General features: G+C 68.4%; 51 protein-coding genes and 3 pseudogenes (1 of these 54 running past the window's edge). 24 read left to right on the forward strand and 30 right to left on the reverse strand.

Features of this window, described 5'->3' with window-relative positions:
* The 11 genes and pseudogenes from ASV56_RS04165 to tauA all read right to left on the reverse strand — a co-directional run.
* Nucleotides 1-491 (reverse strand): annotated as a pseudogene (locus ASV56_RS04165) (IS5 family transposase); the annotation flags it as partial.
* A gap of 50 nt (nt 492-541) precedes the next feature.
* Nucleotides 542-1752: pseudogene (locus ASV56_RS04170) on the reverse strand (IS256 family transposase).
* Nucleotides 1753-1815: 63 nt separating this feature from the next.
* Nucleotides 1816-2088: pseudogene (locus tag ASV56_RS04175) on the reverse strand (transposase); the annotation flags it as partial.
* Between the two features lie 373 nt (nt 2089-2461).
* Nucleotides 2462-3418, reverse strand: coding sequence for a phosphate acetyltransferase (gene pta / locus ASV56_RS04180; RefSeq protein WP_062560903.1), 957 nt, complete (start codon nt 3416-3418; stop codon nt 2462-2464).
* A 3-nt stretch (nt 3419-3421) separates the two neighbouring features.
* Nucleotides 3422-4438 (reverse strand): YeiH family protein, encoded by a 1017-nt coding sequence (locus tag ASV56_RS04185; RefSeq protein ID WP_062560904.1) that lies wholly within the window; start codon nt 4436-4438, stop codon nt 3422-3424.
* 241 nt (nt 4439-4679) lie between these two features.
* A complete protein-coding gene (xsc, locus tag ASV56_RS04190) occupies nt 4680-6461 on the reverse strand; it encodes a sulfoacetaldehyde acetyltransferase (RefSeq protein WP_062560905.1) in 1782 nt (593 codons plus the stop codon).
* 12 nt (nt 6462-6473) lie between these two features.
* Complete coding sequence (locus ASV56_RS04195) at nt 6474-7865, reverse strand: NAD(P)/FAD-dependent oxidoreductase (protein WP_062560906.1); 1392 nt, start codon at nt 7863-7865, stop codon at nt 6474-6476.
* An 8-nt stretch (nt 7866-7873) separates the two neighbouring features.
* Entirely contained in the window at nt 7874-8269 is a 396-nt protein-coding gene (locus ASV56_RS04200; RefSeq protein ID WP_062560907.1) for a nuclear transport factor 2 family protein, read from the reverse strand.
* Nucleotides 8270-8361: 92 nt separating this feature from the next.
* On the reverse strand, nt 8362-9189 hold the full coding sequence (locus ASV56_RS04205) for an ABC transporter permease subunit (protein ID WP_062560908.1): 828 nt from the start codon (nt 9187-9189) through the stop codon (nt 8362-8364).
* Complete coding sequence (locus ASV56_RS04210; protein ID WP_017998125.1) at nt 9182-9991, reverse strand: taurine ABC transporter ATP-binding protein; 810 nt, start codon at nt 9989-9991, stop codon at nt 9182-9184. The genes ASV56_RS04205 and ASV56_RS04210 overlap by 8 nt, the downstream gene beginning before the upstream one ends.
* A gap of 78 nt (nt 9992-10069) precedes the next feature.
* Nucleotides 10070-11083, reverse strand: coding sequence for a taurine ABC transporter substrate-binding protein (gene tauA, locus ASV56_RS04215; RefSeq protein WP_062560909.1), 1014 nt, complete (start codon nt 11081-11083; stop codon nt 10070-10072).
* Nucleotides 11084-11294: 211 nt separating this feature from the next.
* On the opposite strand from tauA, the gene ASV56_RS04220 reads away from it, so the two are divergent.
* From ASV56_RS04220 to ASV56_RS04250, 7 genes are all read left to right on the forward strand, one after another.
* On the forward strand, nt 11295-12785 hold the full coding sequence (locus ASV56_RS04220; protein ID WP_062560910.1) for a MocR-like pyridoxine biosynthesis transcription factor PdxR: 1491 nt from the start codon (nt 11295-11297) through the stop codon (nt 12783-12785).
* A 346-nt stretch (nt 12786-13131) separates the two neighbouring features.
* Nucleotides 13132-13641: a bifunctional 3-hydroxydecanoyl-ACP dehydratase/trans-2-decenoyl-ACP isomerase gene (gene fabA / locus ASV56_RS04225; protein ID WP_062560911.1), complete on the forward strand. Its 510-nt coding sequence runs from the start codon at nt 13132-13134 to the stop codon at nt 13639-13641.
* A 21-nt stretch (nt 13642-13662) separates the two neighbouring features.
* Nucleotides 13663-14892: a beta-ketoacyl-ACP synthase I gene (gene fabB / locus ASV56_RS04230; protein ID WP_026155108.1), complete on the forward strand. Its 1230-nt coding sequence runs from the start codon at nt 13663-13665 to the stop codon at nt 14890-14892.
* Between the two features lie 19 nt (nt 14893-14911).
* Entirely contained in the window at nt 14912-15700 is a 789-nt protein-coding gene (locus tag ASV56_RS04235) for an enoyl-ACP reductase FabI (protein ID WP_017998130.1), read from the forward strand.
* On the forward strand, nt 15700-16527 hold the full coding sequence (locus ASV56_RS04240) for an alpha/beta fold hydrolase (protein WP_062560912.1): 828 nt from the start codon (nt 15700-15702) through the stop codon (nt 16525-16527). Before ASV56_RS04235 ends, ASV56_RS04240 begins: the two co-directional genes overlap by 1 nt.
* Before the next feature lie 161 nt (nt 16528-16688).
* Complete coding sequence (locus tag ASV56_RS04245; RefSeq protein WP_082724728.1) at nt 16689-18497, forward strand: FG-GAP-like repeat-containing protein; 1809 nt, start codon at nt 16689-16691, stop codon at nt 18495-18497.
* A gap of 56 nt (nt 18498-18553) precedes the next feature.
* A complete protein-coding gene (locus ASV56_RS04250) occupies nt 18554-19444 on the forward strand; it encodes a LysR family transcriptional regulator (RefSeq protein WP_062560914.1) in 891 nt (296 codons plus the stop codon).
* A 24-nt stretch (nt 19445-19468) separates the two neighbouring features.
* Here ASV56_RS04250 and ASV56_RS04255 read toward each other — a convergent pair whose 3' ends face one another.
* Nucleotides 19469-20671 (reverse strand): pyridoxal phosphate-dependent aminotransferase, encoded by a 1203-nt coding sequence (locus tag ASV56_RS04255; RefSeq protein ID WP_062560915.1) that lies wholly within the window; start codon nt 20669-20671, stop codon nt 19469-19471.
* 85 nt (nt 20672-20756) lie between these two features.
* On the opposite strand from ASV56_RS04255, the gene ASV56_RS04260 reads away from it, so the two are divergent.
* Nucleotides 20757-21038, forward strand: a complete 282-nt coding sequence (locus tag ASV56_RS04260) for an FAD assembly factor SdhE (RefSeq protein WP_062560916.1) — start codon at nt 20757-20759, stop codon at nt 21036-21038.
* 91 nt (nt 21039-21129) lie between these two features.
* Entirely contained in the window at nt 21130-21645 is a 516-nt protein-coding gene (locus ASV56_RS04265) for a MarR family winged helix-turn-helix transcriptional regulator (RefSeq protein WP_017998136.1), read from the forward strand.
* 162 nt (nt 21646-21807) lie between these two features.
* Here ASV56_RS04265 and ASV56_RS04270 read toward each other — a convergent pair whose 3' ends face one another.
* A complete protein-coding gene (locus ASV56_RS04270) occupies nt 21808-22236 on the reverse strand; it encodes a VOC family protein (protein ID WP_020487198.1) in 429 nt (142 codons plus the stop codon).
* Between the two features lie 133 nt (nt 22237-22369).
* On the opposite strand from ASV56_RS04270, the gene thyX reads away from it, so the two are divergent.
* Both thyX and ASV56_RS04280 read left to right on the forward strand, forming a co-directional pair.
* Nucleotides 22370-23275 carry an FAD-dependent thymidylate synthase gene (gene thyX, locus ASV56_RS04275; protein ID WP_062560917.1) on the forward strand — a complete coding sequence of 302 codons (906 nt, stop codon included), beginning with the start codon at nt 22370-22372 and terminating at the stop codon, nt 23273-23275.
* A 121-nt stretch (nt 23276-23396) separates the two neighbouring features.
* Entirely contained in the window at nt 23397-24380 is a 984-nt protein-coding gene (locus ASV56_RS04280) for a BMP family protein (RefSeq protein WP_062560918.1), read from the forward strand.
* A gap of 20 nt (nt 24381-24400) precedes the next feature.
* Here ASV56_RS04280 and ASV56_RS04285 read toward each other — a convergent pair whose 3' ends face one another.
* A complete protein-coding gene (locus ASV56_RS04285; RefSeq protein ID WP_062560919.1) occupies nt 24401-25183 on the reverse strand; it encodes a 3-hydroxybutyrate dehydrogenase in 783 nt (260 codons plus the stop codon).
* Between the two features lie 388 nt (nt 25184-25571).
* Between ASV56_RS04285 and ASV56_RS04290 the strand changes: the two genes are divergently transcribed.
* From ASV56_RS04290 to ASV56_RS04300, 4 genes are all read left to right on the forward strand, one after another.
* Nucleotides 25572-27428 carry an extracellular solute-binding protein gene (locus ASV56_RS04290; RefSeq protein WP_062560920.1) on the forward strand — a complete coding sequence of 619 codons (1857 nt, stop codon included), beginning with the start codon at nt 25572-25574 and terminating at the stop codon, nt 27426-27428.
* Nucleotides 27425-27559: a hypothetical protein gene (locus ASV56_RS24780; RefSeq protein WP_018000150.1), complete on the forward strand. Its 135-nt coding sequence runs from the start codon at nt 27425-27427 to the stop codon at nt 27557-27559. The genes ASV56_RS04290 and ASV56_RS24780 overlap by 4 nt, the downstream gene beginning before the upstream one ends.
* Entirely contained in the window at nt 27559-27912 is a 354-nt protein-coding gene (locus ASV56_RS04295) for a hypothetical protein (protein ID WP_018000149.1), read from the forward strand. Before ASV56_RS24780 ends, ASV56_RS04295 begins: the two co-directional genes overlap by 1 nt.
* 278 nt (nt 27913-28190) lie before the next feature.
* Nucleotides 28191-28541, forward strand: a complete 351-nt coding sequence (locus ASV56_RS04300) for a RidA family protein (RefSeq protein WP_062560921.1) — start codon at nt 28191-28193, stop codon at nt 28539-28541.
* Here the strand turns inward: ASV56_RS04300 and lpxB are convergent.
* From lpxB to ASV56_RS04340, 9 genes are all read right to left on the reverse strand, one after another.
* Nucleotides 28516-29679 carry a lipid-A-disaccharide synthase gene (gene lpxB / locus ASV56_RS04305; protein ID WP_062562233.1) on the reverse strand — a complete coding sequence of 388 codons (1164 nt, stop codon included), beginning with the start codon at nt 29677-29679 and terminating at the stop codon, nt 28516-28518. The two genes, ASV56_RS04300 and lpxB, sit on opposite strands and share 26 nt — an antisense overlap.
* Nucleotides 29680-29839: 160 nt before the next feature.
* On the reverse strand, nt 29840-30637 hold the full coding sequence (locus ASV56_RS04310; protein ID WP_062560922.1) for an LpxI family protein: 798 nt from the start codon (nt 30635-30637) through the stop codon (nt 29840-29842).
* The gene (gene lpxA / locus ASV56_RS04315; protein ID WP_062560923.1) at nt 30634-31419 is read right to left on the reverse strand and encodes an acyl-ACP--UDP-N-acetylglucosamine O-acyltransferase; all 786 of its coding nucleotides are present in this window, start codon (nt 31417-31419) and stop codon (nt 30634-30636) included. Before lpxA ends, ASV56_RS04310 begins: the two co-directional genes overlap by 4 nt.
* Entirely contained in the window at nt 31412-31891 is a 480-nt protein-coding gene (gene fabZ, locus ASV56_RS04320) for a 3-hydroxyacyl-ACP dehydratase FabZ (RefSeq protein ID WP_062560924.1), read from the reverse strand. The genes lpxA and fabZ overlap by 8 nt, the downstream gene beginning before the upstream one ends.
* 57 nt (nt 31892-31948) lie before the next feature.
* Nucleotides 31949-34069 (reverse strand): hypothetical protein, encoded by a 2121-nt coding sequence (locus ASV56_RS04325; protein WP_062560925.1) that lies wholly within the window; start codon nt 34067-34069, stop codon nt 31949-31951.
* Complete coding sequence (locus ASV56_RS25030) at nt 34066-34899, reverse strand: DUF4159 domain-containing protein (RefSeq protein WP_437435908.1); 834 nt, start codon at nt 34897-34899, stop codon at nt 34066-34068. Before ASV56_RS25030 ends, ASV56_RS04325 begins: the two co-directional genes overlap by 4 nt.
* The gene (locus tag ASV56_RS04330; protein WP_437435909.1) at nt 34896-36830 is read right to left on the reverse strand and encodes a BatA domain-containing protein; all 1935 of its coding nucleotides are present in this window, start codon (nt 36828-36830) and stop codon (nt 34896-34898) included. The genes ASV56_RS25030 and ASV56_RS04330 overlap by 4 nt, the downstream gene beginning before the upstream one ends.
* The gene (locus tag ASV56_RS04335; RefSeq protein ID WP_062560926.1) at nt 36830-37699 is read right to left on the reverse strand and encodes a DUF58 domain-containing protein; all 870 of its coding nucleotides are present in this window, start codon (nt 37697-37699) and stop codon (nt 36830-36832) included. The genes ASV56_RS04330 and ASV56_RS04335 overlap by 1 nt, the downstream gene beginning before the upstream one ends.
* Nucleotides 37696-38697: an AAA family ATPase gene (locus ASV56_RS04340; RefSeq protein ID WP_062560927.1), complete on the reverse strand. Its 1002-nt coding sequence runs from the start codon at nt 38695-38697 to the stop codon at nt 37696-37698. Before ASV56_RS04340 ends, ASV56_RS04335 begins: the two co-directional genes overlap by 4 nt.
* 61 nt (nt 38698-38758) lie before the next feature.
* Here ASV56_RS04340 and ASV56_RS04345 point away from each other — a divergent pair, with 61 nt between their 5' ends.
* Nucleotides 38759-39304 (forward strand): DUF1285 domain-containing protein, encoded by a 546-nt coding sequence (locus tag ASV56_RS04345; protein ID WP_062560928.1) that lies wholly within the window; start codon nt 38759-38761, stop codon nt 39302-39304.
* Nucleotides 39305-39306: 2 nt separating this feature from the next.
* Complete coding sequence (locus tag ASV56_RS04350; RefSeq protein ID WP_062560929.1) at nt 39307-40062, forward strand: hydroxypyruvate isomerase family protein; 756 nt, start codon at nt 39307-39309, stop codon at nt 40060-40062.
* Nucleotides 40063-40510: 448 nt separating this feature from the next.
* On the opposite strand, the gene ASV56_RS04360 is transcribed toward ASV56_RS04350, so the two are convergent.
* The 4 genes from ASV56_RS04360 to ASV56_RS04375 are packed head-to-tail and all read right to left on the reverse strand — an operon-like array spanning nt 40511 to nt 44729.
* On the reverse strand, nt 40511-42829 hold the full coding sequence (locus ASV56_RS04360; protein WP_062560931.1) for an aldehyde dehydrogenase family protein: 2319 nt from the start codon (nt 42827-42829) through the stop codon (nt 40511-40513).
* Nucleotides 42830-42831: 2 nt separating this feature from the next.
* Complete coding sequence (gene deoC, locus ASV56_RS04365) at nt 42832-43776, reverse strand: deoxyribose-phosphate aldolase (RefSeq protein ID WP_062560932.1); 945 nt, start codon at nt 43774-43776, stop codon at nt 42832-42834.
* 1 nt (nt 43777) lies between these two features.
* Nucleotides 43778-44437 carry a DUF1523 family protein gene (locus ASV56_RS04370; protein WP_062560933.1) on the reverse strand — a complete coding sequence of 220 codons (660 nt, stop codon included), beginning with the start codon at nt 44435-44437 and terminating at the stop codon, nt 43778-43780.
* A gap of 10 nt (nt 44438-44447) precedes the next feature.
* A complete protein-coding gene (locus ASV56_RS04375) occupies nt 44448-44729 on the reverse strand; it encodes a hypothetical protein (RefSeq protein WP_026155393.1) in 282 nt (93 codons plus the stop codon).
* 106 nt (nt 44730-44835) lie between these two features.
* Here ASV56_RS04375 and ASV56_RS04380 point away from each other — a divergent pair, with 106 nt between their 5' ends.
* The 5 genes from ASV56_RS04380 (at nt 44836) to ASV56_RS04400 (ending at nt 50353) form a co-directional block, all read left to right on the forward strand.
* Nucleotides 44836-46128, forward strand: coding sequence for an acetylornithine deacetylase/succinyl-diaminopimelate desuccinylase family protein (locus tag ASV56_RS04380; RefSeq protein WP_062560934.1), 1293 nt, complete (start codon nt 44836-44838; stop codon nt 46126-46128).
* Between the two features lie 25 nt (nt 46129-46153).
* The gene (locus ASV56_RS04385; protein ID WP_062560935.1) at nt 46154-46447 is read left to right on the forward strand and encodes an FtsB family cell division protein; all 294 of its coding nucleotides are present in this window, start codon (nt 46154-46156) and stop codon (nt 46445-46447) included.
* A 204-nt stretch (nt 46448-46651) separates the two neighbouring features.
* Nucleotides 46652-47662 carry a pyruvate dehydrogenase (acetyl-transferring) E1 component subunit alpha gene (gene pdhA, locus ASV56_RS04390; RefSeq protein ID WP_062560936.1) on the forward strand — a complete coding sequence of 337 codons (1011 nt, stop codon included), beginning with the start codon at nt 46652-46654 and terminating at the stop codon, nt 47660-47662.
* A 12-nt stretch (nt 47663-47674) separates the two neighbouring features.
* A complete protein-coding gene (locus ASV56_RS04395; RefSeq protein ID WP_062560937.1) occupies nt 47675-49042 on the forward strand; it encodes a pyruvate dehydrogenase complex E1 component subunit beta in 1368 nt (455 codons plus the stop codon).
* A 12-nt stretch (nt 49043-49054) separates the two neighbouring features.
* Complete coding sequence (locus ASV56_RS04400; RefSeq protein WP_062560938.1) at nt 49055-50353, forward strand: pyruvate dehydrogenase complex dihydrolipoamide acetyltransferase; 1299 nt, start codon at nt 49055-49057, stop codon at nt 50351-50353.
* Between the two features lie 104 nt (nt 50354-50457).
* Here ASV56_RS04400 and ASV56_RS04405 read toward each other — a convergent pair whose 3' ends face one another.
* The 3 genes from ASV56_RS04405 to ASV56_RS04415 form a co-directional block, all read right to left on the reverse strand.
* On the reverse strand, nt 50458-53520 hold the full coding sequence (locus ASV56_RS04405) for an efflux RND transporter permease subunit (RefSeq protein ID WP_062560939.1): 3063 nt from the start codon (nt 53518-53520) through the stop codon (nt 50458-50460).
* Nucleotides 53517-54692: an efflux RND transporter periplasmic adaptor subunit gene (locus ASV56_RS04410; RefSeq protein ID WP_062560940.1), complete on the reverse strand. Its 1176-nt coding sequence runs from the start codon at nt 54690-54692 to the stop codon at nt 53517-53519. Before ASV56_RS04410 ends, ASV56_RS04405 begins: the two co-directional genes overlap by 4 nt.
* A 71-nt stretch (nt 54693-54763) precedes the next feature.
* A complete protein-coding gene (locus tag ASV56_RS04415) occupies nt 54764-55546 on the reverse strand; it encodes a division plane positioning ATPase MipZ (RefSeq protein WP_062562234.1) in 783 nt (260 codons plus the stop codon).
* A gap of 269 nt (nt 55547-55815) precedes the next feature.
* On the opposite strand from ASV56_RS04415, the gene ASV56_RS04420 reads away from it, so the two are divergent.
* Both ASV56_RS04420 and ASV56_RS04425 read left to right on the forward strand, forming a co-directional pair.
* Complete coding sequence (locus tag ASV56_RS04420; RefSeq protein ID WP_062560941.1) at nt 55816-56040, forward strand: hypothetical protein; 225 nt, start codon at nt 55816-55818, stop codon at nt 56038-56040.
* A protein-coding gene (locus ASV56_RS04425) for a hypothetical protein (RefSeq protein WP_018000124.1) crosses the window boundary here: on the forward strand, nt 56037-56095 show its 5' portion. It continues 148 nt past the right edge of the window; only the first 59 of its 207 coding nucleotides appear in the window; its start codon is at nt 56037-56039; its stop codon lies off the right edge, out of view. The genes ASV56_RS04420 and ASV56_RS04425 overlap by 4 nt, the downstream gene beginning before the upstream one ends.

A 56095-nucleotide genomic window follows, 5' to 3' on the forward strand; every position in this document is an offset into this window, starting at 1 on the left:
CTAGGTTCTGTGGACACTTCCTTGATCCACAGGACGATGGCAGCGATGGTGATGGCGGCGAGGTGGTTTCTGGCGGTTTTCTCGTATCGCGTGGCGACCCTTCGGAACTGCTTGAGCTTGGAGAAGTAGCATTTTATCACATGTCTCCGGGCACAGAGATGCTTGTCGAGGGGATGTTTAGGGATGACGGCAAGAGCTTTCTTGCGGGCGATCGCCTCACGCAGGCGGTCGCTGTCATAGGCGGTGTCGGCCATGACGACCTCGGCAGTCAGGTCGGCGATCCGCCTCGGCCTGCGGGGCGTCGCCCTTCTGCCCGGCGGTCAGGGTGAAGCGGACCGGACAGCCAAGGCCTCGCACTGCCAGGTGGAGCTTGGGGCTCGGTCCGCCGCGGCACCGGGCCAAGGGCCTGATCTTCAGCCCCCTTTTGCACCAGCGGCGTGTTGGTGGGCGCGGATGATCGGGCTGTCCACGATCAGCTATTCGAAATCGGGGAGTGTCCTGAACTTTGTGTATCTGGCCCGGTCCATGCGGTTTCAGATACTCAAGCGGCGAAGCGCTCGCCGAACATTATGGCGAACTGATTTCGCGCCGCAAACCATTCCCGAACGTTTCGGCCATCTTTCTCGAAGCTGCGGATCGCCAGGTAGATCAGCTTCGTTGCAGCGTCATCAGTCGGGAATGACCCACGGGTCTTGATGGATTTGCGGATCACGCGGTTCAGACTCTCGATGGCGTTGGTCGTATAAACCACCTTTCGGATCGCCGGATCGAAGGCGAAGAACGGGACCACCTCGGCCCATGCCCGCCGCCAGGCCGGGGCGATGGATGCATATTTCCCGGCCCATTTTTCCTCGAAGGCGTCGAGTTCCACGGCAGCCATATCGGCGGTCGGTGCGCTGTAAATCCGGCGCAGATCGGCGGCCACAGCCTTGCGGTCCTTCCAGGAGCAGAAGTTCAGGCTGTGGCGCACCAGATGCACGATGCAGGTCTGAACCATGGCGTCCGGAAAGGCGGCGGTGATGGCCTCGGGAAAGCCCTTCAGCCCGTCAACGACTGCGATCAGGATGTCCTGCAGCCCTCGGTTCTTCAGCTCGTTCATCACCGACAGCCAGAACTTGGCGCCCTCGTTTTCGGCAATCCAAAGGCCCAGGACCTCGCGCAGACCGTCGCGGGCGACCCCAAGGGCGATGTAGACGGCCTTGTTCTTGACCGTCCGGCTGTCGGCATCGCGGATCTTCACCCGCAGCGCATCAAAGATCACGATTGGATACATCTGGTCCAGGGCCCGGCTCTGCCATTCCCGCACCTCGCCCAGCACATCGGTGACGCGGCTGATCAGGTCGGGCGAGACCTTCAGGCCGTAGAGATCGAGCAGATGCGCCTGGATATCCCGGACCGTCAGCCCGGCAGCGTAGAGCCCGATGATCTTGTCATCCATCCCACAGGTCCGGTCTGGCCCTTCTTCACTGGCTCGGGCTCGAAGCTGCTGTCACGGTCGCGGGGCACGGCTACCGGCAATTCGCCGTCCTGGCCCTTCAGCACCTTCGTCGTCGAGCCATTGCGCCGGTTCGGCTGGCCGGCAGGCACATCCTTGCCTTCTTCATAGCCCAGATGCGCTGTCACTTCCGCCCCCAGCATTCGCTCCATCAGCCGGATCTTCAGCTCCTTCATCAGACCGGCATCGCCGAGCAGGTCCTCGGGGCGATCGACGCCCTTCAGCAGTTCATCAAGAATTTCCTTGGAGATCGTCATGCATGCTTCCTTTCCGTGAAGCATGGAACAGATCAGTCATACACAGATGATCGCACACTCTCCGAAATCGGGATCGTCGGACATCGCCGCGAAGAGCCGCCACCAGCCCCCCTTCCGGCTCCATCGGCTGAAGCGGCGGAACATGCTGTTCCACGAGCCGAACACATCCGGCAGGTCGCGCCACGGCGAACCCGTCCGCACGATCCAAAGCACCGCCTCCACGAACATCCGGTTGTCGCGACCACTGCCGCCCCGTGTCCGCCCGTCCCCGATGATATGGCCGGAAATCCGGTTCCATTGCCCGTCCGACAGCACCAGCCGATCCAAGGTTCCCACGCAAACCTCCTGCAACAGAAGCCTTGAACCATCTTTCCTCAGAGCAGGGAAATCCAAAGAGTCCATAGAACCTAGGGCGTGAAGCGCCTCGATCTCGCGCGGCGCCGGTCGGGCCATCAACACCGGGCCAAGGCCATCGTCAAACGACACGCGGGCGTGCAGCTTCATATCATCCAGGCTGTCGCCCTCGATGTTTTCGACACAGTCCTGCGGATCGACAGGCCCCGCCACCCCGGCGCGACATTCTTTCCGACCTGCGCCAAGCGATCCCGGCCGTGATTCCCACAGCCTGCACAGCGACGCGCCGTTGAACGGCGGGATTCAGGCGCCACCTCCCAGCGAGGCCGGCCCGGTCATATTTCACCGTTTTTGTTTATTCTGCCTGGATTGCGGTTATTGCGGTTGCGTTGACGATGTCGTTGACGGAGCATCCGCGGGAGAGGTCGTTGGCGGGGCGGGCGAGGCCCTGCAGGATCGGGCCGATCGCCGTCAGCCCGCCCAGGCGTTGCGCGATCTTGTAGCCGATGTTGCCCGCCGCCAGGTCCGGAAAGATGAACACGTTCGGCCGCCCGGTCAGCCGGCTCTGCGGCGCCTTCTTGGCCCGGATCGCCTCGTCGAGCGCGGCGTCGAACTGCAATTCGCCGTCGACCTCGAGATCCGGCTCGGCGGCGCGGATCAGCGCCAGGGCCTCGCGCAGCCGCCCGAGGCTCGGGTGCTCGGCCGAGCCCGCGGTCGAGAAGGACAGAAGCGCCACCCGCGGCTTCTCGGCCAGGAGCTGGCGGCAGCTCGCCGCGGCCGCGCGCGCGATGGCGGCCAGCTCGGCCGCGTCGGGCTGGATCACCAGCCCGCAGTCGGAAAAGATCATGCCGCCCCGGACCGGCGCCTCGGGCCCGCAGGCGAGCATCAGGAAGAAGCTCGACACGATGCCGGCCCCGGGCGCCTTGCCGATGATCTGCAGCGCCGCGCGCACCGTGTCGGCGGTGGTGGCGACCGCGCCGCCGACGGTGCCGTCGGCCTGGCCCAGCCGCACCCGCATCGCCGCCTGGCGGATCGGGTCGCGCATCTCGGAAAGCGCGCGGTCCGCGGTCATGCCGCGGGCGGCGCGCAGCCGGTGCCAGTGATCGGCAAGCTCGGCCAGGTCCGGCGCCTCGGCCGGGACCAGGGCGGTGACGCCGGGGATCGCGGGCCCGTTCATCAGCGTCACCCGCGCCAGGCGCTGTTCGGTGATGCGCCGCGCCGCCTCGGCCACGCGCGGGTCGTCCCCCTCGGGCAGGATGATGTGGCGGGCGCGGGCGCGGGCTTCGGCATGGATGCGGTCGAGCGGTTTCATCGTCTACCCCAGCAGATGCAGGCCGGCGACCACGAAGACGCCGAGGAACACGGTTTCCGCCACGATCAGCGCGATGGCGCCGGTGCCGACCTCGAGCATGCGCTTGAGCGAGGTCTTGATGCCCACCGCCGCGATGGCGATCAGCAGCGCCCAGCGGGACAGCTGCCCGGCGAGGTCCGACAGCGCCTGCGGGATCGCGCCGAAGCTGTTCAGCGCCGCCAGCGCCAGGAAGCCCAGCACGAAGCCCGGCAGAAGCGGCGGCGCCGCGCCGCCGTCGCTGTCGGCCAGCCCGCGCGCCCGAATGATGAGCGAGATCGCCAGCACCACCGGCGCCAGCATCGAGACCCGGATCAGCTTGACCAGCGTCGCGGTCTCGCCGGTCTCGGGGCCGATGGAGAAGCCGGCGCCGACCACCTGGGCCACGTCGTGGATGGTGCCGCCAAGGAAGACGCCGCTGTCGCGCGCCGTGAAGCCGAAGAGCGCGGCCAGCATCGGATAGAGCACCATGGCCACGGTCGAGAGCACGGTGACCGAGAGCACGGTGAACACCAGGTCGCGCTCGGATTTCTCGTGCCGCGGCAGCACGGCGGCGATGGCCATGGCCGCCGAGGCGCCGCAGATCGCCACCGAGCCGCCAGTGAGCAGCCCGAAGCGCCAGTCGCGGCCGCCGAGCCGGGCGAGCGCGAGGCCGCAGAGGATGGTCAGCACCACCCCGGCGACCACCAGCCCGATGGCGCGCGGCCCGAGCGCCGCCAGCATGTCGACCGAGATCCGCGCGCCCAGGAGCGCCACCCCGAGCCGCAGCACGCTGCGCGCGGTCAGCGCGACGCCCGGCGCGGTGCGGGTGCCGTCCTCGGCCAGGAAGTTCAGCGCCAGGCCCAGAAGCAGCGCCAGCAGCATGGCCGGGGCGCCGTAATGGTCCGACAGGAACTGCGCCGTCGCCGCCACCAGCGCCGAGACGGCGAAGCCCGGGAAGGCCTCCGAGAGGAGGCTGCGCGAGGGGATCAGGCTGGTTGTCATCGTCGTCACCGGGATGCGGGGATGGGGCCGGCGCGAGGGGTCGCGCCGGGTCGTCGTCGGAAGGAGGGCGCGCGCGCCGTCAGCTTGGGCCGGCGAGGCGAGGTCGGCGAAGCGGAGCCGACGAAGCGGGGCCGGCGAGGCTGGGCCCCGAGGGGGGCGCCGCCCCCCTCGCGCTTGCCCGGCCCCTCGATGGGGCCCGGCAAGCGCACCCCCCGGGGTATTGGCCGAGCAAAGAAGCGCGTCAGGCGGCGCCCTTTTGCGGACGCATGTCGGCCGGGTCGATCCCCGCCACCACCACCGGCTTCTTCATCGCGTCGCGGCGGAAGGGCTCGCCCAGCTCCTGGTTCAGCAGCACCTCGATGAAGGTGGTCTCGCGGTTCTGCATCTGCCGCTCGACCGCCTCGTGCAGGGCCGCCGTCAGCTCCTCCTGCGACGTCACCTGCACGCCGTGCAGTCCGCAGGCCCGGGCGATGCCGGCATAGGAGGTGTCGCGGTCCAGCTCGGTGCCGACGAAGTTGTTGGCATACCACAGCGTCGTGTTGCGCTTTTCCGCGCCCCACTGGTAGTTGCGGAAGATCACCATGGTGATCGCCGGCCAGTCCGCGCGCCCGCAGGCGGTCATCTCGTTCATCGAGATGCCGAAGGCGCCGTCGCCGGCAAAGCCGATCACCGGCACCTCGGGATTGCCGATCTTGGCGCCCAGGATCGCCGGGAAGCCGTAGCCGCAGGGACCGAACAGCCCCGGCGCCAGGTATTTGCGCCCGGCCTCGAAGCTCGGATAGGCATTGCCGATGGCGCAGTTGTTGCCGATGTCCGAGCTGACGATCGCCTCCTTCGGCACCGCCTGCATGATCGCCCGCCAGGCCTGGCGCGGGCTCATCAGCCCGGCGTCGCGCGCCCGCGCCTCGGCGTTCCATTCCGTGCCCGGATCGTCATCCTCGTGGTCGAGGCTCGACAGTTCCTGCGCCCAGCGGGACTTGGTCTGCGCGATCAGCGCCTTGCGCTCGGCCCGGCCGGCGTCGCCCGCCGAGGGGGCGAGCTGCGCCAGGACGGCGCGCGCCACCTTGGCCGCGTCGCCCTGGATGCCCACGGTGACCTTCTTGGTCAGCCCGATGCGGTCGGCGTTGATGTCGACCTGGATGATCTTCGCCTGCTTCGGCCAGTAGTCGATGCCGTAGCCCGGCAGGGTCGAGAACGGGTTCAGCCGCGTCCCCAGCGCCAGCACCACATCGGCCTTGGCGATCAGCTCCATCGCCGCCTTCGAGCCGTTGTAGCCCAAGGGCCCGACCGCCAGCGGGTGGCTGCCCGGGAAGCTGTCGTTGTGCTGGTAGTTCGAGGCCACCGGCGCATCCAGCCGCTCGGCCAGTTTCGCCAGATCCGGGATCGCGCCCGACAGCACCACGCCGGCGCCCGACAGGATGACCGGGAATTTCGCTTCCGACAGCAGCCTTGCCGCCTCGGCCACCGCCGTCTCGCCGCCCGCGGGCCGCTCGAAGCTGACCACCTGCGGCAGCTCGACGTCGATCACCTGGGTCCACATGTCGCGCGGGATGTTCATCTGCGCCGGCGCCGAGTTCCTCCAGGCCTGCATGATCACCCGGTTCAAGACCTCGGGGATGCGGGACGGGTCGCGCACTTCCTCCTGGTAGCAGACGCAATCGGCAAAAAGCCGCATCTGCTCCATCTCCTGGAAGCCGCCCTGGCCGATGGTCTTGTTCGCCGCCTGCGGCGTCACCAGCAGAAGCGGCGTGTGGTTCCAGTAGGCGGTCTTCACCGGCGTCACGAAGCCGGTCACCCCCGGCCCGTTCTGCGCGATCGCCATCGACATCTTGCCCGTCGAGCGCGTGAACCCGTCCGCCATCAGCCCGGCATTCGTCTCATGCGCGCAGTCCCAGAACGTGATCCCCGCCTTCGGGAACAAATCCGACACCGGCATCATCGCAGAACCGATGATCCCGAACGCATGCTCAATACCATGCAGTTGCAAAACCTTGATAAAGGCTTCCTCAGTGGTCATTCTCATGGCGATGGCTCCTTATGCGCGTTCGTCGCGGTAATGATAGAGTTTGTAGAGGCCCCATTGGCCGAGCCGGCGGAACGGCGTCCTCCAGCCTTCGTGGGGCAGTTCGGTATTGAAGATCGGCAGCTCGGGCACGGCCTGGCCCGCCACCAGCTGCGCCATGCGGCGCCCGGCCTGGGCGGAATACATCACGCCGTTGCCGCCGTAGCCCAGGGCATAGAAGGCGCCGGGAAGGTCGGGCATGCCGGTGATGCGCGGCATCATGTCGTGGCTGACATCCACCCAGCCCCACCAGCTGTAGTCGAGCTCAATGCCGCGCAGGGCCGGGAACTTGCGATACATCCCCTCTTTCAGCGCCTGAAGATGCGCGGGATTGGCCGCGTCGCGGCCGGTGATCGCGGCGCGCGAGCCGATCTGCAGCCGGTTGTCGGGCAGCAGGCGGTAGTAGTGGCGCAGCGTCCTCGTGTCGGTCAGCGGCGAGCCGGTGCGGATGCCGACGGCTTCCAGTTCGCCCGGCGTCAGCACGCGGGTCACGATGCTGTTCGACATGATCGGCATCAGCCGGTCCTTGAGCCGGGGATGCAGGCCGCGGGGCGCATAGGCCGCGGTCGCGACCGCCACGCGGCGGGCACGGACCGTGCCGCCCGGCGTGCGCAGGTGATGCACCCCGCCCCGATACTCCCAGCCCTGCACCGGGCTGTCGACATGCACCCGGGCGCCCAGCTCGCGCGCCGCGCGCAGATAGCCGAAGGCCAGTTTCGCGGCATGGATGCCGACGCCGTCGGCCTCCCACAGGGCGCCATGCGCCTCGTGGTCGCGCACCACCTCGGCATGCAGCTGCTCGCGCGTCAGCATCCGGGCGTCATAGCCGAAGCTGTCGCGCAAGAGCGCCGCCTCTTTCTGCAGGCCCGGCATCACCGAAGCCTTGTGGGCGATGTAGTAATGCCCGCCGTCCTGGGGATCGCACTGGATGTCGTGGTCGCGGATCAGGGCGCGGAACAGATCGAAGCCCTCGCAGACCTCGGCATGCAGCCGCTTCGCCACATCGAGGCCCCAGCGCTCGATCCACTGGCTGCGCTTGAGCCGGCCCGAGCTGACCTGGGCCTGGCCGCCGTTGCGGGTTGAGCAGCCATAGGCCACGCCATTGGCCTCCAGCACCACCGGCTTGATGCCGTGCTCCTTGGCCAGGTGCAGGGCACAGGACAGGCCGGTGTAGCCCGAGCCGATCACCACCACGTCGGCGTCGAGATCGCCGCGGACCGGGCCGTCGTCGGCGGGCGGCGGGCCCGCGGTGCCGATCCAGTAGGTCGGCGCGTAGTCGCTGCGCGGTCCCAGGCCCGGGGCCGTCATCGGATCGTAGAACGGGTCGAAGGGGACCGAGCCCGGGCGTTTTTCGATGACCTGCATGGCGGACCTCATTTCGCCGGAATGGCCGGGCGCTGCTTGCGGATGGCCTGCTTTTCCACCAGCTGGCCGTCACGGATGCGGAACAGGTCGACGCCCTGGACCTCGGTCCGGGTGCCGTCGGGGTTGGTGGCGCGGAAGGTCCATTGGCTGACGCCGCGGGTGCCGTCCTCGGACAGGAAATGGCTGTGGTCGGCCCATTCGACGTCCGGCATGGTGGTCCAGACGGTCTCGAAGGCCTTGGCGATGGCGGGCTTGCCCTCGATCCGGTTGCCGTATTCGTTGTCGCCGGCGACGGTGTAGAACACGCAGTCATCGGCGAAATGCGTCATCACACCTTCGATGTCATGGCGGTTGAAGGCGTCGAAGGTCGCTTTCAGGTCGTCTGCGGTCAGCTTGCGGGTCATGGTTCGGATGCTCCTTTCCCGGGCGGTGGCGCGGGATCGCGCCTCCGGGACTGTCTTGCTTGGGGAATCGGGGTCGGGTCAGACGGGCTGGATCAGATCTTGCCCTTCCAGGGGATCAGCGCCTTTTCGATGCGCCGGATCAGCATGTCGAAGGCAAAGGCCAGGATGCCGATCACGATGATGCCCATGATCACGGTGTCCGAGGCCAGGTATTCGGCCGAGTTCAGCACCATGAAGCCCAGGCCCCGCGAGGCGGCGACCATCTCGGCCGCGACCAGCGTGGTCCAGCCCACGCCGATGCCGATGCGCATGCCGGTGAAGATCTCGGGCAGCGCGGCCTTGAGGATGACGTGGAAGATCACCTGCAACTTGCTGGCGCCCATGGCATAGGCGGCGTGGATCTGTTCGGTCGAGACCGAGCGCACGCCGGCCCGGGCCGCGATGGCCATCGGCGCGAAGATCGCCAGGAAGATCAGGAAGACCTTGGGGAATTCGCCGATGCCAAGCCAGATGATGATCAGCGGCAGATAGGCCAGGGGCGGCAGCGGGCGATAGAATTCGATGATCGGGTCCAGGATGCCGCGCACCCAGCGGTTCACGCCCATCAGGATGCCCAGCGGCACCGCGACGACCAGCGCCAGGAAGAAGGCGCCCAGCACCCGGCCAAGGCTGGCCAGCGTATGCTGCAGCAGGGTCGAGTTCGACACGCCCTCGGTCACGGCCAGCACGAACTTGCCCCAGACCGCGGCGGGGGACGGCAGGAACAGCGGTTTCACCCAGCCCATGCCGGTGACCAGGAACCACAACCCGATCAGCGCGATGGCGGTGACCAGGCTGATCATGGCGCTGTTGCCGTCGCCGGGCGCGCCATAGGATACGCCGGGGCGGGCCGGCCGGGCGCGGGTCAGACGTTCAAGCATGGGCCGCTTCCTTTTCGCCGGCGCGTTCGTCGCCATAGATGATGCCAAGGATCTGCTCCCTCATTTCGATGAAGTCGCGGCTGGACTTGATGGCGCGCGAGTCGCCCTCGGCCAGGAAGCGGCGGTTGAAGTCCAGCTCATAGGTGTGGGTGATGCGGCCGGGGCGCGGCGACATGACGATCAGCCGCGAGCCGAGAAACAGCGCCTCCTCGACCGAGTGGGTGATGAAGAAATACATCTTCTCGGTCTTTTGCCAGATGTGCAGCAAAAGCTCCTGCACCGTCTCGCGGGTCAGCGCGTCCAGCGCCGCCATCGGCTCGTCCATCAGCAACATGGCCGGATCGCAGGTCAGGGCGCGGGCGATGCCGACGCGCTGCTGCATGCCGCCCGACAGGTGATAGATCATGTGCTTGTGGAAGTCCTGCAACCCGACCAGCGCCAGGTTCTTGACCGCGCGCTCGCGCCGGGTCCTGGCGTCGACACCCTGCAGCTTCAGGCCGAATTCGACATTGTCGATGACATTCAGCCAGGGCAGCAGCGCGTGTTTCTGGAACACCACGCCGCGTTCGGGGCCGGGGCCGGCGACGGGGCGGCCGCCCAGCGTGATCTCGCCGGCCGAGGGGGCCATGAAGCCCGCCATCAGGTTCAGGAGCGTGGTCTTGCCACAGCCCGAGGCGCCCAGGGCAACGACGAAATCGCCGCTCTTGACCTCGAGGTTGACGCCCTTCAGCGCCGTGACCGGGGCGCCCTTGTGGTGGCCCGGATAGATCAGGTCGACATTCGAGACTTTCAGGGTCTGCATCTCAGCGGTCTTTCAGGGAAGGGGGTGAAAGGCTTGGGATGAGGCCCCGGGGATGGTCCCCCCGGGGCATGCGGGGCATCACTTCGCGGCAGCCTGGGCGAAACTTGCGTTGACGAAGGGGGCATAGTCGTCCAGCGCCTTGTCGATCTGCTTCTGCTCGACCAGGAACCGCGCGCTTTCGCTGACGGCCTTCAGCGCGCCGCCGCCGAGCCAGGTCGCGGAGGCCTGTTCGGCCGCGTCGGGGAAGGACAGCATGCCCAGCGCCTCGACCACGCCGGCCGCTTCGCCGCCGATCAGCTTGACGATATTCGCGACCTGGGCCGAGTCGACGGTCCAGGCGGCCTTGTTGGCGTTGTAATCGGCATAGGAGGCCGCCAGCGCGTCGGTGAAGGCCTGCATGAATTCCGGGTTTTCCTTGGCGAAATCGGTCGAGACCACCAGCCCGTCGAAGGTCGGCACCGAGGCCGCGCCGATCTGTTCGCTGTCGGCGATGACCTTGCCGTCCTTCATCAGCTCGCTCAGCACCGGCGGCCAGACATAGGCGGCGTCGATGTCGCCGCGCTGCCAGGCGGCCAGGATCTGCGGCGGCTTCATGTTCAGGATGTTGACCGAGCGCGGGTCGATCTTCCAGACCTGGTCCATGCCCACCAGCAGGTGGAAATGCGAGGTCGAGACGAAGGGCACCGCGACGTTCTTGCCGGCCAGGTCCGCCGGGCTTTCGATGCCCGAGCCCGAGCGGGCGACCAGGGCCTCGGACTTGCCGATGTTGTCGAGGATCCAGAACAGCTGCATCTCGACGCCGCGCGTAGTGGCGGCGGCGATCCCGGTCGAGCCGATGACGCCGACCGGCACATTGCCCGAGGCCAGCGCCGTCGAGATGTCGCCGCCCGAGGAGAACTGGCGCCAGTCGATCTTGTAGCCCGCCTTTTCGGCGGCGGCGTCGATGCTGCCGTCGGCGATGGCATTGATGAAGGGGCCGACGATCTGCTGATAGCCGACGACCACCGTGGTCTCGGCCAGGGCCTGGCCGGTCAGGCCGGCACCGAAGGTCATCGCGGCCAGATAGACTCCGGCCCGGCTGAAATTGGTCATTCTGGGACTCCCTGTTCGTTGTCGTTGGCGGAGCTGGCCCTGCCGGCCGGTTCCTGCTGTGCTGGCGGTCCGTCGCCCCTGCGCATCGCTGGTCAGGTTGGTCATCCGGGCCCGCGTCTGTCTCGCGGTTCTGTCCGACCGCTTCTGCGACAAAATGTTGCAGGTGCGGCGCCGCAAGGATATGACCAGATGAAAGCAAAGATAGGTCCAGATGAGCGACCGCATCCCCGTCGAGATGTTCTTCCTGCGCGACAGCGAGGCAGGCACGCTGCAAGGCCGGCTTGCCGCGGCCATCGTGCAGGCAATCCTGGAAACAAGGGCCCGGCCGGGGACGCGGCTGCCCTCGTCGCGGGGTCTGGCCGAGTCGCTCGGCATTTCGCGCATGACGGTGACGCTGGTCTATCAGGAGCTGATCAGCCAGGGCTATCTCGAGACGCGGGCGCGCTCGGGCATCATGGTGGCGGCGACGGTGCCGCATCGGCGGCTGCGGGTGCAGGAGCCCCTGCCGCGCGAGACCGCGCTGGACTGGGACAGCTGGCTTTCGGACCACCAGCCCCGGCAGCGGGTGATCCGCAAGCCGGCGAACTGGCGCGACTTCCGCTATCCCTTCATCTATGGGCAAAGCGACCCGGGGCTGTTCGACCACAACGCCTGGCGCGACTGCGCCCGCCGGGCCTGGGGGACGCGCGACTTCGGCGAGCTGGCCTCGGATTTCTACGGCGCCGACGATCCGATGCTGATCGACTATATCTGCTCGCATTCGCTGCCGCGCCGCGGCATCCACGCCCGGCCGGACGAGGTGCTGGTGACGCTGGGGGCGCAGAATGCGCTGTTCATCACCGTCGAGTTGCTGGCGCGCGGCGACCGGCTCGCGGTGACCGAGGATCCGGGCTATCCCGATTTCGCCGAGACCCTGCGCCGCGCCCACAGCCCGACCACCTTCCTCGACGTGGACGAAGGCGGGCTCGACCCGCAGATGCTGCCGCAGGGCACGCGGCTGGTGATCGTGACGCCCAGCCATAATATCCCGACCGGCGCCACCATGCCGCTGGCCCGGCGCCGCGAGTTGCTGGCCCGCGCCGCCGCGCATGACTTCCTGATCGTCGAAGACGACTATGATTTCGAGATGTCCTACCTGGCCCCGCCGGCCCCGGCGCTGAAGTCGCTCGACCGGGCCGGGCGGGTGATCTACATCGGCAGCTTCTCGAAATCGCTGTTTCCGGGATTGCGCATCGGCTACATGGTGGCCCCTGCCCCGCTGATCGCCCGGGCACGGGCGCTGCGGGCGATCATGCTGCGCCACCCGCCGAACCACCTGCAACGCATCACCGCCTATTTCCTGGCGCTGGGGCATTACGACGCCCATATCGTGCGGCTGCGCGGCGCGCTGAAGCGGCGCCGGGCGCTGATGGAGCAGGCCCTGGGCGAGACGCCGCTGCGCATCGCCGGCGCCGCGCGCTCGGGCGGCTCCAGCCTGTGGATCGAGGCCCCGGGCGGCATCGACAGCAGCCTGCTGGCGGAACGGCTGCAGCAGGACAGCGTGCTGATCGAGCCGGGCGAGGTCTTCTTCGAGACGCCGCCGGCCCCCTGCCCGTTCTTCCGGCTGGGCTATTCCTCGATCCGCGAAGCCGACATCCAGCCCGGCATCGCCCTGATCGCCCGCCGCGCCATGGAGCTTGCCCGGCAAACCCGGGCGGCCTGATCGGCGTGGTGGTCGCGCGGGACCGGGGGGCTTTGCCCCCGCGCGTGCCGCGCTCCCCCAGGATATTTGGACAAGAAAGAAGCGCAATCCGCGACACCCGTCTGGCTTCTCTTTTGTGGAAAAATATCCTGCGGGGGTCCGGGGGCGCAAAGCCCCCGGCAGCAAGCGTGAAGGCGTCGGCAACGCTGCCGCGGCAAGCTGGCCAAGCCGGCGCAAACTCGGGTAAAAGCTGCGCCCTTGCGCCTCGACGGGGCGGAATGATAGACCGGGAAAAGTTCGACGGAGGGCGCGGCCTGCCGTGACCAGAAGTGATGACGCAACGTCCGACCAAGGGGAAAACACAGGCATGACGATGACACGGACCAGCTTTGACAAGGACGATCTGCTGGCCTGCGCCCGTGGCGAGCTGTTCGGTCCCGGCAATGCCCAGCTGCCCGAGCCGCCCATGCTGATGATGGACCGCATCACCGATACCTCGGCCGACCGCGGCGCGCATGGCAAGGGCCATGTCGTCGCCGAATTCGACATCACCCCCGACCTGTGGTTCTTCGCCTGCCACTTTCCCGGCAACCCGATCATGCCGGGCTGCCTGGGCCTTGACGGGCTGTGGCAGCTGACCGGTTTCAACCTGGGCTGGCGCGGCTGGCAGGGCCGCGGCTATGCGCTCGGCGTGGGCGAGGTCAAACTGACCGGCATGGTCCGTCCCGACCGCAAGCTCTTGCGCTATTTCGTCGACTTCACCAAGGCGGTGCAGACCCGTCGCCTGACCATGGGCGTCGCCGACGGCCGGGTCGAGGCCGACGGCGAAACCATCTACGAGGTCAAGGACATGAAGGTGGCCCTGTCGGCCGCCTGACCCATGAACAAGGAGCACGCCATGCGCCGTGTCGTCATCACCGGGCTGGGCATCGTCTCTCCCATCGGCAACAATGCCACCGAGGTCACCGACAGCCTGCGCGCGGGCCGTTCGGGCATCGTCTTCGCCCCCGAATATGCCGAGCATGGCTTTCGCAGCCAGGTCCACGGCATGCCGCAGATCGTGCTCGAGGACCATATCGACAAGCGCAACCTGCGCTTCATGGGCGAAGGCGCGGCCTATAACTTCCTGGCCATGGAGCAGGCCATCGCCGATGCCGGGCTGACGCCGGAAGACGTCTCGAACGAGCGCACCGGCCTGGTGATGGGCTCGGGCGGGCCCTCGACCTCGAACCTGTTCGACGCGCATCGCATCGTGATCGAGAAAGGCGCGCCGAAGCGCATGGGGCCGTTCATGGTCACGCGCTGCATGTCCTCGACCAATTCGGCCTGCCTGGCCACGCCCTTCAAGATCAAGGGCGTGAACTATTCCATCACCTCGGCCTGCTCGACCAGCGCGCATTGCGTCGGCAATGGCACCGAGCTGATCCAGATGGGCAAGCAGGACATCGTCTTCGCCGGCGGCGGCGAGGAACTGGACTGGACGCTCAGCTGTCTGTTCGACGCCATGGGCGCGATGTCCTCGAAATACAACGACACGCCGCAGACCGCCTCGCGCCCCTTCGACACCACCCGCGACGGCTTCGTCATCGCCGGCGGCGGCGGCGTGGTCGTGCTCGAGGAACTGGGCCATGCGCTGGCGCGCGGCGCCAGGATCTATGCCGAAGTCACCGGCTATGGCGCGACAAGCGACGGCTACGACATGGTGGCGCCGTCGGGCGAAGGCGGCGAGCGTTCGATGCGGCTGGCGCTCTCGACCCTGCCCGAAGGCCGCCGCGTCAGCTATGTCAATGCGCATGGCACCTCGACCCCGGTCGGCGACGTGGGCGAGATCAAGGCCCTGCGCCGGGTCTTCGGCGAGGGCGCCGTGCCGCCCGTCTCCTCGACCAAGTCGCTGACCGGCCATTCGCTGGGCGCGACCGGCGTGCATGAGGCGATCTATTCGCTCTTGATGATGCAGAACGGCTTCATCGCCGCCTCGGCCAATATCACCGAGCTGGATCCCGAGATCCGGCCCGAGGAAATCGCGCGCGAGCGCGTCGACAATGTCGATTTCGATACGGTCCTTTCCAACAGTTTCGGTTTCGGCGGCACCAACGCGACGCTGGTCCTGTCGAAATACCGCGAATAAGCCAAGAAAAGGTTAGGCGATGGGCGATTTGATGAAGGGGAAACGCGGCCTGGTGATGGGGGTCGCGAATGACCGCTCGATCGCCTGGGGCATCGCGAAGGCGCTGGCCGACCAAGGCGCCGAGCTGGCCTTTTCCTATCAGGGCGAGGCTTTCGGCAAGCGGGTCGAGCCGCTGGCGCAGTCGCTGGGCTCGGACTTCCTGATGGATGTCGACGTGCTGAACGACGAATCGCTGGACGCGGCCTTTGCCCAGATCGAATCGCGCTGGGGCGGGCTGGATTTCCTGGTCCATGCCGTGGCCTTTTCCGACAAGAACGAGCTGACCGGGCGATTCATCAACACCACGCGCGACAACTTTAAGAATTCCTTGACGATTTCCTGCTATTCGCTGATCGACCTGGCCCGGCGGGCGCAGCCCCTGATGACGAATGGCGGCTCGATCATCACGCTGACCTATGCCGGCTCGAACCGGGTCACGCCGTTCTACAATGTCATGGGGGTGGCCAAGGCTGCGCTGGAATCATCCGTCCGTTATCTTGCCAACGACCTCGGTCCCGACGGGATCCGCGTCAATGCGATCAGCCCCGGGCCGATGAAGACCCTGGCCGGCGCAGCCATCGGCGGCGCGCGCAAGACCTATCGCCATACCGAGGCGAATGCGCCCCTGCGCGCCAATGCCACGCTGGAGGCCATCGGCGGCACCGCGGTCTGGCTCTGCTCGGACTGGGGCGCCTGCACCACCGGCGAGATCGTGCTGGTCGACGGCGGCTATCACGTGCTGGGAATGCCGCAGTCGGACAACCTGTGATGGCGCTGGCGCATTTCCAGGCCGAGGACGGCACCCGCCTTGCCTATCGCGACGAGGGCGCCGGCCTGCCGGTGCTGGCGCTGTCCGGGCTGACCCGCAACGGCAGCGACTTCGACTATCTGGCGCCGCACCTGACCGGCGTTCGGCTGATCCGGCTGGACTATCGCGGCCGCGGCGCATCGGGCTGGTCGGGCGCCGACAGCTATACCGTCGCGCAAGAGGGCCGCGACGCGCTGCTGCTGCTGGATCACCTCGGGCTGGACAGGGCGGCGCTGCTCGGCACCTCGCGCGGGGGGCTGATCGGCATGCTGCTGGCGGCGGTGGCGCATGAGCGGCTGCTGGGCCTGTGCCTGAACGACGTCGGCCCGGTCCTAGAACGCGGCGGGCTGGACCGAATCAAGGATTACATCGGCCGCAACCCCTCGGCCGCGACGCATGACGAGCTGGCCGAGCGCCTGCCGGCGGTGATGCCGGGCTTTGCCCATGTCCCCGCCGAGCGCTGGCTCGAGGAGGCCCGCCGGCACTATCAGGAAACGCCCGCGGGGCTGCGGATCAATTACGACCCGGCGCTGCGCGATGCCTTCCTGGCCGGGTTCGACGCGCCCGAGGTCGATCTCTGGCCGCTGTTCGATGCCGCGCGGGACCTGCCGCTGGCGCTGATCCGGGGCGCGAATTCGGACCTGCTGGCGCAGGAGACGGCGACCGAGATGCGGCGCCGCCGCCCCGACATGATCCTGGTCGAAGTGCCCGACCGCGCGCATATCCCCTTCCTCGACGAGCCCGAGGCATTGCGGGCGATCACGGACTGGCTGGCGCTGATGCGCTGACCGGTGCGCCCCGGGCGTTCCACGCAGGGTTTCGCGCCGGGCTGTGAATGCAACCGCAAGGCATGGCAAACCTTTGTTTATGCGCCATTTCCCGGATTGCCGCAATGGCATTCCTGGCATAGGCTGGTGGTGTTCCACTCCGGTTTTTCACGAGTATCGCCATGTCTGGCCCAACGGCATCCAATGTCGTGTTTGTCGCCCATCAGGACGACAGCATCCTGTTCATGGAACAGGCCCTGCACGCCGCCCTGACCTGCGGCGAGCCCATCACCACCGTCTTTCTCACCGCCGGCGACGCCGGCCGCGGCGCCGCCTATTGGCTGGGCCGCGAGGAAGGCGCCCGCGCCGCCATGTCCGAGATGACCGGCTCGACGCAATGGGTGACCGAGACCGTCACGCAGGGCGACAGCGGTTACCAGGTCGTCACCAGCTACCTGGTCGACCAGCCCGGCGTCCGGCTGTATTTCCTGCGCCTGCCCGACGGCATGCTGCATGGCACCGGCTCGGACCGCTATGGCCGCGAGAGCCTGGAGCAGCTGGTCGAGGGCGACCTGGAGCGGCTGCACAGCGTCGACGGCGCCGCCAGCTACGACCGCGCCCAGCTGGTCGAACTGATGCGGCTGCTGATGGACACGCACCAGGCGACGAATGTGCTGATCCAGGACCATGTCAGCGTGTTTTCGCATGATGACCACAGCGATCACCGCGCCACGGCCTGGCTGGCGACGCTGGCCTTCCAGGGCTCGGACCCCGGGCGGGAACTGGTCGGCCATGTCGACTATGGCAGCCGCGCCCTGCCCGCCAATGTCCCGCCCGAGCTGCTGGAGCATTTCCGCGACATCTTCCGCGCCTATGCCGCGCATGACCCCCTGACGCAAAGCGGCCATACGCCCGAGGGCGAGCTGATCTTCGAGGCGCATTTCGAGGCCTGGCTGCAGCGCGACCACCTGGTCGCCGACGTGCTGGACCTCTGGGCGCTGGACTTTACCCAGGTGCGCGGCGGCTGGCGGGTGCAGAACCATGTCCGCACGCTGGCCGATGTGGACGGCGACGGCCAGGCCGACGTGGTGGGCTTCGGCACGGGCCGGGTGCTGACCGCGCTTGCCGGCGACTATTGCTTCGCCGAGGCGACGGCCTGGTCCGAGGCCTTCACCAGCCGCAGCGGCTGGCGCATCGACCGGCACGAGCGCGAGATGGGCGACCTGAACGGCGACGGCCGCGCCGATATCGTGGGTTTCGGCGACAATGGCGTCACGGTGGCGCTGTCGAACGGCCAGGGCTTCACCGATGCCGGGCTGTGGCTTGCCGACATGGGCCAGCTTGCCGGCAACTGGCGCGTCGCCCGGCATGAACGCGCGGTGGCGGACGTCGACGGCGACGGGCGCGACGACGTGATCGGCTTCGGCAATGGCGGCGTGCTGGTCGGCCTGTCCTCAGGCACGGGGCTGGGGCCGGCACAGGTCTTCACGCGCGAATTCACCTATGCCGCCGGCTGGCGCAACGAGCTTCACGTCCGCGCCCTGGCCGATGTCGACGGCGACGGCCGCGCCGATATCGTGGGCTTTGGCGAGACCGGCGTGCAGGTGGCGCTGTCGACCGGCAGCCGCTTTGCCGCCAGCACGGTCTGGAGCGTCGAATTCGCCCGCGCCGGCGGCTGGGACGTGGCCCGGCACGAGCGCCTGCTGGCCGATGTGGACGGCGACGGCCGCGCCGACATCGTCGCCTTCGGCGAGACCGGCGTCGCGGTGGCGCTGTCGACCGGCGCGGGCTTCGCCGTCGCCGAGATCTGGTCGGACGAGTTCGCCTTTGACGACGGCTGGCGCACCGACCGGCACGAGCGCATGCTGGCCGACGTGAACGGCGACGGCCGCGCCGATATCGTCGGCTTCGGCGAGGAATTCGTCGAGGTGGCGCTGTCGACCGGCTCCGGCTTCGCCGCCCCGGTGCTGGCCGACGATTTCGCCGTCTGAGAATGCCCCTTGGCGACCCCCGGCCGCCTCGGCTAAAGCCGGCAGAAGGGGGTGCCATGGATTTCAAGTGGCTCGAGGATTTCCTGTCGCTGGCCGAGACGCACAGCTTCTCGCGCTCGGCCGAGCTGCGCGGCGTCACGCAAAGCGCCTTTTCCCGCCGCATCCGCGCGCTCGAGGAATGGCTGGGCACGGATCTTCTGAACCGCGACAGCTATCCGGTGACGCTGACCCCCGAGGGCGTCGCCTTCCGCGAGACCGCCGAGGAGACGGTGCGGATGATCCAGGCCCGCCGCGCCGAATTCCGCGACCAGGCACGCAACCGCGGCGGCGAGATCAGCTTCCTGGCGCTGCACAGCCTGACCGTGACCTTCCTGCCCGGCTGGCTGATGCGGCTGAAATCCGCCGCCGGCCAGATGACGAGCCGCGTGAAACCCGAGAATTTCGACCGCTGCATCGAGGCGCTGACCGAGGGCGGCTATGACTTCTTCCTAACCTATGCCCATCCGCAGGTGAATATCCCGCTGGACCCGGGCGGCTATCCGCATCTGGTGGTAGGCCAGGACAGCCTCGTCGCCGTGGCGCGTCCCGGCTGGCCGCGCGAATGGCTGACCGAGGGCATGCCGATGCTGAAATATTCGCGCGGCTCGTTCCTGAACGCCATGGCCCGCATCGCGCTGGCCCAGCCCGGCGCGCCGCTGGTCTATGTCGCGCATACCGACGAATCGAGCATGGCCGAGGCGCTGAAAAGCATGGCCGTGGCCGGGCATGGCATGGTCTGGATCCCGCGCCGGCTGGTCGAGGCCGAACTGGCCGCCCGGCGGCTGGAAATCGTCGCACCCGAGCTGCCGATGCAGATCCGGCTCTACCGCAATGCCGCGCGCGGCCGCGGCATCACCGGCCGGGTCTGGCAGGCCGCCCGGCAGTCGGGCGAGGGCGAGGCGCGCTAGGCCTGTCTCGCCGGCTGCCTGCTGTCAGCGCAGCCCTTCGCAGAAACCCTTGATCCGCGCGCAGGCATCGTCCAGCACCGCGTCCGCGGTCGCGTAGGAGATGCGGAAATGCGGGCTGAGGCCGAAGGCCGCGCCGAACACCACCGCCACCCCGGTCTCGTCCAGCAGCGCGGTCGCGAAGGCCTCGTCGTCGGTGATCGGCGTGCCGCCGGCCGAAGTCTTGCCGATCAGCGCCTTGATCGAGGGATAGACGTAGAACGCCCCCTCGGGCACCGGACATTCGATCCCCGGGCAGGCGTTCAGCCCGGCGACCACCAGGTCGCGGCGGCGCTGGAACACGGCGCGGCTTTCCGCGACATAATCCTGCGGCCCCTGCAGCGCGGCCAGCGCCGCATATTGGCTGACCGAGCAGGGGTTCGAGGTCGATTGCGATTGCAGCTTGGCCATGGCGCCGATCAGCTCGCGCGGTCCGGCGCCATAGCCGATGCGCCAGCCGGTCATGGCATAGGCCTTGCTGACGCCGTTCATGGTCAGCGTGCGCGATTTCAGCGCCGGCTCGACCTGGGCCGGGGTCACGAAGCGGAAACCGTCGAACACCAGGTGCTCATAGATGTCGTCGGCCAGCACCCAGACCTGGGGATGACGCAGCAGCACCTGGGTCAGGGCGCGCATGTGCTCCTCGCCGTAGCCGGCCCCGGTCGGGTTCGAGGGCGAGTTCAGGATCAGCCATTTCGTGTTCGGCGTGATCGCAGCCTCCAGCTGCTGGGGCGTGATGCGATAGCCGCTGTCCATGTCGGCCGGGACGATGACCGGGGTGCCGCCGGCCAGCAGCACCATGTCGGGATAGCTGACCCAATAGGGCGCCGGAATGATGACCTCGTCGCCCGGGTTCAGCGTCGCCATCAGCGCATTGTAGAGGATCTGCTTGCCGCCGGTGCCGACGCTGACCTCGGCCGGGCTATAGTCGAGGCCGTTTTCCCGTGCGAACTTGTCGCAGATGGCGCGCTTCAGCTCGGGGATGCCATCGACGGCGGTATAGCGGGTGTGGCCCTGGTCGATGGCGGTCTTGGCAGCCTCGCGGATATGGGCGGGGGTGTCGAAATCGGGCTCGCCGGCCGACAGGCTGATGATGTCGCGTCCCTCGGCGGCCAGCTCGCGGGCGCGGCCGGTGATGGCGATGGTCGGCGAGGGTTTGACGCGGGCGAGCGTCTGGGACAGAAAGCGCATCGAAATCATCCTGCGGCTGGGTCGCCTTGTCATAGGCATCCCCCCGCGGACAGGCAAGCCGGGGACGGCTGGGACGGGAACGGGCATGGACGAGCATGAGGCAAGGCTGAAGCGGCTGCGGATGCGCAGCTGGCGGCGCGGCACCAAGGAGATGGACCTGATCCTGGGCCCGTTCTCGGACAGCGACCTGGCGGGGCTGTCGCCCGCGGAGCTGGACCTTTACGAAGCATTGCTCGAGGAAAACGACCAGGATCTCTATCCCTGGATCACCGCGCGGCTGGGCGATGCCCGGCCCGGGCCCGCGGCGCTGTCGCCGCTGCTGGACCGCATTGCGCGCCACGCCCAGGGCAGTCTGGGGCCGAAATAGGCACAATTTTAGCAAACTGCGCCGGGATTAACCGAAGATTGGGGAATATGCTGCACCATGGCTGAAACGACGCCATGAACGGAAACTGCATATGCAACAGCGCAGCCCTGCCCAGACGGTGCCCGCCCTGCGGCCCCTGCCACGCAGCAGCCGAAGCGAGGCCTATCTTGAAAGCCTCCAGATCCTGGAACGGCTGCACCGGCTTCTGCTGGACCTGGTCAAGGACGAATTCGAACGGCTGGGCCGGACGGATCTGACGCCGATCCAGGCCATGCTGATCTATAACCTCGGCACGGCCGAGGTGACGGCGGGGGAGTTGCGTTCGCGCGGGATGTATCAGGGCTCGAACGTCTCCTACAACCTCAAGAAGCTGGTCGAGCTGGGCTATGTCCATCACGAACGCTGCGAGATGGACCGCCGCTCGGTCCGGGTGCGGCTGACCCCCGACGGGCAGGAGGTGCGCGACTGCGTGGCCGCGCTTTTCACCCGCCATGCCGAGGGGCTGGAGCTGTCCGGCGTGCTGGACGACCCGCCCATCGAGGGGGTGAACCTGCAATGGCGCCGGGTCGAACGCTTCTGGGCCGAACAGATCCGCTACATCTATTGAGGCAACGCGCCGGCCTCCGGCGCGACTCGCGGCCGCCAGGGGCTTTCCTGGCGGCCTCGGATATGCCCGGCCCGGCATGTATCGCCGGCGGGTCGGCCTCTCTCCCCGCCTGCGATCTGGGGGTGACGGGCCGGGCATATCCAGAAATGCGGCGCGCCCGGATCACCAGTGGCCGCTGTTCTCCATGCTGGCCCAGGGCTCCTGCGGCGGCAGGCTCTCGCCCTCTTGCAGCAGTTCGATCGAGACATTGTCGGGACTGCGCACAAAGGCCATGTGGCCGTCGCGCGGCGGCCGGTTGATGGTCACGCCCGCATCCATCAGCCTCTGGCACAGGTCGTAGATATTCTCGACACGATAGGCCAGATGCCCGAAATGCCGGCTGTCCGAAGGCAGCCCGTCATCGCCATCCCAGTTCCAGGTCAGTTCGACCGGACATTCCGGCTGTTCGGGCGGCGCCATGAAGACCAGGGTGAAGCGGCCCTTGTCGTTCTCGATGCGCCGGGTCTCCTCGAGCCCGAGCAGGCGGAAGAATGCCATCGTCTTGTCGAGGTCGAGCACGCGCACCATGGTGTGCAGATAACGGATCTTCATCGGCTTTCCTTTCCTTTGCGGCCGTCAGACTGGCATTGCCGCGGCATAACGGCAACCGGCGGCGCCGGGTTTCCTCGTTGATCGCGGCGCGGACATGCGCGACAAGACGGCAGCAGAAGGAAGGATTCCAGACATGCCGCTGACCCCCGAACAACAGGCCGAGATCGACGAGCTGCGCGCCACCCCGCGCCCCACCCTGCGCGCCGTGGCCGAGGGGATGGAGCGGCATCTCTACCAGGCGCATCCGGTGCTGGACCACGGGCTGGTGCGGGTCATCGACTATATGGGCGACGACAGCGCCATCACCCAGGCGGCGCGGGTCAGCTATGGCCGCGGCACCAAGTCGGTCTCGAACGACGAAGGGCTGATCCGCTATCTGATGCGGCACTGGCACTCGACCCCCTTCGAGATGTGCGAGGTCAAGTTCCACGTCAAGCTGCCGGTCTTCGTCGCCCGGCAATGGATCCGCCACCGCACCGCCAACGTGAACGAATATTCGGCGCGCTATTCGATCCTCGACCGCGAATTCTACATCCCGGCCCCGGAACAGCTGGCCGCGCAATCGACCGTGAACAACCAGGGCCGCGGCGAGGTGCTGCAGGGCGACGAGGCCGCGCGCGTCCTGGACCTGCTGCGCGAGGATGCGATGCGCAGCTATGACCATTACGAGGCGATGCTGAGCCAGGACGGCCAGCAGGGTCTTGCGCGCGAGCTGGCGCGGATGAACCTGCCGGCCAATGTCTATACGCAATGGTATTGGAAGGTGGACCTGCACAACCTGTTCCACTTCCTGCGCCTGCGCGCCGACGCCCATGCGCAATACGAGATCCGCGCCTATGCCGAGGCGATGTGCGGCATCGTCCGCGACTGGGTGCCGCTGGCCTATGCCGCCTTCGAGGATTACCGCCTGGGCGGGGTGCAGCTTTCCGCGAAAGGCGTCGAGGCCCTGAGGCGCCGCCTGTCGGGCGAGACGGTCACGCTGGAGAACAGCGGCATGAGCAAGGGCGAATGGCGCGAGTTCGAGGGGGTCTGGGGCTGAGCGGCACCGCGATGATTTTCAATAAATCGTTGCGACAGAGTCAACATATTTCGCGTTGACCCAGCGTCATCCAACGCCTCCCCTGTCCAGACCCCAACCTCGACAAAGGACAGCGAACAGGATGAACGCGACAATTCGGCTGGCTCTGGCCGCCTCGATGCTGATGGCCGGCGCAAGCCATGCGCAGGATACGCTTTCGATCGCCATGCTCATTCCGGGCAAGATCGACGACAACGGTTTCATGGAGGCCGGCTACAACGGCCTTCTGAAGATCGAGAAGCAGTTCGGCGCCGAGGTCGCCTATATCGACCAGGTGCAGCCGGAGCAGGACAAGCTGGAAGAGGCGCTGCGCGCCCTGGCCCAGAAGACCCCCGACATGGTGATCGCCCATGGCGGCCAGAACAACGAGGCCGCGAAGACCGTGGCGGCCGAGTTCCCGGAGATTCCCTTCGTCGTGGTGCAGGGCGGCGTGACCGGGCCCAACCTGTCGAGCTACGAGGTGCTGCAGGAGCACAGCGCCTGGCTCGGCGGTGCGGCGGCAGGGCTGCTGACGCAATCCGGCGTGGTCGGCCATATCTCGGGCATCCGGGTGCCGCCGGGGCTGAAGGGGCGCGGCGGCTTCTACAACGGGCTGATGCATACCAGGCCCGACGCGAAATTCCTGACGATCTTCGCCGGCAATCAGGACGATACCGACCTGGCCGCACGGGTGGCGAAGGCCGAGACCGACCAGGGCGCCGACATCATCTTCACGATGCTGAACGCCGGCCGCCAGGGCGCCACCGACGCCATGCGCGAGGCCGGCGCGAAGCAGATCGGCAATGTCATCGACTGGACCAAGGTCGCGCCCGATGTCTTCATCGCCTCGGCCATTGCCGATGTCAGCATTCCCAGCGTGCAGGCGGTGCAGGATCTGGCCGACGGCACCTGGAAGCCGGGCACGATCAAGCATATCGGGCTTGAAAATCCCGAGGCGGTCTCGCTGAGCCTGTCCGATGCCGTCCCGGCCGAGATCCGCAGCCGGATCGACACCCTGCGCGAGCAGATCGTAAGGGGAGAGATTGCGGTCTCGACCGAATATTCCGGGCCCGAGCTCGAGATGTGACCGGCGGCTGCGGGCGGCGCCTAGAGCGCCGTCCACCCCCCATCCACCGAAATCGTCGTGCCGGTGATCTGATCCGCCGCCGGCGAGCACAGGAAGACCGCCGTGCCGCCCATCTGCTCGACCGTGGCGAATTCGCCCGAGGGCTGGCGTTGCAGCATGACCTTGGCGATCACATCCTCGCGGCTCATGTTATGGGTCTTCATCTGGTCGGGGATCTGCTTCTCGACGATCGGGGTCAGCACATAGCCCGGGCAGATCGCATTGCAGGTGATCGCCTCGCCGGCGGTCTCGAGCGCGGTCACCTTGGTCAGGCCGACGATGCCGTGCTTGGCCGCGACATAGGCCGACTTGAACGCGCTGGCCGTCAGCCCGTGCGCCGAGGCGATGTTCACCACCCTGCCCCAGCCCGCCTTGCGCATCATCGGCAGCGCCACCGCGGTGGTGTGGAAGGCCGAGCTGAGATTGATCGCGATGATCGCATTCCATTTCTCGACCGGGAAATCCGGGATCGGCGCGACATGCTGGATGCCGGCATTGTTGACCAGGATGTCGCAGGCGCCGGCCTGCTCGATCAGCGCCCGGCACTGCTCGCCATTCGACATATCGGCCTGGATATAGCGCACCTTGACGCCATGCTCGCGCGCCAGGCTTTCGGCCAGGGCGTGGTCCTCGGGCGCGTCGGTAAAGCTGTTCAGGACCAGGTCGGCGCCGGCGCGGGCCAGCTCATGCGCGATGCCCAGCCCGATGCCCGAGTTGGAGCCGGTCACCACCGCCGTCTTGCCGCTGAGGAATTTCTGGAACATCGCTGCCTCTCCTGCATGCCGTGTCGCCTGGGCGGCAGCATGGGGAAATTGCGCCGCCGCGGCAAGGGCGCCCGCGCCGGGGCCGAAAGCCCCCCGCAGTCCCGGCGAAACCACCGTTTCGCTTCACATTTTCGCGTGATCGATTCCCTTGCCGGCGCGCGCCGATTCCGGCGCCGCCGACTGGCGGGAACCCCAATAAAAAAAGCGCCCGCACGAGGCGGGCGCAAGTCATGAGGCAGGTTTCATACAGGCAAGAAACCTATCGAGCAGTGCCTTATCTATACGCTTTTCCCCCCATGAGTCCAAGGCTCAAGTTTGCCTCATGGTGAACGGCCGGTTAATCTCGGCGCCAACAACATCAGCGACCCGGAAAACAGGGCCTTCGAGCATGCGATTCTTCAAATTTGCTAACGAATCCGCGATCTGGCGGCGAATCGCGCTTTGCGTGTGTGTTGCATCCATGCCGCTGGCAAGCCTCGCCGAGCCCATGCATGCCATTGCAATGTATGGAGAACCTGCGCTGGAGCCGGGCTTTTCCGCCCTGCCCTACGTCAATCCGGACGCCCCCAAGGGCGGCACGATTCGCCTGGCCGAGACCGGCAGCTTCGATTCGCTGAATCCGTGGATCCTGATGGGAAACCCGGTCTGGCCGATCTTCACCCAGCCCGGCCTTCTGACCGAGTCACTGATGATGCGCTCGATCGACGAGCCCTTCACGCTTTACGGGCTTCTGGCCGAAAGCGTCGAGACCGACCCGGACCGAAGCTGGGTCGAATTCACCCTGCGCCCCGAGGCACGGTTCTCGGACGGCGCGCCCGTGACCATCGAGGACGTCATGTGGTCCTATGAGACGCTGGGGACTAAGGGCCACCCGCGCTATACCGCCGTCTGGTCCAAGGTCGCGAAGATGGAGAGAATCGGCCCGCGCTCGGTCCGCTTCACCTTCAACACCCGCGACCGCGAGCTTGCCATGCTGATGGGCATGCGGCCGATCCTGAAGAAGGCGCAATGGCAGGGCCGCGACTTCGACCGCTCCAGCCTGATGGCGCCCATCGGCTCGGGGCCCTATGTCATCGACAAGGTCGACCCCGGCCGCGCGATCAGCTTCCGCCGCAACCCGGATTACTGGGGCCGCGACCTGCCCGTCACCCGCGGCATGTATAATTTCGACGTGATCCGCTATGACTATTTCGCCGATGCCTCGACCATGTTCGAGGCCTTCAAGGCCGGCGAGATCGACGTCTGGCGCGAGCTGGTCGCGGCGCGCTGGGACCGCGACTTCGACTTTCCCGCCATCCGCGACGGCCGCGTGGTCAAGTCCGAGATCGCGCATCAGCGCCCCTCGGGCATCATCGGGCTGGTGATGAACACGCGCAATCCGCTGTTTGCCGACTGGCGGGTGCGCCAGGCGATGATCGAGGCCTTCAACTATCGCTTCATCAACATGACGCTGTCGGGCGGCAAGGACCCGAGGATCACCAGCTATTTCTCGAACTCGGACCTGGGCATGCAGCCCGGACCCGCCACGGGGCGCGAGGCGGACCTGCTGGCGCCCTTTGCCGCCCAGCTGCCACCCGGCACGCTGACCGGCTACAGCCTGCCCGAGGGCGGCACCCGCGCCATCGACCGCCAGGGCATCCGCGCCGCGCTGGACCTGCTGCGGCAGGCCGGCTGGCGCGTGCAGGACGGCGAATTGCGCGACGCTCAAGGCCAGCCCTTCCGCTTCGAGATCCTGCTGAACCAGTCCGGCAGCGCCATGCGCACCAGCGCCGAGACCCGGCAGATCGTCGACATCTTCGTCGAATCGCTGCGCAACCTGGGCATCCGGCCGCAGGTGACGCTGCTCGACGCCGCGCAATATGTCGAGCGGACCAACAATTACCAGTTCGACATGACCTGGTATGAACGCGGCCTGTCGCTGTCGCCCGGCAACGAACAGCTGCTCTATTGGGGCCGCAGCGGTGTCACCGCGACCGGCAGCAAGAACTGGATGGGCATGGATTCGCCCGCCGCCGAGGCGATGATCGCCGAGATGACCCGGGCCCGCAGCGATGCGGATTTCCATGCCGCGGTCAGGGCGCTTGACCGGATATTAACCGCCGGGCGCTATGTCATCCCGGTCAGCCATTCGCGCATTTCGCGCTTGGCCCATGCCTCTCGTCTGGATTATCCTGAAAACACGCCGCTTTACGGGGACTGGCCGGGGTTCATGCCGGAAACCTGGTGGCAGGAGGAGAAGAAATGAAGACCGTTCGCATCGCAACCTTGCTGGCTGTCCTGGCGTTGGCCGGATGCAATACCGTCGCCGGCGTCGGCGAGGACATCACCGGCGCCTCGCGCATGGTGCAGGGTGGCATAGGAGGAGGCGGCTACTGATGAGATGGAGCAATGTCCAGGCGAACTGGTCCGCCTTCTACGAGGCGATCACCGAGAAATGGCCCGAGGCCGACGAGGATGAGTTGGACGAGATCGACGGCGACCAGCGCGCCTTCATCCGCTATATCGCCGAGGTGACCGGCCAGGAGATCGCCGAGACCAAGGACGAGATCCGCGAATGGCTGGCGGGAGAGATCCCCTCGGACGTGGTCATGGACCCGATCCACGACGGTCATTCCCTCGCGCTGTCGGCGAAATTCGTCGGCGAGGGCGAGGACGAATATGACGACGACGCCCGCTTCGGCGACGATGACGAGATCCGCGGCGATGGCGACCTGAACGACCCGCGCTGACCGCGGCGCGGAACCCGCCCGCCCCCGCCGCGTTCCATTTCCAACCGCCTGAGCGGCTTGCACAAATGGGAGGAAGGCATGAAGGGCATCATCGCGTGGTTTCTGGGGGTCCCGATCTTCGTGATCATCCTACTCTACCTGACCGGCGTCTTCTGATCCGCCCGTTCCAATCAGGTAGCCGCCGCCGTCCTGCCAGGCATTGATCGCGGCGGCGGGCTTTGGCATGAGGGCGCTGTGCTGACGGCGCCCTTGCCGAGCCCCAACCCAAAGGATCGAACATGTCCGAGATCAAACGCATCGAGACCGGCGCCCGCATGAGCCAGGCCGTGGTCTATAACGGCATCGTCTACCTGGCTGGCCAGGTCGGCAAGCCCGGCGAATCGGTGACCGAGCAGACGCGCGAAGTGCTGGCCCAGATCGACCGCCTGCTGGCCGAATGCGGCTCGGACAAGACCCGCATCCTGACGGCGCAGGTCTGGATGGCCGACATGGCCGATTTCGCCGAGATGAACGCGGTCTGGGACGCCTGGGTGCCCGCCGGCCATACCCCGGCCCGCGCCACCGGCGAAGCCAAGCTCGCCACCCCCGATTACAAGGTCGAGATCATCGTGGTCGCGGCGCAGAGCTGATCGCGCCCATCACGGAACGCGCGGCGCGCAGGCCCGGAGCCTCGCCGCCGCGCCCCAGCCGCTGCATGGTCAGCTTCATCGCGGCAATCTGCCGGGCGCGCTCCTCGGGATCCTCGACCAGCCGATAAAGCGCCTGCGACATCGGCCCCGGCTGGCAGGCCCGGCCCAGGAACTCCGGCACCACCCGCGTCTCGCTGACCAGGTTGACCAGGGTGACGGTGTCCGTCTTCAGCAGCAGCCCGATGATCAGCCGGCTGAGCGGCGCCACATCATAGCCGATCACCATCGGCACGTCATTCGCCGCCAGGTCCAGACTGACCGTGCCCGAAGCCGCCAGCGCCAGGTCGGCGGCGGCAAAGGCCGCGCGTTTCTCCTCGGCGCCCTCGACCACGATGGGCGCGGTCGGCCAGCGCTGCGCCATGTCATGCACCAGCCCCGAGACGCCGCGCACCGTCGGGATCACCACGCGGATCTCGGGCACCCGGTCGCGCAGCCGGATCAGCGCCTCGTCGAAGCGCGGACCCAGCCGGCCGACCTCGCTGCGACGCGAGCCCGGCAGGCACAGCACCAGCGGCGTCTCGGGCTCGATGCCGTGGCTGGCGCGGAAGCCGGCGGCCTCCTCGGCGCTGGCGACCGGCTCGGCCGCGATGGGATGGCCGACGAAATCGCAGCTCATGCCGGCGGCCCGCATCAATGGCGGCTCGAAGGGCAGGATCGCCAGCACATGGTCGATGACCTGGGCCATCTTCTGCGCCCGCCCCGACCGCCAGGCCCAGACCGAGGGCGCGACGTAGTGGATGGTGCGCAGCTCGGGGTTCAGCGCACGGGCCTCGCGCGCCACGCGCAGGCAGAAATCCGGGCTGTCGATGGTGATCAGCGCATCCGGCCGCGCCTCGGCGACGGCTTGCGCCGTCTCGCGAATGCGGGCCTTCAGCGCGCGATATTTCGGCAGCACCTCCCAGATGCCCATCAGGCTGAGCTCATCCATCGGAAAGCGGCTCTCCAGTCCCTCGGCCGCCATGGCCGGCCCGCCGATACCGGTAAAGCCGGCCTCGGGGTCGAGTTGCTTCAGCCCGGCCATCAGGGCCCCGCCCAGATTGTCGCCCGAAGGCTCGCCGGCGATCAGGAAGAACTTCATCGCGCCGCTCCGCTTGCCATGTTCCATGGGTATTTGAAGAGCAAAGAAGCCATGCGGGCTTCTTCGTTGCCCAAATACCCGCCCGCCGCTGCCGCGGCACCGTCCTTCATCTCTCTGGGAAACGGCGAAGCAGGCGGCTTTCCGTTTTCCAAATACCCGTTCACCCCCGCGCCCAGAGGAACAGCCCGGCCGATTCGGCGCGGGCGATCGCATTGGCGCGTTCCAGCAGGATGACGCTTCCGGCCTGCCAGGCGATGCCGGCGAGGCCCGCCTCGGCGGATTGGCTGACGGTGTCGGGACCGATGGTCGGCAGGTCGATGCGGCGATCCTGTCCCGGCTTCGGCGCCTTGTAGAGCACGCCGCCGGCGCCCCTGGGATCGGGTTTCAGCCCGGCATGCGCCTTGGCGAAGTCCAGCATCGCCTGGGTGCCGGGCAGCGCCTCGACCGCCAGGCACAACCCTTGCGCCACCACCGCACCCTGGCCGATGTCGAGCGCGCCGAGACCGGCGACGATCTCGGCCGCGCGGGCGGCGTCCTTCTGGTCGCGGGGGCTGGGGGTGCCGGTCAGCACGCCCTCTTGCGGCACGAGATCGGGAAGAATCTCGTCGACGGATCTGATGGCTATGCCGGATTCCTCGAAAACGTCGAGCACGGCGCGCAGCGCGGCGTCGTCGCCCGACTGCATGCCCATCAGGATGCGCGGCACGATGGTCATGGTGCGGGGGTCGAACAGGTCCGGCTCGATGCGCGGCCGGCGGATGGCGCCGGCAAAGACCACCTGCGTCACGCCCTGGTCGGCCAACTCGTCCAGGAAGGGCACCAGCCGCTCCAGCCGGAAGGGCCGCGCCGCGACCTGCGGCTTCAGGTGATCCAGCGCATAGACCAGCGGCTGGTCCAGCGCGGCGGCGACGGCGGGGGCCAGCAGCCCCTCGCCCGCGATCAGGGCGATGCGGCTCATGGGTGCGGCGCCAGGAAACTGCGGTCCGAGGGGCCGAGGATGAAGTCCAGCACTTCGCGCACCATCGACCCGTGCTCCTCGTCCACCATCTGCCGGGCGGTGTCGCGGAAGCTGCCGTGGCCCAGCTTGCCCAGCATGTCGCGCAGCGCGTGGATTTCCTCGCGCGAGGCGCCGCGGCGCTTCAGCCCGACCAGGTTCAGCCCGTCCAAGTGGCCGCGCGGCCCCTGCACCAGGCCGAAGGGGATCACGTCCGCCGTCACCATGGTCACCGCGCCGATCATGGCGCCGCGGCCGATGCGCACCCATTGGTGCACGCCGGACAGGCCGCCGATGATGACGTCGTCTTCCAGATGGCAATGGCCGGCCACCGAGGCATTGTTCACCAGGATCACCCGGTCGCCGATCTGGCAGTCGTGGGCCACATGGCTGCCGGCCATGAACAGCCCGTCGTCGCCGACGCGGGTGACGCCGCCGCCGCCCTCGGTGCCGGGGTTCATCGTCACATATTCGCGGATGCGGTTGCGGGCGCCGATCTCCAGCCGCACCTTTTCGCCGCGGAACTTCAGGTCCTGCGGCACCTCGCCGATCGAGGCAAAGGGGAACACCACCGTCTCGTCGCCGATCGCGGTGTCGCCGGCGATCACGACATGGGATTTCAGCACCACGCCGCGGCCCAGCCTGACCTCGGGGCCGAGGACGCAGAACGGGCCGATCTCGCAATCCGCGCCGATCACCGCGGCGGGGTCGACCACGGCCGAGGGATGGACCCGGGCGTCAGCCATTGTCGCCACGGTTCAGCATGGCCATGACCTCGGCCTCGGCGGCAAGCTGGCCGTTGACCATGGCGCGGCCCTCGAACTTCCAGACCTTGCCGCCACCGCGCAGGGTCTTCATGTGCAATTCCAGCACGTCGCCCGGCACCACCTTCTGGCGAAAGCGGCATTTGTCGATGGACATGAAATAGGTGCCCATGCCCTTGCCCGCGAGGTCCAGCGAGACGCCGACCAGCACGGCGGCGGCCTGGGCCATGGCCTCGATGATCAGCACGCCCGGCATGACCGGCTCCTGCGGGAAATGCCCCTCGAAATGCGGCTCGTTCGAGGTCACGTTCTTGACGCCGACGCAGCTTTCCATTGCCACGATGTCGCGCACCTTGTCCACCAGCAGGAAAGGATAGCGATGCGGCAGGATGCGCTTGATCGCGGCCAGATCGACTTCGGTCGGCGGGATATAGGCGGTCTCGTCGGAAGCCATGCGGTCCTCTTGGAATGTTTTCATTTGCCTAGCAACGGGGCCGCGAATTGGCAAGTTTCAGGCGCGGCTGCCCAGCAGGCGCCCGCGCCCCTCGGCCAGCCAGCCGGCCAGTGCCAGCGCCGCGATCAGCGCCAGCCAGGCCCAGCCCGGCAGCAGCGGGCGATGCGTCACGCCGCTGACCGAGGCCGCGTCGCGCGGCGTGATCGCGATCCACGGCCCGGCCACGCCCTGGCCATGGGCGGGACGGCCCTCGCGCACGCTGCGCAGGCCGGGCATGCCCTCGGCCAAGCGCAGCACGGTGCCGTTCGTGGCCTCGGCCAGGGGCGCCAGCGCGGCGGGTGTCGCCACGGTTTCCTCGAATTCGCGCGGGGCCGCGGGGCCAAGCGCGACGACGCGGCTGATCGTGCCGTCGCTCAGCCGGTAAAGCCCCGGCCCCGGCGCCGTCCAGCGCGCGGTGAAGCGGCCGGGGCCGGCTTCGGTCAGGACCAGGTCCTCGGTCTTGCCATCGGGATGGGTGATGCGCACCGGGCCGGCGGTCGCGTCCATGGTGCGGCGGGTGACGGTGACGCCAAGGTCCGAGACATCGGCCAGCAGCGCCTCTTCTTCCAGATCCGGCTCCTGCATCGACCAATGCGCAATGCGGCGCAAAAGCTCGAGCTGCGGCCCGCCGCCCTCGAAACCCCGGCCCCAGAGCCAGACCTGGTCCGAGGTCAGCAGCGCCACCCGCCCCTTGCCGACCCGGTTCAGGATCAACAGCGGCTCGTCATTGGCGCCGGTCATCACGACCTGCGCGCGCGGATCGGGGATCACCTGCGACATGCGCAGCCAGCGGCCCCAATGGCTGCCCGAACCATTCGCCGGCGCGCCCTGAACCGGCGCGCCGGTCAGACCGGCGGTCACGGGGTGGCGCTGGCCGTCCTCGGTCAGGCGCGGCAGGAAGGGCTCGTCATAGACCCGGCCGGTCGGGCGCGCCGGGATGATCGCGCCCATCGGCGACAGGTTCAGGCTTTCCACCGTGGACATCTCGGGCCCGGCCGAGACCAGAACCGCGCCGCCCTCTTCGACGTAGCGGCGGATGTTCTCGTAATATTGCGGCATCAGGATGCCGCGCACCCGGTCGCGGTCGAAGATGATCAGGTCGAAATCCTTGATCCGCTCCATGAACAGCTCCTGGGTCGGAAAGGCGATCAGCGACATCTCGTCCACAGGGACCGCGTCCATCTTGTCCGGCGGCCGCAGGATAGTGAAATGGATCAGGTCCACGTTCGCATCGGATTTCAACAGGTTGCGCCAGGTTCTTTCGCCCGCATGCGGCGCGCCCGAAACCAGCAGTACCCGCAGCCGGTCGCGCACGCCCTGGATCTGGATCGCGGCGGCATTGTTGCGGTCGGTCAGTTCCGGCGTGGCGGCTTCGGGCGCGTCGAAGCCGATCGAGACCACGTTCTGGCCGGCATGTTTCGGCACCACCGGCAGGTCCAGCGTCACGCCGGGCGGCAGGTCCAGGCCGCGCAAGGGCTCGCCGTCCAGGGCCACGCGCAGCCGCGCCGGAGCCTGGGCGACCTCGGGCGGGACGGCGCCCTGGTCCTCGACGCGAAGGCGGATGGTCACGGGCTTGTCGATCAGGCCGTAGGCGGGCGCTTCCTCGATCAACAGCCGGCGATCCCAGTCGCGATCCTCGCCGGTCAGCAGCACCTGCACCGGCGCCGGGGCCGCGGCGGGGATCATCGCCCGGTCATGGGCCAGGCCATCGGTCACGGCAATGACGCCCGCGACGCGGCCCTGCGGCTCGGCCGCAAGGGCCCGGGTCAGCGCCGCGCCCAGAGCCGTGCCGTCCGGGTCGTCGCCCACCGTCACCCGGCGGATCTCGGTGTCCGGCAGGGCGGCAAGCTGGCGCGTCATCTCGGCCAGGGCCGCGTCGGTCTGGGCGGCGCGGCCGGGCAGATCCTGGCTGGCGCTGCGGTCGTCGAGCAGGATCACGATATCCGAGAGCTTGTCGCGAATGCCCGATTCCAGCGCCGGCCCGGCCAGCGCCGCCGCCACCGCAAGCCCGGCGAGCCCACGCAAGAGCCAGCCGCGCAGCCCCCGCCACAGCGACCACAGCGCGACCAGCGCCGCCAGCACGGCCAGGGCGCCGACCAGCGGCCAGGGCAGCAGCGGATCGAAGGCCGGCCCGCTCATTGCGACATCTCCTCGCCGCGCAACCTTTCGAGCAAGGCCGGGATATGCACCTGATCCGACTTGTAATTCCCGGTCAGCACATACATCACCAGATTGACGCCGAAGCGATTCGCCATCTCGCGCTGATGCTCGGCGTCGAAGCCCGCGCCGATGCTGAACATGGGCAGGCCGCCCTCATCCACCGCCCAGGCCTCGGCCCAGGCATTGCCGCCGATCATCACCGGCGAGACGCCGTCGTTGAGGTTGCGGAAGGGCACGCCCTCGGCCGCCTCGGCGCCGGCGGGCGGGGCCTCGGCCCAGACCGGGTTGCCCTGATAGCGGCCGGGGAAATCCTGGAGCAGGTAGAAGGTGCGCGTCAGCACATGGTCGGCCGGGATCGGCGCCAGCGGCGGAATGTCCAGCGGCGCCGCCAGCCGCTGCAGCGCGGCCGAGCCGTCCGGCCCGCCCAGGCCCGCGATGTCGCCGTCGCGGGTGTCGAACAGGATCATCCCACCCGAGCGCAGGAAATGGTTCATCCGCACATAGGCCTGCGGCGAGGGCGCAGGCTGGCTGTCGGTCACCGGCCAGTAGAGAAAGGTCAGCAGCGACAAGTCATCGCTGTCGGGGTCGATGCCGACGGGCGGGCCGGGCTCGACCGTGGTGCGCTGGGTCAGCACCTGCGAGAGGCCGCGCAGCCCCGCCTCAGAGGCGGCATCGACATCGGCGTCGCCTGTGATCACATAGGCCAGCGTCACCTCGTCGGCGGCGCGGGTCAGGCGCGGGTCGGGCGCCTCTTGCGCGCCAAGCGCCGCGGCCCAGAGCAGCGCGGCCAGGAATGCGAGCCATCTCATGCCAGCCCCCTGTCCGGCCTGCGGCGGCGCGTGCGCCGTTGCAGCCAGGCGCTGCCCAGGGCGTCCAGCGCGAACAGCGCCGCCGCGAAGGCCAGCAGCCAGCCGCGCAGATCCAGCCCCGGCGCCTCGGTCGGGCTTTCGATGCGGGCGCCGGGCCATTCGGCCAGCGCCATGGCGCCGCCGGCGTTCAGCGCCGCCATGCGCTCGCCGCCGCGATAGAGCCCTGCCGGTGCGCCCGGCGCCGGCCCCTGCGCGAAATCGGCGGCGGCGACCGGCACCGGATCGGCGGGCGGCGCAGCGCGGCCGAAGCCGTCCAGCACCAGTTCGGGCAGCCAGAAGGGCTGCTCGGCCTGGTCCTTCTCCGGCTCGGCCAGGCTGACGCGGGCGCTGCGCACCAGCCGGTCCAGCATCTCGACGAACAGGCCCGACAGCGCCAGCGAGGACCACTCGGCATTCGCCGTGGTATGGAACAGCACCAGCTGCCCCTGCCCCAGCGCCGCGCGCGTGACCAGCGGTGTACCGTCGGTCAGCTGGGCGATGCTGCGCTCGGCCAGATCCGGCGCCGGCTCGGCCAAGAGCTGCGCGCGCACCGTGGCGTCCCTGGGCACGGCCAGGCCGGCGAACAGGCCCTCGGGGGCGAAACCCGCGATGCCGCGCGGGTCGCCCCAACTCAGCGCGCCGCCGATGTCGCGGCCGCCGGCGCGCAGGCGCACGGGCAGCAGCGGCTCCTCGGACAGCCGGTCCGATGCCGCCATGCGCGGACCGGCGAAGCGGATCAAGAGCCCGCCCTTTTCGACCCATTCCGGCAGCGCCGGCTCCTCGGGCAGGCTCAACTGGTCGGCGATGACGATGACGTCGGGCGCGGCTTGCAGCACGTCGCCCAGGCCGCCCTCGATCAGGTCGGTCGAGGGCGCCAGAGCGCGGCGCAGGTAATGCAGGGGCGAGAGCAGCCGCTGCCCCTCGCTGGCGCGGTCGTCGCCGACCAGCGCCACCTTGCGCCGGCGCAGGCTGTCGTCGGCCAGCACCACGGCACCGGCGGAAGCCTGACCCTCGATCTCGTAGCGGGTGACGCGGTTGCGCAGTTCCGAAGGCAGGTCGATCGGCACCGGATGGCTGGCGACGCCGGCCTGGGCTTCCGCCGCCCCGGGCTTCAGCCGCGCCAGTTCGCGCGGCGTGCCCTGCGGGTCGAGACCGATGGCCAGCACGTTGGGCGCCGTCGCCCCGGTCGTGCGCAAGAGCAGCGCCGGCCGATCCCCGGTCCCGGTTTGCAGCGACAGGCGCGGGCCCTGCGGCGGCACCACGCTGACCGGCCCGCGCGCGGCGAGCGCATCGAGCCACGCGGCGCGGTGGTCATGCTCCAGCCCGTCGCTGAGCCACAGGGTCGAGAAGCGCGCCGGCGCCTCGGCCAGCACGGCCGGCGGATCGGCGGGATAGCGCGTCTCCCAGGCCGCGGGGCGCTGCGCGCGCAGTTGCGCGGCAAGCTCGGGCGCCGGCTGGAAGGGCAGCGCGCCGGCAGCCTGCCCGTCCGCGACCAGCAGCGCCGCCGGCTGGCCGGCCGCGCCCGCCGCGTCCAGCGCCCGCAGCGCACGGTCCTGGCGCTGCGCCCAGTCGGGGGCGGCAGCCCAGCCGGCATCCATCACGATCAGCAAGGGCCCCTGCCCGCCCTGGTCCGGCGCCGGCTTCCAGACCGGGCCGGCAAAGCCCAGGATCAGCGCCGCAATCGCCAGCACCCGCAGCAGCAGCAGCCACCAGGGCGTATGCCGCGCCACCGGATGCGCGTCCCGAAGGCCCAAAAGCAGCCGGGTGCCCGGGAACCGCACCTGCCGGGGCGAAGGCGGCATGGCGCGCAGGATCAGCCACAGCACCGGCAGCGCCACCAGCGCCGACAGGATCCAGGGCGCGACGAAGCCGAGGGGGCCCAGGACCAGCATCAGCCCTCCAGCACCGACCAGAGCCACAACAGCGCCTGCGAAGGCGGCTGGCCGGTGTCATGCGTGCCGAAATGCCAGCCCGAGGCCAGCGCGGCGCGGGAAAGCAGCGCGCGCCGCTCGGCCAGCCGCGCCAGATAGGCGTCGCGCAGCCCGGCCGCGTCGCGCGTATCGTGCCGCAGCGCGCCCGAGCCCGAGCGGAACAGCACCGCCCCCTCCCAGGGAAAGCCCTCTTCGTCGGGGTCGAGCACCTGCATCAGCGCCCCGCCGATCCCCAGCCCGGCCGCATGCGCGAGATAGTCCAGCACCGGCTGCGGATCGCCCAGGAAATCGTCGAAAAGCACCACGCGCTGCCCCGGCCGCAGCGCCTCGGCCGGCGGCGCATCCTCGTCGCCCGGCAGCGCCGCGCGCGAGACCAGCGCCTCGGCGATGCGCTCGGCCTGCATCCGGCCCGGGCGCGGCAGTTGCCCGGCCAGCGCCACGCGCTCGCCCCCCGCCAGCAGCGCCATGCCCAGCGCCAGCGCCAGCAGGTCGGCGCGGTCGCGCTTGGCTGGTCGCGACGGCGCGCCGGCGTAATCCATGCCCGCGGCCGCGGAAACCCAAAGCGAGGCCGATTGCGCCACCTGCGCCTCGCGGTCGCGCACGAACTGCCCGTCCGAGCGGGCCGAGCGGCGCCAGTCGATGCTGCGCGCGGTGTCGCCGGCCGTCGCCGGGCGGTATTGCCAGAAATCCTCGCCCGTGCCGGCGCGGCGCTGGCCATGGGCGCCGGGAACCAGCGCCGCCGCCAGCCGCTCGGCCGAGAGCATCAGCGCCGGCAGGCCGGCCGAGGCCGCCTCGGCCCCTGCCCGCAGCTGGTCGGGGCGCGTGTTCACGCCGCGGCCCGCATCCGGTCGCCCAGCAGCCGGGCGATGACGCCTTCGATGGTTTCGCCGCGGGCACGGGCGGCAAAGCTCAACGCCATGCGGTGGCGCAACACCGGCGCGGCCATGGCCTCGACATCGTCGAGCGTCGGCGCGAAGCGGCCGTTCAGCGCCGCCCGCGCCCGCGTGACCAGCGTCAGCGCCTGCGCCGCGCGCGGCCCCGGGCCCCAGACCAGGGTGTCAGCCACCCAGCCCGGCGCCTCGGGCGCACCGGGACGGGCCGCGCGCACCAGGTCCAGGATGGCGTTCAGCACCGATTCGCCGACCGGCATGCGCCGGATCAGCGCCTGGGCCGCGATCAGCCCCTCGGCGTCGAAGACGGCATGCGACTCGCCCTGCTCGGTGCCGGTGGTGGCCAGCAGGATGGCGCGTTCGGTGTCGCGGTCGGGATAGTCCACGTCGATCTGCAACAGGAAGCGGTCGAGCTGCGCCTCGGGCAGCGGATAGGTGCCCTCCTGCTCGATCGGGTTCTGGGTGGCGAGGACGTGGAAGGGCCGGCCCAGCGGGCGATGCTCGCCGCCGATGGTGACCTCGCCCTCCTGCATGGCCTGCAGCAGCGCGGATTGCGTGCGCGGGCTGGCACGGTTGATCTCGTCGGCCATCAACAGGCGGGTGAAGACCGGCCCATGGATGAAGCGGAAGGCGCGGCTGCCGTCGGGCAGGATGTCCAAGACTTCCGAGCCCAGGATATCGGCCGGCATCAGGTCGGGGGTGAACTGGATGCGCGCGGTATCAAGGCCCAGCACGGTCGCCAGCGTATCGACCAGCATGGTCTTGCCCAGGCCCGGCTGGCCGACCAGCAGCGCGTGGCCGCCGGACAGGATCGCGGCCAGCACCTGCTCGACCACGGCGTGCTGGCCGACGAAGCGGCGCTCGACGCTGGCGCGGGCGCGGCCCAGCCTTTCGGTCAGCGTCAGGATTTCGGAAACCAGTTTTTCATCCTCGGCCATGACAACGCCCCGTTTCTGCTTTAGGACAGCATAAAGCCAGGCGTGACGGGGTCCACAGGGAATGGTGGAAAAGACTGACAATGCTGTGAGCGACGCGGCCGGAATCGCCGCCGCCGCCAGCCGCGCCTCGGCCAAGGGGCCGCCGCCGGTGCATCTGTGGAATCCGCCCTTCTGCGGCAATCTCGACATGGAGATCCGCGCCGACGGCAGCTGGTTCTACAACGGCACCCCCATCGGCCGGCCCGAGATGGTGCGACTTTTCGCCTCGATCCTGAAGCGCGAGGGTAACGATTACTTCCTGGTCACCCCGGTCGAAAAGGTCGGCATCCGCGTGGTCGACGCCCCCTTCGTCGCCGTCGATGCCGATATCGGCGCGGGCATCGACTTCACCACCAATGTGGGCGACCGCGTGACGGCCGGCCCCGACCACCCGATCGAACTGCGCGGCACGGTCGCAGAGCCGCGGCCCTATGTCCACATCCGGCGCGGGCTGTGGGCGCTGATCGACCGCAAGACATTCTACCGACTGGCCGATGCGGCTACGCCCGGCGAAAGCGGGCGTATGGAAGTGCATTCGGAAGGGGCGGTCTTTGCCCTGGAGCTCTGAGCATGGCGCGTTTCGCGGCCAACCTGACCTATCTCTTCACCGAGCTGCCGATGCAGCAGCGCTTTGCTGCCGCGCGCAAGGCGGGTTTCGACGGGGTCGAGATCCTGTTCCCCTATGACCTGGCGGTCAAGGAGCTGAGCCAGGCCGCGCATGGCGCCGGGGTCGAATTCGTGCTGATGAACACGCCGCCGCCGAACTGGGCCGGCGGCCCGCGCGGCTTCGCGGCCGAGCCGGGCAACGAGGCGCGCTTTCGCAGCGATTTCGACCGCGCCCTGCGCTATGCCCACGCGCTGCGGGCCCGGCACCTGCATGTCATGGCCGGCAAGGCCCAGGGCAATGAGGCGCGCCGCACCCTGATCGAGAACCTGAAATGGGCCTGCGCCCGCGCCCCTCAGGCCAGCCTGACCATCGAGCCGATGAACAAGGCCGACATGCCGGGCTATTTCCTCGACAGCTTCGATCTGGCGGCCGAGATCATCGCCGCCGTGGACGCGCCGAACCTGGGGCTGCAATTCGACGCCTATCAGGCGCAGATGATCCATGGCGACGCGCTCGATGTGTGGCAGCGCCATGCCGCCCTGGTGCGCCATGTCCAGATCGCCAGCTGCCCCGGCCGGCACGAGCCGCGCCAGGGCGACATCGACTTCGCCGCCTTCTTCCGCGCCGTGGACGGGTCCGGCTACCAAGGCTGGGTGGGGGCGGAATACACGCCGCTGACCTCGACCGAGGCGGGGTTGCGCTGGCTGCGCTCGGCCTGACGGTGGCGGCTTGGCGCGACAGCAATGGCCCGGCCGGATGCAGGGGACCGGCGGGATGCGGTTCCACGCCTGCAGGACTTCCGCGGGCGGGCGTGGCCGGGATGACCCGCAGGCCTGCCCCATCAGCCTTCGTCCGGCCTCGATAGTGCCGCGTCAAGGCATTGATCAAGTCCGATCACCAAGGTCTCGTCGTTCAGCGCCTGGCGCGCCCGCACGATGACAGGGCCGCTCATGACTTCGATGCCTAGGCCGCTGCGGACAGCCCACGTGATCGTCCGGCCAAGGTCGGACCTCGGCCCGCCCGAACTCGCATCGGCCATCAAGCAAGTCCGCGCCCACCTTAAGCCATTCTCTTTTGTGAAAATATCCTGCGGGGGAAGCCCGTCGGACCGCAGGGCCGATGGGCGTGGGGGCGCAAAGCCCCCATCTTCAAGACGGCGCCCTTGCTTCAATAAACGGCGCTGCCGGTCCCGGCAGGAAGCGCGCCATAAGGCAGCCAGATCGTCTTGATCCGGCTCGCCGCGCGCAGGAATTCGCGGCCCTGCGCGGCCGGATCGCTCCAGTCGCGCGGCGGCGGCACCCAGACCGGGATCAGCGTCGCGGCCGCCAGGCCCTGGGTCGCGGCCAGCCCCTCGCCCTGCCCGGCATGCCAGATCGCCGAAACACCGTCATGCCCGGCCAGCGCTGCCGAATGTGCATCGCGCGGGCCGGTGACGATATTGACCACGCCGCCCGGCACATCCGAACAGGCCAGCACCTGCGCCAGGGTCAGGGCCGCCATCGGCCGGTCCTGCGAGGGCACCGCCACCACGGCATTGCCCATGGCGATGGCCGGCAGCACCAGCGACAGGAATCCCGCCAGCGGCGCCGCGACCGGGGCGACCAGGCCCATCACGCCATGCGGCTCGGGCTGGACATGGCACAGGTGACCGGGCTTGGCCGCGACCGTGGCGCCGTCGTATTTGTCGGCGAATCCGGCGTAGAAGAAGCAGCGGCGGATGGCGGCATCGACCTCGGCGGGGCTCGCGTAGCCGGCGAATTCGGCCCGGCGCTGTGCCAGGTTCTCGGCCAGGAAATACAGCACCTGCGCCCGGCCGTGACCGCCCAGACCCTGCCATTTCGCCAAGCTGCCCTGCGCCGCCTCGACGGCATTGCGGATGTCCTTGCGGTTGCCCAGCGGGATCAGCTCGCCCTGGGCCAGATAGCTGGCGCCGCCGTCCGGCCGCTTCTGCGCGCCGCCGATATAGAGCTTGACGGTGCGGTCGATCCCCGAAGCCTCGGCTGGCACGATCTCGGCTGGCAGCGGGTCGTGCTGTGCCGCGACGGGCGCGGCGAGATAGTCCAGCATGCCCTCGCGCCCGCCTTCGCGGCCATAGCCCGAATCGCGCATGCCGCCAAAGGGCACCGCCGCGTCGAAGAGATTGGCGCAATTGACCCAGACCACGCCGGCCTTGATCCGCGCCGCCAGATCGGCCGCCACCGCCGCATTTTCGGACCAGACCGAGGCCGCCAGCCCGTAGCGGGTGTTGTTGGCCAGATCCGCCGCCTCGTCCGGGGTGCGAAAGGTCGAGAGCGTGGCGATGGGGCCGAAGATCTCCTCGATCATGCCGGGGTTCGCGGGCGCGATGTTGCGCAGATAGCCCGGCGCGATGAAACAGCCCTTGCCGGGCAGGCCGCCGACCAGCTCCGCCCCAGCCTCCACCGCGCGGTCGAGGATGCAGAGGATGCGCTCCTTCTGCACCGGATCGACGATGGCGCCGATGTCGGTGGACTTGTCCAGCGGCGGGCCGGTGCGCAGCCGCGCCATCCGGGCGCGCAGCAGGGTTTCGAACCGGGCCGAGACGCTTTCCGCGACCAGGATGCGCGAGCCGGCGCAGCAGACCTGGCCCTGGTTGAACCAGATGGAATCGACGACGCCCTCGACAGCGGCATCCAGATCGGCATCCGCCATGACGACGAAGGGCGACTTGCCGCCCAGCTCCAGCGTCAGCTTCTTGCCCGAGCCGGCGCAGGCGCGGGCGATCTGGCGCCCGACCTCGGTCGAGCCGGTGAAGGCCAGCTTGTCGACCGGGGCCGCGACCAGCGCCTCGCCGGTGTCGCCGTCGCCGGTGACGATGTTGACCACGCCCGCCGGCAGGCCGACATGGGCGCAGATCTCGGCAAAGGCCAGCGCGGTCAGCGGCGTATATTCGGCTGGCTTCAGCACCACGGTATTGCCGGCCGCCAGCGCCGGCGCCACCTTCCAGGCCAGCATCAGCAGGGGGAAATTCCACGGGATGATCTGGCCGCAGACGCCCAAGGCGCGATGGCCGGGAAACTCGGTCTCGGCCAGTTCGGCCCAGCCGGCGTGATGATAGAAATGCCGCACCACCAGCGGCACGTCGATGTCGCGGCTTTCGCGGATCGGCTTGCCGTTGTCGAGCGTTTCCAGCACCGCCAGGAACCGCTCGCGCTTCTGGATCGTCCGCGCGATGGCATAAAGGAAGCGCGCCCGGTCGTGGCCCGGCATGGCCCCCCAGCCGCGTTGCGCCCGGCGCGCGGCGCGCACGGCCTTTGCCACGTCCCGCGCGGTGCCCTGCGTGACCTGCGCCAGTGCCTCGCCGGTCGAGGGGTCGCGGCTGGCGAAGGTCTCGCCCGCCCTGGTGAAGCGGCCGGCGATGAAATGGCCAAAGGCGCCGCGTTCGCGCAGCCAATCGCGGACGGCGGCCGAATCCTCGGGCGCGGGACCGTATTCCATGCTTTCCATGATCTCTGTCACCTTCGGCATGCTCACCCCGCCGCCAGCCTGTGGGCGCTGGCATAGCGCCCGGTCACGAAATGCGAGATCTGCCGCTCGATATCGCCCAGAAGCGAGCTGGCGCCGATGCGGAAGAGGTCGGGGCGCAGCCAGTCGCGGCCCAGTTCCTCGGCCATCAGCACCTGCCAGTTCAGCGCGTCCTTCGCCGTCTTCAGCCCACCGGCCGGCTTGAAGCCCACGGCAAAGCCGGTGCGGTCGCGATAGTCGCGGATCGCGCGCAGCATCACCAGCGAGACCGGCAGCGTGGCGTTCACCGGCTCTTTCCCGGTCGAGGTCTTGATGAAATCCGCCCCGGCCTGCATGGCGACATGGCTTGCGCGCGCGACATTGGTCAGGGTCTTCAGCTCTCCCGTCGCCAGGATCGCCTTCATCAGCGCCGGGCCGCAGGCCTCGCGCATGGCGCAGATTTCGTCGTAAAGCGCCGCCCATTCGCCGCGCAGCGCATGGGCGCGGGAAATCACGATGTCGATCTCATCGGCGCCCTGGTCCAGCGCATAGCGGATCTCGGCCAGCCGCAGGTTCAGGGGCATCAGCCCGGCCGGAAAGCCGGTCGCGACCGAGGCCACCGGCACGCCCGCGCCCTCCAGCGCCCGCTTGGCGGCCGCCACCATGGTGGGATAGACGCAGACCGCGCCGGTGGTCAGGTGCTCGACCCCCATCAGCGCCAGGTCGCCGGCATCGACCGGCTGGCGCGCCTTGGCGCAAAGCCGGGCCACGCGGTCGGCCGTGTCATCGCCCGCGAGCGTGGTCAGGTCGATGCAGCGCACCGCGTTCAGAAGCCAGGCCGCCTGCCATTCCTTCTTGAGGCTGCGGCGCGCGGGCAGGCTGGCGGCGCGCCGCTCGGCCGCGGGGGTGTTGACGGTGATGCCCTCGAACCAGTCGAGGCGGAAGTCGGTGCCCGGGTTCCCGGTCGGCATCTCAGCGGCCCTTGAGCCCGTTCCACCAGCGCCGCATCCGCCCCTGCGCACGGTCGCGGGCGGCATCGGCGCGGGCATCGAGCCGGTCCCAGGCCTGGTCGGCGGACCGCACGGCCGGGTCGATGGTGCGCTCGCGGAACTGGTTCCACATGCGCCAGATCAGGAACAGCAGCCCGCCCAGCAGCAGCAGGATGATCTGCGCCGGCCAGTTGAAGGGCTTCACCTCGGGCCCCGCCACCGGCTTCACCGAGATCGCGTTGGGATAGACCGAAAGCCAGGCCACCCGCCAGCCGTATGAGGTCACGCTGACCCATTCCGGCTTGGCCGAGGTCGAACGCAGATCGGTCGCTTGGGCATGCAGGTTCGAGCTGTCGTATTTGAAATAGGGCGGCCAGATCCAGCCGGTATCCTCGTTGCGATAGACATAGGGCTTGCCGTTCGGCCGCACCGTGTCGATGAAACGCACGTCGCGCTGGCCTGCCGCATTCTGCACCGTGCCGGTGTCGGGCGAGGCATAGAAGATGCGGTTCGCGCCGATGTCGGTCAGCCGGTTGTAGGTATTGGTGATGCGCACCGTCTGCTTCGAGGGCAGCGCGTAATCCAGGAACAGAAAGACCACGATCCCGAAGATCACCCCAAGAACGGTCAGGAACCAGCGCATCGGCGCCCCCTCAGTTGTAATTCACGATGACGACGATCGCGACAAAGGCGACCAGCGGCAGGACCAGCACCAGAAGCGCCAGCCGCGCCCGCAGCGTCCGGCTGAAGCCTGTCATGCAACGCCGCACGAACTCGCGTCGTTCCGGGCTGGCGCCCGCCCGCTCGGGATGCCGGCGATCCCATTCCTTTTCAAGCGCCTCGCGGCGCAGGCTGCGGATATAGATCGAGATCAGGGCGTAAAAGATCAGCTCGACAACCAGCACCATGCCGATCAGGCGAAGAAAGGCGATCATCGGGCAAGGCTTTCGCTGCGGCTCATGGCCCGCATGGAAGGCCGGCGCGGCGCGCATGTCAATGACCCCATTGCGACGCGGCCGGGCCCGGCCTAGCCTGCGGACCATGGACCCGCTTTGCCTGGAAATCGAGAACCGCCGCGACGATCTGATCCGCCTGACCCAGGATCTGATCCGCATCCCGACGCTGAACCCTCCGGGCCGGCACTATCGCGACATCTGCGAATACCTGCGCGCCCGGCTGGCGCCGCAGGGCTGGGACTGCGCGCTGGTCCGCGCCAAGGGCAGCCCCGGCGACAGCGAGGCCTTTCCGCGCTGGAACCTGGTCGCCCGCCATCACGGCGCCACCCCCGGCGCCTGCGTGCATTTCAACAGCCACCACGACGTGGTCGAGGTCGGCCACGGCTGGACCCGCGACCCGTTCGGCGCCGAAATCGACGGCGACCGCATCTATGGCCGCGGCGCCTGCGACATGAAGGGCGGCCTCGCCGCCAGCATCATCGCGGCCGAGGCCTTCGTCGCGCTCCATCCCGACCATCCCGGCCAGATCGAGATCAGCGCCACCGCCGACGAGGAAACCGGCGGCTATGGCGGCGTGGCCTGGCTGGCCGAGCACGGCGCCTTCGCCCATGTCGACCACGTCATCATCCCCGAGCCGCTGCACAAGGACCGCATCTGCCTGGGCCATCGCGGCGTCTGGTGGGCCGAGATCGAGACGCAGGGCCGCATCGCCCATGGCTCGATGCCCTTCCTGGGCGACAGCGCCATCCGCCATATGGGCGCGGTGCTCGAGGAAATGGAACGCAGCCTGTTCCCGCTGCTGCTGACCCGGCGCACCGAGATGCCGGTGATCCCCGAAGGGGCGCGCATCCCGACGCTGAACATCAATTCGATCCACGGCGGCGAACCGGACCTCGGCCCGGAGTTCACCGGCCTGCCCGCGCCCTGCGTGGCCGACCGCTGCCGCATCGTCATCGACCGCCGCTTCCTGATCGAGGAGGATCTGGCCGAGGTCAAGCGCGAGGTCACGGCGCTGCTGGACAAGGTTCGCGCCCAGCGGCCGAACTTCCGCTATGAGATCCGCGGCCTGTTCGAGGTCATCCCAAGCATGACCGACCGCGAGGCGCCCGTCGTGCGTTCGACCGCCGCCGCGATCCAGCGCGTGCTGGGGCGCGAGGCGGGCTATGTCGTCAGCCCCGGCACCTATGACCAGAAGCACATCGACCGCATCGGCAGGCTGAAGAACTGCATCGCCTATGGCCCGGGCGTGCTGGACCTGGCGCATCAGCCCGACGAATGGATCGGCGTGCGGGACATGCTGGATTCGGCGCGGGTGATGGCGCTGGTTCTTGCCGACATCCTGATGGGGGATTCCCCCGGCGCGACGCCTGTGGCATGATCGCGCGCAAAACCACGAGCAGCACATGACCCAACGCCTGTCGATCAGCGCCATCATCTTCTTCGTCGGGGCTATCCTGCTCGGGGTCTATTTCGCCTTCGCCGCCGTGCAGGGCCCCTCGGGCATCCTGCGCCGGGTGCAGTTGCAGGCCGAGACCCAGGATCTGGCCCAGCAGCGCGACAGGCTGCAGGCCGAGGTCGACCGCATGCGCAACCTGACGCGGCGGCTGTCGAACGACTATCTCGACCTCGACCTGCTGGACGAACGCGCCCGCGACGTGCTGGGGCTGGTGCGCGCGGACGAGATCATCATCCGCTGAACCGGCCGGCGTCTTTTCCGTTTTCCAAACACCCCTGCGGCCTTGCCGCCACGCAATGCGGTCCCTGCCCGGAAAATCACCGGCAAGGGCAGGATTCCGCATCTGCCCTCTGGACCTATGCACAAGGCCGGTTTACTTCCCCCGCGAGCTTGCCCTAGAATTAGTTTAACGCTGAACTATTCCTGCCCCGAGGAGGAGGCCCGTATGGTCAGAAAGCCCGCAGCCAAGGAAAGCACGTCGAACGTGTCCCGTGACGAGCTGCTCAAATACTATCGCGACATGCTGTTGATCCGCCGATTCGAGGAAAAGGCCGGCCAACTCTACGGCATGGGCCTGATCGGCGGCTTCTGCCACCTCTACATCGGGCAAGAGGCCGTCGTCGTCGGCCTGGAGGCCGCCGCCAAGGAAGGCGACAAGCGCATCACCTCTTATCGCGACCATGGCCACATGCTGGCCTGCGGCATGGAAGCCCGCGGCGTCATGGCGGAACTGACCGGACGCTCGGGCGGCTATTCCAAGGGCAAGGGCGGCTCGATGCACATGTTCAGCCGCGAAAAGCACTTCTACGGCGGCCATGGCATCGTCGCGGCGCAGGTGCCGCTGGGCGCGGGCCTCGCCTTCGCCGACAAATACCGCGGCAATGACAATGTCACCTTCGCCTATTTCGGCGACGGCGCCGCCAACCAGGGCCAGGTCTACGAGACCTACAACATGGCCGAGCTGTGGAACCTGCCGGTCGTCTTCGTGATCGAGAACAACCAGTATGCCATGGGCACCTCGATGAAGCGCTCGACCAAGTCGACGACGCTCTTCGGCCGGGGCGAGGCCTTCGGCATCAAGGGCGAACAGGTCGACGGCATGGACGTGCTGGCGGTCAAGGCCGCCGCCGAAAAGGCCGTGGCGCAATGCCGCGCCGGCAACGGCCCCTATATCCTGGAAGTGATGACCTATCGCTATCGTGGCCACTCGATGTCCGACCCGGCGAAATACCGCACGCGCGAGGAGGTGCAGAAGATGCGCGACGAACGCGACGCCATCGAACATGTGCGCGACCTGCTCTTGACCGGCAAGCACGCCAGCGAGGACGACCTCAAGGCCATCGACAAGGAAATCAAGGATATCGTGAACGACTCGGCCGAATTCGCCAAGGAAAGCCCGGAGCCCGCGCTGGAGGAACTCTGGACCGATATCTACGCCGAAGAGAAAAGCGCCTGAGGGAGGGCAACCATGGCAACCGAAATCCTGATGCCCGCCCTGTCGCCGACCATGGAGGAAGGCACGCTGGCCAAATGGCTGGTCAAGGAAGGCGATACTGTCAAATCCGGCGACATCCTGGCCGAGATCGAAACCGACAAGGCCACGATGGAATTCGAGGCGGTCGATGAAGGCATCGTCGGCAAGCTCTTGATCGCCGAGGGCACCCAGGGGGTCAAGGTGAACACCCCCATCGCCGTGCTGGTCGAGGAAGGCGAATCCGCCGATGCCGCGCCCGCCGCCAAGGCCGAACCCACTCCGGCCGCCGCAGAAGCGCCCGCCGCTGCACCGGCGCAAGCTGCGGCCCCCGCCCCGGCCCCGGTCGTCGACCAGTCGCCCGACTGGCCCGAAGGCACGCCGATGAAGACCATGACCGTGCGCGAAGCCCTGCGCGAGGCCATGGAAGAGGAGATGACCCGCGACGACACCGTCTTCCTGATGGGCGAGGAAGTCGGCGAATACCAGGGCGCCTACAAGATCAGCCAAGGCCTGCTCGACAAGTTCGGCCCGCGCCGCGTGGTCGACACCCCGATCAGCGAAATCGGCTTCGCCGGCATCGGCACCGGCGCCGCCATGGCCGGCCTGCGCCCCATCGTCGAGTTCATGACCTTCAACTTCGCCATGCAGGCGATGGACCACATCATCAACTCGGCCGCGAAGACGCTCTACATGTCGGGCGGCCAGATGGGTGCGCCGATGGTGTTCCGTGGCCCGAACGGCGCCGCCGCCCGCGTCGCCGCCCAGCACAGCCAGGACTATGCCGCCTGGTTCGCCCAGATCCCCGGCCTGAAGGTCGTCATGCCCTATTCGGCCGCCGACGCGAAGGGCCTGCTGAAACAGGCGATCCGCGACAACAACCCCGTGGTCTTCCTGGAAAACGAAATCCTCTACGGCCGCAGCTTCGAAGTGCCGGATCTGGAAGATTTCACCATCCCCTTCGGCAAGGCCAAGGTCGTGCGCCAGGGCCGCGACGTGACGCTGGTCAGCTTCGGCATCGGCATGACCCACGCGCTTGAAGCCGCCGAGAAACTGGCCGGCGAAGGCATCGAGGCCGAAGTCATCGACCTGCGCACCCTGCGCCCGATCGACTATGCGACCGTGATCGCCTCGGTGCAGAAGACCAACCGCTGCGTGACGGTGGAAGAGGGCTTCCCGGTCTGCTCGATCGGCAACCACCTCTCGGCCTATATCATGGAAAACGCCTTCGATTACCTCGACGCGCCGGTGATCAACTGCACCGGCAAGGACGTGCCCATGCCCTATGCCGCCAACCTGGAAAAGCACGCGCTGATCACCTCGGACGAGGTGGTGGCGGCGGTCAAGAAAGTCACCTACCGTTAAGGAGCAAGCGAGATGCCGACAGAAATCCTGATGCCCGCGCTTTCTCCGACCATGGAGGAGGGCACGCTGGCCAAATGGCTGGTGAAGGAAGGCGACACGGTGAAATCCGGCGACATCCTGGCCGAGATCGAGACCGACAAGGCCACGATGGAATTCGAGGCCGTGGACGAAGGCACGGTGGGCAAGATCCTGGTGGCCGAGGGCACGGCGGGCGTGAAGGTGAACACGCCCATCGCCGTCCTGCTGGAAGAGGGCGAGAGCGCCTCCGACATCGGCTCGGCCCCGGCGCCGAAAACTGAGGCAGCCGCGCCCGCGAAACCCGAGGCTGCCCCCGCTCCGGCGGCGGCAGCCCCGGCCCCGGCGGCACAGAAGGCGGCGGATGGCGGGCGGGTCTTCGCCTCGCCGCTGGCGCGCCGCATCGCGGCCGAAAAGGGCATCGACCTTGCCGGCGTGACCGGTTCCGGCCCGCGTGGCCGCATCGTCAAGGCGGATGTCGAAGGCGCCAAGCCCGGCGCAGCCAAGCCCGCCGCCGCCGAGTCCCCGAAAGCCGCCGCCCCTGCCCCGGCAGCGGCCGCCCCGGCCGGTCCTTCGGCGGAAACCGTGCTTAAGATCTATGCCGACCGCGAGACGACCGAGGTGGCGCTGGACGGCATGCGCCGCACCATCGCCGCCCGCCTGACCGAGGCCAAGCAGACCATCCCGCATTTCTACCTGCGCAAATCGGCCAAGCTGGACGAGCTGATGAAGTTCCGCGCCATGCTGAACAAGCAGCTGGAATCGCGCGGCGTGAAGCTGTCGGTCAACGACTTCATCATCAAGGCCTGCGCCCTGGCGCTGCAAGAGGTGCCGGATGCCAATGCCGTCTGGGCCGGCGGCCGCATCCTGAAGCTGAAACCCTCGGACGTGGCCGTGGCCGTCGCCATCGAAGGCGGGCTCTTCACCCCGGTGCTGAAGGACGCGCAGCAAAAGACGCTGTCGTCCCTCTCGACCGAGATGAAGGACCTCGCCAACCGCGCCAAGACCAAGAAGCTGGCCCCGCATGAATACCAGGGCGGCAGCTTCGCGATCTCGAACCTCGGCATGTTCGGCATCGAGAATTTCGACGCGGTCATCAACCCGCCGCATGGCGCGATCCTGGCCGTCGGCGCCGGCATCCAGACCCCGGTCGTCGAAAACGGCGAGATCGTGATCCGCAACGTCATGTCGATGACGCTCTCGGTCGATCACCGGGTCATCGACGGTGCCCTCGGTGCGCAATTGCTCGACGCCATCGTCAAGCACCTGGAAAACCCGATGGGCATGCTGGCCTGACCCGCATCCGCCATGAAACACCAAGGGGGCCCCGACGGCCCCCTTTCTCTTTTGTGGATAAATATCCTCGGGGGTCCGGGGGCAGACAGCCCCCGGCAGCGACCTCACTCCCCCGCGGGGCGCGCGTTCAGCCCGATCCGCCGCACCAGCCAGCGCCCGACCCTGACCTGCCCACCATGCACCACCGAAAACAGCGAGGGCACGAACAACAGCGACAGCAGCGTCGAGAGCAACAGCCCGCCGATCACCGAAATCGCCATCGGCGCGCTGAACTCGGCGCCCTCGCCCGTTCCCAGCGCCGAGGGCACCATGCCCGCGGTCATGGCGATGGTCGTCATCACGATGGGCCGCGCCCGCTTGTGCACCGCATCCAGGATCGCCGCGCGCTTCTCGACGCCGCGCTCGATGGCGCTGACCGCGAATTCGACCAGCATGATCGCGTTCTTGGTCACGATGCCCATCAGCATCAGGAAGCCGATCACCACCGACATGCTGATGGAATTGCCGGTCAGGAACAGCGCCAGGATCGCCCCGCCAATGGCCAGGGGCAGCGACATCAGGATCGAGACGGGGGTGATGAAATTGTGAAACAGCAGCACCAGAACGACATAGGTCAGCACCACGCCCGAGACCATCGCGACCGAGAAGGCCTGGAACACCTCGGCCATGATCTCGGCATCGCCCGAGGGCTTGATCTCGGTCCCGGCCGGCAGCTCGATCCCCTGCTGCAACCCCGTGACCTGGGCGCTGACCGGGCCCAGCAGCGCACCCTCGGCCAGGTTGCCCGAGACGGTGGTCTGATAGCGCCGGTCGTAGCGGCCGATCTCGGTCGCCCCGGCCGAAAGCGTCACATCCGCCACCGCCTCCAGCGGCAGCTGCCCGGCCGAGCTTGGCACGCGCAGGTTCCTGACCGTCATCAGGTCGCGCCGCGCCGCCTCGTCCAGCCGCACCATGATCGGGATCTGCTTGTCGCCGGCGTTGAACTTGGCGAGGTTCGATTCCGTGTCGCCCAGCGTTGCCACCCGCAGCGTCGTCGCCAGCGCGCTGGCGGTGACGCCCAACTGCGCCGCGACCTCGGGCCGCGGATGGATCTGGATCTCGGGCCGCTCCAGGCTGGCGGATGACCGCACCCCCTCCAGCGCCGGCAGGGTCTTCATCGCCGCCATCAGCCGCTCGGCCGCCTCGGCCGCCGCATCCTCGGTATCGCCCAGGACCGAAATCGACAGGTCGGCATTGCCCTCTTGGTTCTGGAAGTCGATGCGCAGGTCGGGGATGGCCGCCAGATGCTCTTTCAACTCGTCCTCGACGGCAAAGCTCGAGCGCTCGCGCTCGTCCTTGGGACCGTAGTTCACCATCAGCTTGGCCTTGGCGACGTCATCCTCGCCGCCATTGACGAAGACCGAGCGCACCTCGGGCGCCGCGCTGATGCGCTGCGAGATCATGGCGGCGGCGGCTTCGGTCTCGCGCGGGGTGGCGCCGGGCGGCAGCTCGATGCTGACCTGGCTGCGGCCGACGTCCTGCGCCGGGATGAACTCGGTCGGCAGCAGGGTCGCGGAAAAGATCGAGAGCGCGAACACCCCCATGCCCATCAGCAGCGTCAGCCCGCGGTGGCGCAGGGTCCAGCCCAGCACGGCTATCAGCCCGCGCAGCACCGGACCGTCCCTCTCCTCGGGCAGATGCGTGCTGTCGCGCAGGAAATAGGCCGCCAGCATCGGCGTGATCAGCCGCGCCACCAGCAGCGAGAACAGCACCGAGACCGCGACCGTCAGCCCGAACTGCTTGAAATACTGCCCCGGGATCCCGCCCATGAAGCTGACCGGGGCAAAGACCGCGACGATGGAAAAGCTGATCGCGATCACGGTCAGGCCGATCTCGTTCGCGGCCTCCATGCTGGCGTCATAGGCGGGCACGCCCATGTTGATATGGCGCACGATATTCTCGATCTCGACGATGGCGTCATCGACCAGGATGCCGGTGACCAGCGTGATCGCCAGCAGGCTCACCCCGTTCAGGGTAAAACCCAGCATGTGCATGACGAAAAAGGTCGGGATGATCGACAGCGGCAGCGCCACGGCGGCGATCAGCGTCGCGCGCCAGTTCCGCAGGAACAGGAACACCACCACCACCGCCAGCGCCGCCCCCTCATAAAGCGTGTCCATGGTCGAATGATAGCTGTTCGAGGTGTGGCTGGTCGCGTCGTCGATCAGCTGGATGCGGGTGCCGGGATGGCGCGCGGCGATCTCGGCGATGCGGGCCTTGGCGCCGTCCCCGGCCACTAGGTCGGATTCGCCCGAGCCGCGGAAGACGCCGAAGGCCACCACCGGCTGGCCGTTGAGCAGGGCAAAAGTGCGCTCCTCGCTGGCGCCGTCGCTGACGCGGCCCAGCTGGTCCAGCCGGACCGTATGCCCGCCGGTATCACCGCCGCCGATCAGAATCGGCGTCTCGGCCAGCCGTGCCACGTCGCCGGCCGATCCCAGGGCGCGGATCGAGAATTCGGTCCCCGCCAGGTCGCCGCGCCCGCCGCCCAGGTCGATGTTCTTGGCCCGCAACTGGTCCGAGATTTCGGCCGCCGTCAGGCCGAAGGCCTGGATGCGGGCCGGGTCCAGATCGACGTTGATCTGGCGGTCGGCGCCGCCGATGCGGGTGATCGAGGCCACGCCCGGCACCGTGGACAGATCGCGCGCCACCACGTCGTCGACGAAATCCGACAGCTGCTCGATGGACTTGCCGGGGTCGCTGACGGCATAGGTCAGGATCGCCATGCCCGAGACGTCGATGCGGTGGATCAGCGGCTCGACGATGGATTCGGGCAGGTCGGCGCGCACATTGGCCACCGCATCCTTGACATCGTTCACGGCGCGGTCGGTGTCGGTCTCCAGCTCGAATTCGACATAGATCCGCGCCGAGCCGTCCAGCGCCGTCGAGGTGATGTGCCGCACCCCGGTGATCGAGGCGATGGAATCCTCGATCGGCTGCACCACCTGCCGGGTCAGCTCGCTCGGCGCCGCGCCGGGCTGGCTGACCACGACGCTGACCAGGGGCAGGTCGATGTTCGGCATCGCCGTGACCGCCAGCCTGCTGAAGCTGTAGAGCCCCATCATGACCAGAACCAGGAAGACCGCGATGGCCGGCACCGGCTGCCGGATGGACCAGGCCGAGAAGTTCATGGCGCCGCCCTGACCCGGTCGCCGCTGCGGAAGAAGGCGCCGGCCCTGGCCACCACCTGCTCGCCCTCGCGCAAGCCCTCGAGGATCTCGCGCCGGCCCTGCCAGATCAGCCCGGCCTTGACCGGCCGGGTCTCGATCACGCCGTCCTTGACCACCTGCACCCGCTCGCCCTGCTCATCGGCCAGGATCGCCGACAGCGGCACGGTCAGCGCCTCGCGCCGGTCGGTGACGATCCAGCCGCTGGCAAACAGCCCCAGCCGCAGCCGCGGATCGGGGTCCAGCGCCACCCGCGCCGTGCCGAGCCGCGTCACCGGATCGACCGAGGCAGGCGCCAGCCGCAGCCGGCCGGCGACCGGGCCCAGTCCCGCCACGTCGATCAGGGCGGCATCGCCCGGCGTCAGCTGCGCCAGCGCGGTTTCGATCACATCAGCTGCCAGCTCGATCTCGCCCGCCGCGATGAGGGTGAAAAGCGCATCGCCCCCGGTGCCCGAGATCGCGCCCAGCTCGGCGGTGCGCGCCACCACCACGCCATCGACCGGCGCGGTGATGCGGGCATGGCCCAGGTTCAGCCGGGCGATCCGGCGCGCGGCATCGGCCTGCGCCAAAGCCGCGCGTGCCACCCCCAGCCCGTCCGAGGCCGAGGCCGCCGCCGCCCGGGCCGAGGCCTCGGTCGCGACCGCCTGGTCCAGCACCGCCTGGCTGGCGTTGCCGCTGCGGCGCAGGCTGCGCGTGCGCTCCAGGGCCGATGCTGCCTCGGTCGCGGTCGCCTCGGCACTGGCGATCTGGCTTTCGGCCTGGCGGATGCCGGCCTCGGCGCGCTGATATTCGGCCTCGGCCTGCGCCAGCTGCGCCTCCAGCGTCTCGTCGGAAAGCTGCGCCAGCACCGCGCCGGCCTTGACGCTGTCGCCGACCTCGGCCGCAATCTGGGTGATCTCGTAGCCCGCGACATTGGCATGGACCTGCACCGCCTGCCGCGCCACCAGCGAGCCCGAGACCGGCACCCGCGCCTGCACCGGGCCGCGCTCGGCCTTGGCCAGCGTCACCAACGGCGCCTCGGCCGACGGCTCGGGCTGGGCGGCGGCGCCCGCCGTCTGCGCCATGGCCGGCAGCGCGGGAAGCGCCAGGACCAGGCCCAACAGGGCGGCGCAAATGCTGCGGCGAACAGCCGTCATCGTCCCCTCCTCGAGGAAATCCGGCGCAGAGCATAGCCGCGCCCCGGGGTGGCAACAATGGCGGCCGGGAATCAGAACGAGATCGTGACGCCGGGTAGCTTCAATTCGCCGATCAGCTCGCGCAGTTCCTGGCGGGCGGCGATGTTCGACATGCTCAGCTGCTCGGTGCCGATGTCTTTCAGGTCCAGCAGCGTCAGCCCGCGCGGGAACAGCTCGCGAAAGATCACCCGCTCGGAAAAGCCGGGGGCGACGCGGAAGCCGATGCGTTTCGACAGCATGGCCAGCGCGCCGCCGACCTTGCGCTTGTTGTGCATGGCCTGGGTGCCCAGGCGGTTCCGCAGCACCAGCCAGTCGATCGGGCCGGCGCCGGCCTGACCGCGCAATTGCCGCGCCGACCAGACCATCTCGGCATAAATCGAGGGGCCCAGGATCTTGCCCTCGGGCGAGAGCCGCGCCAGCAGGTCGAAATCGACGAAACTGTCGTTCATCGGCGTGATCAGCGTATCGGCCAGCGTATGCGCCATCTGGCTGAGCCGGGTATGCGAGCCGGGGCAGTCCAGCAGGATGAAGTCACAATCGCGATCCAGCTCGGCCACCGCCTGCGACAGCGGATCGCTGTCCGGCCCGGTCTCGGCCGGCAGGTGGCCCAGGATCGGGGTCGGCAGGTCCAGCCCCTCGCGCTGGGTGAAATGGGCGCGGTTTTCCAGGTAGCGGCCAAAGCTGCGCTGGCGCACGTCCAGGTCCAGCGCGCCGACCCGGTGGCCCATGCGCGCCAGCGCCGTCGCGACATGCATCGAGGTCGTGGACTTGCCCGAACCGCCCTTTTCGTTCCCGACCACAATGATATGCGCCACGAATCCCCCCCGGGCCTGCGCCAGTTCCGCCGCGGACCATAGGCCGCGCCTCGGCCGATGAAAAGCGCCGCGCAGGCGCGAATCACCGGCGACGTGGCGTTTTTCCCGCACCCGGCGCCGCTGCGGCCGGCCGCGCAAGCATTTGTTCCGGCTTCATTCTTTCATCACGACAAGGCAAGTCGAGTTTTATCTTGCAAAACACGACTGACTATGTCGTTATATAAGGGCCGGAACGTCCCGGCAGGTCAGCCAGGGAAAGGGAGACCAGGATGCCCATGCTGAACCATCTGTCGGCTTCTGCCGCCGCCCTGCCCCGCTATGCGGTCAGCCTGATCGATCGCCGCACGGGCAGGCCGCACCGGATCTCGGACATTCCGCTGCGGCTGATCACCTGCGAGCCGTTCGAGGCCGCGCGCGACCTGATGCGCGACCGCGACCCCTCGCTTTGGGACACCGCCATTCACCGCCTTGACCAGAAGGGAGCCCTGCAATGATCCGCGCCGTTTTCCCGACCCCGATCCGCAGCTATGCCACCATCGCGCTTTCGGC

Source organism: Paracoccus aminovorans (assembly GCF_001546115.1).
GTDB lineage: Bacteria > Pseudomonadota > Alphaproteobacteria > Rhodobacterales > Rhodobacteraceae > Paracoccus > Paracoccus aminovorans_B.

Coding starts and splice junctions, on each gene's coding strand:
- pta (WP_062560903.1), bottom strand. CDS start 3,418: ATGAAACCGCTCGACCGCATCCATGCCGAAGCCCGCGCCCGCGCCCGC.
- ASV56_RS04185 (WP_062560904.1), bottom strand. CDS start 4,438: ATGACAACCAGCCTGATCCCCTCGCGCAGCCTCCTCTCGGAGGCCTTC.
- xsc (WP_062560905.1), bottom strand. CDS start 6,461: ATGAGAATGACCACTGAGGAAGCCTTTATCAAGGTTTTGCAACTGCAT.
- ASV56_RS04195 (WP_062560906.1), bottom strand. CDS start 7,865: ATGCAGGTCATCGAAAAACGCCCGGGCTCGGTCCCCTTCGACCCGTTC.
- ASV56_RS04200 (WP_062560907.1), bottom strand. CDS start 8,269: ATGACCCGCAAGCTGACCGCAGACGACCTGAAAGCGACCTTCGACGCC.
- ASV56_RS04205 (WP_062560908.1), bottom strand. CDS start 9,189: ATGCTTGAACGTCTGACCCGCGCCCGGCCGGCCCGCCCCGGCGTATCC.
- ASV56_RS04210 (WP_017998125.1), bottom strand. CDS start 9,991: ATGCAGACCCTGAAAGTCTCGAATGTCGACCTGATCTATCCGGGCCAC.
- tauA (WP_062560909.1), bottom strand. CDS start 11,083: ATGACCAATTTCAGCCGGGCCGGAGTCTATCTGGCCGCGATGACCTTC.
- ASV56_RS04220 (WP_062560910.1), top strand. CDS start 11,295: ATGAGCGACCGCATCCCCGTCGAGATGTTCTTCCTGCGCGACAGCGAG.
- fabA (WP_062560911.1), top strand. CDS start 13,132: ATGACGATGACACGGACCAGCTTTGACAAGGACGATCTGCTGGCCTGC.
- fabB (WP_026155108.1), top strand. CDS start 13,663: ATGCGCCGTGTCGTCATCACCGGGCTGGGCATCGTCTCTCCCATCGGC.
- ASV56_RS04235 (WP_017998130.1), top strand. CDS start 14,912: ATGGGCGATTTGATGAAGGGGAAACGCGGCCTGGTGATGGGGGTCGCG.
- ASV56_RS04240 (WP_062560912.1), top strand. CDS start 15,700: ATGGCGCTGGCGCATTTCCAGGCCGAGGACGGCACCCGCCTTGCCTAT.
- ASV56_RS04245 (WP_082724728.1), top strand. CDS start 16,689: ATGTCTGGCCCAACGGCATCCAATGTCGTGTTTGTCGCCCATCAGGAC.
- ASV56_RS04250 (WP_062560914.1), top strand. CDS start 18,554: ATGGATTTCAAGTGGCTCGAGGATTTCCTGTCGCTGGCCGAGACGCAC.
- ASV56_RS04255 (WP_062560915.1), bottom strand. CDS start 20,671: ATGCGCTTTCTGTCCCAGACGCTCGCCCGCGTCAAACCCTCGCCGACC.
- ASV56_RS04260 (WP_062560916.1), top strand. CDS start 20,757: ATGGACGAGCATGAGGCAAGGCTGAAGCGGCTGCGGATGCGCAGCTGG.
- ASV56_RS04265 (WP_017998136.1), top strand. CDS start 21,130: ATGCAACAGCGCAGCCCTGCCCAGACGGTGCCCGCCCTGCGGCCCCTG.
- ASV56_RS04270 (WP_020487198.1), bottom strand. CDS start 22,236: ATGAAGATCCGTTATCTGCACACCATGGTGCGCGTGCTCGACCTCGAC.
- thyX (WP_062560917.1), top strand. CDS start 22,370: ATGCCGCTGACCCCCGAACAACAGGCCGAGATCGACGAGCTGCGCGCC.
- ASV56_RS04280 (WP_062560918.1), top strand. CDS start 23,397: ATGAACGCGACAATTCGGCTGGCTCTGGCCGCCTCGATGCTGATGGCC.
- ASV56_RS04285 (WP_062560919.1), bottom strand. CDS start 25,183: ATGTTCCAGAAATTCCTCAGCGGCAAGACGGCGGTGGTGACCGGCTCC.
- ASV56_RS04290 (WP_062560920.1), top strand. CDS start 25,572: ATGCGATTCTTCAAATTTGCTAACGAATCCGCGATCTGGCGGCGAATC.
- ASV56_RS24780 (WP_018000150.1), top strand. CDS start 27,425: ATGAAGACCGTTCGCATCGCAACCTTGCTGGCTGTCCTGGCGTTGGCC.
- ASV56_RS04295 (WP_018000149.1), top strand. CDS start 27,559: ATGAGATGGAGCAATGTCCAGGCGAACTGGTCCGCCTTCTACGAGGCG.
- ASV56_RS04300 (WP_062560921.1), top strand. CDS start 28,191: ATGTCCGAGATCAAACGCATCGAGACCGGCGCCCGCATGAGCCAGGCC.
- lpxB (WP_062562233.1), bottom strand. CDS start 29,679: ATGAAGTTCTTCCTGATCGCCGGCGAGCCTTCGGGCGACAATCTGGGC.
- ASV56_RS04310 (WP_062560922.1), bottom strand. CDS start 30,637: ATGAGCCGCATCGCCCTGATCGCGGGCGAGGGGCTGCTGGCCCCCGCC.
- lpxA (WP_062560923.1), bottom strand. CDS start 31,419: ATGGCTGACGCCCGGGTCCATCCCTCGGCCGTGGTCGACCCCGCCGCG.
- fabZ (WP_062560924.1), bottom strand. CDS start 31,891: ATGGCTTCCGACGAGACCGCCTATATCCCGCCGACCGAAGTCGATCTG.
- ASV56_RS04325 (WP_062560925.1), bottom strand. CDS start 34,069: ATGAGCGGGCCGGCCTTCGATCCGCTGCTGCCCTGGCCGCTGGTCGGC.
- ASV56_RS25030 (WP_437435908.1), bottom strand. CDS start 34,899: ATGAGATGGCTCGCATTCCTGGCCGCGCTGCTCTGGGCCGCGGCGCTT.
- ASV56_RS04330 (WP_437435909.1), bottom strand. CDS start 36,830: ATGCTGGTCCTGGGCCCCCTCGGCTTCGTCGCGCCCTGGATCCTGTCG.
- ASV56_RS04340 (WP_062560927.1), bottom strand. CDS start 38,697: ATGGCCGAGGATGAAAAACTGGTTTCCGAAATCCTGACGCTGACCGAA.
- ASV56_RS04345 (WP_062560928.1), top strand. CDS start 38,759: ATGGTGGAAAAGACTGACAATGCTGTGAGCGACGCGGCCGGAATCGCC.
- ASV56_RS04350 (WP_062560929.1), top strand. CDS start 39,307: ATGGCGCGTTTCGCGGCCAACCTGACCTATCTCTTCACCGAGCTGCCG.
- ASV56_RS04360 (WP_062560931.1), bottom strand. CDS start 42,829: ATGCCGAAGGTGACAGAGATCATGGAAAGCATGGAATACGGTCCCGCG.
- deoC (WP_062560932.1), bottom strand. CDS start 43,776: ATGCCGACCGGGAACCCGGGCACCGACTTCCGCCTCGACTGGTTCGAG.
- ASV56_RS04370 (WP_062560933.1), bottom strand. CDS start 44,437: ATGCGCTGGTTCCTGACCGTTCTTGGGGTGATCTTCGGGATCGTGGTC.
- ASV56_RS04375 (WP_026155393.1), bottom strand. CDS start 44,729: ATGATCGCCTTTCTTCGCCTGATCGGCATGGTGCTGGTTGTCGAGCTG.
- ASV56_RS04380 (WP_062560934.1), top strand. CDS start 44,836: ATGGACCCGCTTTGCCTGGAAATCGAGAACCGCCGCGACGATCTGATC.
- ASV56_RS04385 (WP_062560935.1), top strand. CDS start 46,154: ATGACCCAACGCCTGTCGATCAGCGCCATCATCTTCTTCGTCGGGGCT.
- pdhA (WP_062560936.1), top strand. CDS start 46,652: ATGGTCAGAAAGCCCGCAGCCAAGGAAAGCACGTCGAACGTGTCCCGT.
- ASV56_RS04395 (WP_062560937.1), top strand. CDS start 47,675: ATGGCAACCGAAATCCTGATGCCCGCCCTGTCGCCGACCATGGAGGAA.
- ASV56_RS04400 (WP_062560938.1), top strand. CDS start 49,055: ATGCCGACAGAAATCCTGATGCCCGCGCTTTCTCCGACCATGGAGGAG.
- ASV56_RS04405 (WP_062560939.1), bottom strand. CDS start 53,520: ATGAACTTCTCGGCCTGGTCCATCCGGCAGCCGGTGCCGGCCATCGCG.
- ASV56_RS04410 (WP_062560940.1), bottom strand. CDS start 54,692: ATGACGGCTGTTCGCCGCAGCATTTGCGCCGCCCTGTTGGGCCTGGTC.
- ASV56_RS04420 (WP_062560941.1), top strand. CDS start 55,816: ATGCCCATGCTGAACCATCTGTCGGCTTCTGCCGCCGCCCTGCCCCGC.